The organism is Bacillus sp. ILBB4 (genome assembly GCF_035064545.1).
Lineage (GTDB): Bacteria > Bacillota > Bacilli > Bacillales > Bacillaceae_H > Priestia.
On the sequence record NZ_JAIQVD010000004.1, the window covers coordinates 1 to 55,807 of the forward strand.

Genomic DNA, 55,807 nt, shown 5'->3' on the forward strand with positions numbered 1-55,807 from the left:
GATCGGAACGATTAATCGTTCCGATCTCTTTTTTATTACGTAGTAACGATTCTATGACGAGCTTTAATCTTACTCACGGGAGGTTCGGAAGAAAATATATTTTTTTCACCGATTTTATCATATAGACCGGTTGACTTTAACATTTCTTTTGGCTGGTGCTGTAAGCCGGAAATAACGACTTGGCTATGCGAATCTTTCAAACGTTCGACCACCTTCGATAGTAAAGCTTCTCCAGATGTATCAATAAAGGATACTTGGCTCATTCGAAGCAATAAAACTTTCGGTTTCGCTTCAGCGATGTTATCAAAGGAATCTTCTAATACTTCAGCCGATCCAAAGAAAAGAGATCCTTGCATGGTATATTCCATCAATTCAGATTTGTGAGCGTTTTCAGATGTTTCCGCTAAAACCTTGGAAATCTTCAGTGATCCGCTCATTCGTTTCACGAACATGACAATAGCTAAAAGTAGACCCACACCTACACCTGTTGTTAAATCGATTGAAACTGTCAATAAAAACGTAGCTACAAGTACAAATGAATCAGCCGACTTGGTTTTTAAAATATGCGCAAATTCTTTACGCTCACTCATATTCCAAGCCACAAACATTAAAATAGGTGCCATACTTGCCAGCGGAATGTTTGATGCATAAGGAGCAAGCATCACAAGGACCAATAAAACAACTAAGCCGTGTATGACTCCTGATAATGGAGAAGCTGCTCCGTTTTTGATATTGGTAGCTGTTCTGGCAATGGCACCAGTTGCTGGAATTCCTCCAAATAGCGAGGTAGCGATATTAGCAATTCCTTGGCCCACAAGCTCTTTATTGCTATTATGCTTGGTTTTGGCCATATTATCAGCAACAACAGCCGATAGTAAAGATTCAATACCTCCAAGCATCGCAATTACGCAGGCAGCTGGAAATAGCATCACGATGTTATCCCATGTTAAATCTGGGAAGCTAAAAGATGGTAGTTTACTCGGAATGGCACCGTAAGTAGAGCCAATCGTTGCAACTTTTCCTGGGAACAGTGTAATGGCTACAAGTGTGGAGACAAGAAGACCTAGAAGGGCACCGGGAATTTTAGGTAAAAACTTTGGCGTTGTAATCACGAGAGCTAAACAAATAGCGGCTATGATGACGCTGTAAATGTTAATCGTTGCAATTTTTCGTAGGATTTCAATCATATTTAAATGAAATTCCTCATGTTTTGCAATTTCTTTTAATCCTAAAAAATTAGCGATCTGACCTGAGAAAATAATAATCGCAATTCCTGCTGTAAATCCAATCGTCACAGGGCGCGGAATAAACTTTATAAATTTCCCTAGCTTAAATATTCCGAGAAGCGTAATCATAATTCCAGCCATAAAGCCGGCAATAATGAGGTTCTCATAACCATATTGCATGACAACTCCAAGCAGCACCGGAACAAATGCACCTGTTGGACCTGCAATTTGAAATTTCGATCCGCCTAATATTGAAACCATAATCCCTGCGATAATGGTTGTATAAATCCCGTATTCAGGTCTTACACCAGAAGCGATGGCAAAGGCCATTGCTAAAGGAATAGCAACGACCCCAACAACCAAACCGGCGATAATGTCTTTTTGTAAATGCCGTGCTGAATAGCCTTGAAATCGGTTATCTTTTAGCATTCGATAAAATCCTCCTTCATGAGCTTACGGTTTCAGTTCGGTCTTGGGAATAGCCGTTTACAACAACGTCAAGCTTTCCTGTTGAAGGATGAATAACCATTCCAGAAACAAGCACGTCTTTTGGTAATAAAGGGTGATTTCGAATCATATCCACACTGTTTTCGACACTATCTTCTACACACTCAAACCCAGTCAGCCATGATTCTAAATCAATACCGGCATATTTTAGATTACGAATCTGTTCCATGCTAATCCCTCTTTGTTCAGCAGAGGCTAAAATAGCTTCAGCTTTCATGCCCGTCATTCCACATTCATGATGACCGATGACACATACTTCATCAGCTTGCAAAGCGTAGACGGCAACTAATATACTTCTCATAACGCTGCCAAAGGGATGGGAGATAACAGCTCCGGCATTTTTTACTATTTTTGCATCTCCATTTTTTAGCCCCATGGCTTTAGGAAGTAATTCTAACAAACGTGTATCCATACAAGTTAAGATCACTATTTTTTTGTTAGGAAATTTGGATGTTTGAAAAGCCTCAAATTGATTATTTGTTACAAATTTTTCATTAAACTTTAAAACTTCAGATAGACAAGTCATTGTTTTCCTCCTGCGTTATTTATTTTTAACTTATTTTTTAGTCTAAAGATAAGAGTTAAAAACGAACTAAATAAAATATTAAAATTTTCTTAAAATATTCGGAAAAAACTTATAAATAAATCAAATTTATATGCGTGAAATTATGTAAGCGTATTCTTTATTTGTTTTCACGAAAAATAGGAATTATATGTTAAAATGGTACAAAGTTGGAATTGTCTAAAAGAATGGTAGAGAGGAGGAAGGCAAAAGTGAAGGCTCTTATAGCAATAGGCATTATTTTCTGTTGTTTAGTAGGGTGCAGTTCTAATGCCCAAGTCACCAACGACAAAGAAATGGGGGAGAATATTCAGCAATCATTTGAAAAAAAAGGTGTGAGCTCAGTGGATGTATCGAAGTTAAGTGATTTTAAATGGGAAAAAGGATATTTATTAACAAACAAAAGCAAGAAAGCCGACGTAGAAAAACTTGTAAACGCACCGGTTAGTGAAGAGGTGATGAAAAAAATATCTGCTGCTAATCAAATGCTTGTGTTTGTACACGAAGGAGAAGTTGTCCGCTATGTAGAACTACCCCAAAATTTCATAGCGCATGATAAAAACCAACTTGAATTTTCATCTGCTCATTCTGAACTAAAATTTAATAAAAAAAGGGAGGGCAAGCCTATAAAAGCAGGAGAAAAAACGTTAAGTTCAGAAGATGCTTTAACTGTAGAATCAATTATGAAACAAATTCAATGGAAAAAAGCTGATTACAGCGTCGCTCTTGATCCAGATGTACAGCTTACTTATGAAGGCGTCGTATACAATGTACGATTCACCGCCGAGAGTGCGGAACTTACTTCTAAAAGAAGAGGAGTATACGGCAAAGTAACAGGAGAAACAGCACAGCAGCTATATGACATATTGATGTAACCTATTGATTTATCAATAGGTTTTTTTGTGCACATATTTTTTAAATTTACATAAAATGTCTTTATATTATTGACATTAACGTTAACGTTAATCTATAATAGTAATATAGAATTGACGTTAACGTTAATGTTAAAGGTAGGTGGAGGGGAAAGCATGTATCTAATCGATGACGTGACGAAAATGACCGGTTTGACCAAGCGGGCTCTTCGGTATTACGAAGAGATTGGACTCATTTTGCCCCCGCAGCGCACAAAAGGAAATGCACGGATTTATTCCGAAGAAGAGGTAAAAGAACTAAGAAAAGTAGCAGAAGCAAAAGAAGTTCTCGGTTTTTCTTTACAGGAGCTGCAGCAGTTTATGTCGCTCAAAAGAATGATTGAAGAAAGAAGTGAGCAGCAAGGATTATCAGCGAAAGAGATAACTAAAATAGAAAATTTACTGGAAAATCAAATCAAGATGATTGAATTTAAAGTGGTTAAAATGCAGGCATTTAAAACAGAATTAGAAGAAATGCGAGAATCTGCTATGAAAATACATGAAAAAACAAAAACAAAAGGAGAGATGAAAGAGTGGAAGGACAGCATTCAAATAACCGATTAGGTCAAATTATTACGGTAGTAGCTACTTTTTTAGCATTTATGGGAATCGGGGTAGTAGATCCGATTTTACCGGAGATTGCTAAGCAAATTGGAGCTTCTCATTGGCAAGTAGAAATGTTATTTACTTCCTATTTATTAATGATGGCCATTATGATGATTCCAGCAGGCATCTTAGCATCACGTGTAGGAGACAAGCGTTTGATGGTAACAGGACTTATCATTGTGACGATTTTTGCAGCCTTATGCGGGTTTTCTAACAATATTCCTCAGCTTTCCATTTTCCGAGCAGGATGGGGACTTGGTAATTCGTTTTTCTTTGCAACAGCTATGACGCTGCTTATTGCATTATCAGGTGAAGTAAAAAAAGCAGTAGGATTATATGAAGCTGCGATTGGTTTGGGAATGGCCGGAGGACCGCTTGTAGGAGGCGTGTTAGGAAATGCTTCTTGGAGATTGCCGTTTTTCGGTACAAGTGCTTTAATTTTTATCGCCTTTATTTTAGTATTAACGATTGTTAAACAGCCTACAAGCACTAAGCCTCGTAAAGCAGCGGGTTTTAAAGACATGGTTAAACTTTATAAATTAAAACCATTTACTCAAGGCGCTGTATCAGGCATGCTTTATTACTACGGATTTTTTACAGTGTTAGCTTATACGCCGCTTATTCTATCGATCGGAGCTCTTCAAATTGGCTTTGTTTTCTTTGGATGGGGATTATGTTTAGCTTATGGCTCAGCGGTTTTAGCACATCAGTTAGAAAAAAGATATCAGCCAAAACAAGTGTTACATGTTAGCTTAATTGTTTTTTCACTTATTTTAATTTGTTTATTTGCTTTTGATGCAACATGGTTGCGCATTGTTTTAATCATGGCAGCGGGTCTTGTATCAGGACTTAATAATGCATTATTTACGAGTCATGTAATGGAAGTATCTCCTTATGAACGAGGACTTACATCTGGAGGATATAATTTCTTAAGATGGTTAGGTGCAGCGTTTGCTCCTTTATTATCAGGAGTTATCGGCAATGCCGTAGCGCCTCAAGCTCCTTTTCTCGTAGCAGCGATTCTTGGGTTGCTAGCTTTTGTTATTATGGTTATAAAAGTAAAAACAACTTCTCAAACGAATGAAGCTGTATCTAAATAAACGTTGAAATAAAAGGCTTTTTCTTGTAAAAAGCCTTTTATTTTGTTTTATGTTATAATAGTAAAAACGTTTTTAATTATAAAAATGAAACTTTATACCAACTTGTACGTATACTTTATATGTGCATAAATCTTTTTAGGAGCGTGATGCCCATGGCCACCTGTCAAAATTGTAATCATAAATGGAACTGGAGGACAACCTTTAAACAACTGTTAACATTTAGAAACGTTTTAGAATGCCCACACTGTGACAAACAACAGTATATCTCTGCAAAATCCCAAAAGCGATTATCAATCTACTCATTTGCACCCCTTATTATTTGGCTTATTCTCTCACTATTTGACTTTTCCTTTCCATCCATTGTTGTCGCGGAGCTTATTTTCTTCATAGCAGCGGTTATTATGATGCCACTTTCTTATGAAGTAAGCAGCGAAGAAGAACCCTTGTGGTAATAAAAAAACCTTCCGTTAAAACGGAAGGTTTTTTTATGCGGCTTTACCGTCTAGCTGTTGTCCGTGATGGCGCTGATAATACACCCACCCAGCATTCAATAGTAGAAGAACACTGGTTGTTAAGAATACGTAAGGAATTCCTTTAGCTCCGGCAATTTGTCCGCCAATGACTGGACCGGCCAAATTCCCAAAGTATTGCGCTGTTTGATTATAGCCAAACATTTTACCTGTAATAGAGTCCGGCACAATTTTCTTCAAATAAGAATTAATAGAAGGTAATAATCCTCCCATTGCGAAACCGAGTAAAAAACGAAGTAAGAATAGCTGCCAAGTACTATGCACAAAGGCCTGCAAACCGCAAATAATCGCTACGATAAGCAAGCATATTTGAAGCACATTTTGAGGACCCACGCGATCGCTGACTTTGCCAAGTTTTGATGCAGCTAAAATATTTGAAATTCCTGTTGCCGCCACGACAAAGCCTGAAATAAGGGCAAGATGATCGGTATGAGTAGACAGTTGTTTTACATACAGTGTAACGATTGGCTGAATAGCCATAACCGCAAGCTGCAGCAAAAAAGTTGTAACAAATACACCAATCACGGCCTTTGAATTTTTAAGAGACAGTAACCCAATATTAGATTCTTTCGTCGTTTTCGCCGTCTCTTTTTTGTCTTCTTGAATTAAATTTACAATTAAAAAAGACAAAAACATAAATGCACCCGTCACGAAAAAGACGTGGCGTAGCCCGATTGTATCTCCTAAGTATCCGCCTACTAGCGGTCCTAATAAAGATCCTGATACAGCCCCTGTAGACAACGTACCTAATGCTTTACCGCTGTGCTCTTTAGGTGTTTGAGTCGCTACTAACGTAATGGCTGCAGAGATGAAGCCGGAAACGGCCCCCATTAAAAAGCGCAGTCCGACAAGCTGATAGACATTTTGCACAAAACCAATAGAAGTCATAACAATTGCCATACCCAAGCTTGCGCGAAGGAGCATAAGCTTTCGCCCATATTTATCGGCCAAACTCCCCCATAAAGGAGAAACGATAGCCGCCATTAAAAAGGTAGATCCAAATGCAATACCAGCCCATCTGCTGATGGAGCTTGTATCGTGAACTCCCAGCTTTTCAATATAAAGCGGTAAAAACGGAATAACTAAACTCATCCCGGCTGTGGTGCAAAAAGAACCGAACCAGCAAATGTACAAGTTTCGTTTCCATAATTCCATTCTATTTCCTTCTTTCGTTGTGCCGCATAGCGTGAAAACAACAAAAGAGCGAAACCATACGGCCTGCTCTTTTAGCATACATGCAGCATCTTTTTATCAGTTTAAATTATACCATATATCAGAAATATTTAAAAATAAAATGATTCACTTAGTGAACTATTAACGTGAAATGAAAACAGAAAGATGTGCTGTGTGTACGCTCGGCTTAGAACATAAAGTGACCCTTGGTTCACTTATTACCTTATGCTGTGACAGTGGGGATTATGTAAAGAACTTACGCATCACTGAAAAATGCGTCAGATAATCTGTCCAAAATATACGTTATATCCGCAAATGTTGTCTATTTATCAAATAATGTGTAAAACAACCTGGTTAAAAGAGTGAATTTTCTGTTTTTTAACTCTATATTAAAACTATGTTCTCATTATTCATAATGTGCAAAGTGTTTTAAGGGGGAATTCATATTGGAACAAATGATTAGTACAATAAGTGAAATGATTTGGAGTACGCCGATGCTTTATCTATGTATAGGAGTGGGGCTTTTATTTACTATTCTCACTAGATTTGTACAAGTTCGATATTTGAAAGATATGAGCACCCAAGCGCCAGATGGTTCGTTCATTGTGGATCATTTAAAAGGAGTTGAAGCCGGGCCTCAATATAAGCAGCAAGCAGTTGAGACGGTGCTTTCTGGATTCGGATCAGGGTTTGTAGCTGTTTCTCTCGTGTTTTTCGCCTTTACTACGATTATGTCACAGTATTATATTGCGGAAACGAACTTAGCTTACGTAATGAAAGGCAAACAAAATAAAATAGTATCCATGTTCCTAAAGGCAGCTCTTTAGCCACTACTTTAGACGGATCTATCCGAACGGCTGAAGCTGCATGGGCATTAGCAGACATCGGAGTTGGAATAATGGTTTGGCTCAATTTAATTGCAATTTTGATTTATGAAGAAGCTCTTTTGACCGCTTGAAGATGGTAATGATTCGTTCTTTTCCGGTATAATGTGGCGTGAAGCGTCCTCAATTTATTTTCGTTTGAGCATTTATTTATAATAGAAGACATATAAAAGGACGGTGGTATGTAAATGACTAAAAAAGAAAATGAATCCATTTATATTCAACAGCATTTAGCAAATGAACGAACGTATTTAGCGTGGATTCGAACGTCTATTGCCACACTCGGCATTGGCTTTGTTGCAGGCGGCCTACATTTCAATTCTGGAAAAAAATTAAGTGAAGCAGCCGATACCCTTATTATTGCTGTTATTATCTTTTCTTTAGCTGCAAGTGCAGGTTTGCTTCTCTTCTCAACCTATCATTATTTTTCAACCCGCAAAAAAATTAACAGCCAAACGTATCAATCTTCTCACGCTTTGGTTATTTTTGTTTTAATGATTATGCTGATGCTGATCGGCGCTCTTATGTTTTACTTTTTTAACATAGCGTAAAAAAGTTTAAGATATAAGAAAGAAGGGAAAGCAGTCCCAGAGAATTTACGGTTTTATGAAAGAAAAAGAAGATCTATTGATATGGTGGTAATGGCAGATGTAATTATAATAATATCTTCTTTATGAACCGACTGTATAATTTTACAGGTTAAATTCTTTGTTAACCGCGGATAATGGAAAAGGAAAGCTTTATAAGCCGAAACTTATCCAATACATGTTGAACATAAAAATTGAATATGAATTTCACTACAGAGTGAAGCGAAAGTAAAGGAGAACGCTGTTATGATTCAAACATCTAAGACCGTTGCCGCTCGTTTTTTTACGGAGCGTTTCTTTGATCAGGCTGCTCAAACAGCCTACTATTTTTTGTTATCTTTTGTACCGTTTATTATCTTTCTTTTTTCTCTGCTGAGTTTCTTTCCAATTGATACAAACAATTTGCTGATATTTATTGAACCATTTACGCCTAAAAGCGCCTACGACGTAATTGAAAAGTCAATTGAAACAGTTAACAATAGCGGGAAAAAAGTTTTATCTTTTAGTTTATTGGCGACTTTTTGGCTCGCATCTATGGCTATACAATCTTTGGTTCGCTCGTTAAATGATGCGTATCATATTCAAAGAAAACAAACGTTTTTGCGCGGTTTAATCAATGATTTAATTTTAACTTTTGGTTTTATGGTTGTGGTAGCCATTTCATTATTTGTACCAATTATTGAAGAGGTCATTCGACATTTGGTACTAACAAAAGTCCATGTTCCTGACATATGGTTTCAAAGCTGGACGACAATTAGATGGGGAATTGGGACATTATTTTTATTAGGCTTTTTTATTCTTTTTTACAAACTGATGCCAAGCGCAAGAGTAACGTGGAAAGATGTACTTCCAGGAGCTGTTTTCTCCACGCTAGGATGGCAAGTTGTATCTACCGGATTTGGATACTATGTCCAGTTTGGAAGCTACTCGCAAATCTATGGTCAGCTTGGAAGTATTATTATTTTAATGGTCTGGTTTTATTTAACGGCCGCTATTTTATTAATTGGCGGTTTAATAAACGGTAATAAGTTCATCAAAGCTCACAAGACAACGTATAGAGACGCGGAAAATGACTAGGGAAACCTAGTCGTTTTTTTATATTCAGTTTTACAGTTAGAAAGTTTATCAAAAAAATATTGCGGGTAACTGTTGAATATCTCGTTGCCTTCCCTTTACCCACAACAAAAAAGCAGTAGGAGTTCACGTTGAGATGAGGTGGAAAATTGAATAATTTTAATCGGTTTTTAATCGCAATTATTGGAATTGCAGGACTGATTTGTTCCGGTATGTTAGCACTGATGGTTTATAGGGTTCCTCACCTTTCAAACTGGTTAGAAAAGTGGCAGCATCAGGAGTGGTTTTACTACACAATTTTATCAATAAGCGCATTTTTAACAGTTATTTTTATTATTTTTCTTTTAACAGGCATATTTAGCAGACCGCCTAAAAAGAATTTAGCAATTGTAACTGGTGAAGGCAAAATAACAATTTCTAAAGCAACGATCGAATCTACAGCTTTACGAGCAATTAGAAGCTTTCAGGGAGATGTTAGTTATGGCAGTTAATGAAACAAATACAGCAGTAAAATCTCAGGAAAATACACATCAAAATACATTAACATTTGAAGATCAAGTTATTAAAAAAATTGCTGGAATTGCAGCTAATGAAATTAAAGGGATTTTATCAATGAGCGGCGGATTTATGAGCGGGTTAACAGATCGCTTCCGCAGCACTGAAGATATCACAAAAGGGATTAACGCTGAAGTAGGAGAAAAGCAAGTTGCCCTTGATTTAAAAGTAATTGTCGAATACGGAAAAAATGTTCCAGCCATTTTCTCTGAAACTGTTAATAACTTAAAAAAATCAGTTCACGAGATGACGGGATTAGAGGTAGTAGAAGTAAATATGCATGTAGAGGACGTAATGACTCGCTCTGAATTTGAAGCGAAAACGGATCGAGACAAAGAGCAGGAGTCAAAGCGTGATCTTGAATAAAATATAAAAGGTAAACACTTCCATTCATCATATATTCTTTGTATGATGAATGAGAAGTGTTTTTTTTATGGGAGGGAGAATTCTATGATTTTGGTTAGTTCCTGCTTAGCAGGTCAAGGGTGCAAATATAATGGAAGCAGTGCCTTAGTTAAGGAAATTGAAGCGCTCGTTGAAAATAAAGAAGCGGTGATGATGTGTCCGGAACTGTTAGGTGGATTTCACACACCTAGAGAACCGGCAGAAATTATAAAAGGAACGGGAATAGACGTAATAAACGGAAATGCGCGAGTTATTGAACGATCGGGAAAAGACGTCACAGACATGTACATAGACGGGGCCTATAAGGCACTGAGCATCGCAAAAGAAATAAAAGCTACTGTTATTGTACTAAAAGAAAACAGCCCTTCATGTGGAAGTGAACATATATATAACGGAGCATTTTCAAATGTTAAAATAGCCGGTGAAGGGGTAACGACTGCGTTGCTAAGCAAGCATGGTTTTATCGTTATGTCCGAATCTCAATTTGCAGCTGAAATGCATGGAGACCAATCATAATCAAAAAAAGCGTACACCATGTGTGTACGCTTTTTTATAAAATTTTATTTACTGTGAAGCGTATCTGCTGTGCTTTCTGTTCGTGTTACCGCATAAAGAGAGCAGAAAAGACCAAGCAAAACAAAAATAGACCCGACCCAGCCGTTATAAATAACAGAGTATTGATTAACGACAATTCCTCCAACATAGGAGCCGATCGCAATTCCTACGTGTGAAATCGCTGCATTAGTGCTGATTAAAATGTCCGACGTTTCGCGTGCACTATGAATAATTAAATTGCTTTGAGCTGGTGAGACCGCCCAGCTGAGCGCACTCCAAATGATCATAAGAAGCAAGAACACAACAAATGGTAAATGAACGCCAAAAGGCATAGCAATCATGCTAACAAAAAAGAGAGCAATCATGGTGATAACAGAAGAAGAAGGGTTCCATCTATCAGAAACAGCTCCTCCAAGTCCTCCTCCTGCCACGGCAGCAAGACCGAAAATACCATAAATAATGGTCACCATCGTTGTATTTAATCCTAGCGTTTCTTGTAAAAATGGTGTGAAGTACGCATAAAGCGTTAAATGACCCGCAAGTACAAACAATGTTGCTAGGTGAATAGCGAGCATTTTTTTATTCCGTAAAGCTTTTACCTGAGTTTTTAACGGTACAATTGGAGCAGGAGCTAGACGCTCCATTGTAAACCAAACGGTAATCATAATAATGGCAGTCAAAATTGCAATCATAGCAAATACTTGACGCCAGCCAAGCGCATTTCCAATCAAAATACCAAGAGGAATACCTAAAACAAGTGAGCCGCTGATTCCCATAAATACGATGCCAATTGCTCTGCCTTGGTATTCAGGTTTTACCATTCTAGAAGCCATTGTGGTAGATAATACAATGATAAAAGAACCGCTCGCAGCAGCAAGAATACGTCCAATTAGTAGCATATAATAGCCCGAACTGTAGGCTGAAAATACATTGCTCAATAAGAAAATAAATAATGTCCATATATAAACTTTTTTACGCTCTATCTTAGCCGTCACATTTAGTAAAATCGGCGCAGACAAGGCATAAACAAACGAATAAATAGAGATTAAATAACCTGCTTTTGCTAATGATACATGAAATGCATCGGCAATTAAGTCTAAGATGCCTCCTAGAATTAATTCGACCGTTCCAACAACAAAGGAAGCAATCGCAAGTATGTAAACTTTTTTATTCATCAAAAAACCCCCTCTTTGAAAAGTTACAACTAGAATAGTAACCTTTTTTAAAAGAGATTTCAATAGGTAATATTAAAAAGGTTACTAATGAATTAGTAACCTTTTTAATATCGCAGTCGAGTAAGCAGCTCCATGATCTCAGGATCTTGAAGAAGCTGCTCTTGATATTTCTTTGTAATATGGGTAAGTGCGACGTCATGATAAAAGAAATCAGCAAAAACTTTTACAAGCGGCTGCGACATGGTTTTTATTGCTTTCCATGTCTCATGTTCAATGCCGGCAAATAAAAGGTAAGCGTCGTCAACAATAATCAACTGCGACGGTTCAAGGTTTTTATGATCATCTATTGGATTTAATGTATGTAAATGTTTGAGGGAAGTCTGCAAGTTTCCTATGGTTAAGACCTCGACGTTTACGCCTTGTTTCTCTTTTTCTTCTAGCAATGAGCGGTAATGTGCTAACTCATCATTCCACGCGGATAAAATAATAGAAGATTCCGCTTCATGAATCAACTGTTCAATGTGAGCAGAAATAGAGGATTTATCTTTTAAACTCCAAACATGATCATCTGTAAACGTTTTTTTAATTTTATATGTTTTTAATTCATTAATGTCATTTTCAAAATCAGCAGTAAGTTTTTGAATGACGGTTTGAAGGGCTACCGCTGAGTAAAGTTTCTTTTTCCCGGACAATGTATTTACTACAATACCTTTATCAATTAAACGATTAAGCACTTCATAAATTTTTGCTTTTGGAACATGCGAATACGTAACAATTGAACTAGCATCCAACGGGCCATCATTCGCAAGCAGCGCTTCATATACTTGACTTTCATACTGAGAAAAACCAAATTTTTGCAGCATAATTTTCTATTCATCATCCTTTCTTTTTTTAAGTATATCACGGTTCGTAAAAGTATTACTAATTGTATCAGATATAATAATCTTATTAAAATATGTTCTAAATAACCATTAAAAATAAGATAAGCTATTAAAGGATCTTTATTACAGTAGAAATATTTTTAACCATATACTTTCTATACTAAAACATTCAACATTGGGTAAAGAAAAGAAAGAGGTGAAAAAAATGAAGGAAAATGAAAAACTACTGTTGAAAAAAATGAACATAAAACAGCAAAGAGAAGTGGCTGCTCAGCTTGAAGACGTACTGGATTCCTTACTGTCCCTTGAAGAAAAATTATGCTCAGCACCTGATAATAGCGAGTGGCTTTCTTTACAAGCTCAGCTTGAAAAAAGAGAACATGAGCTGAAATTCAAGCATAAAATGCTGTGCGAAGAATGGACAGCACTATAAAAGACAGGCATTTTGTCTGTCTTTTATTGCATCTAAATTTTCATCACTCGAATAGGGCTAACCATCAAAATAGCTAAAATAATCATAAGGTAAGGGTTTACGTAATAAAACATACCAAGCAGTGCGATAATTAGAGCTGGAAAAGGAATAGGAAGCCCTATAAAATAACCTATGGTTGGATTTGCACTAAATTTAGCTAATCTTAATGCGCCCATGCTTGGATAAATCATAAAAGCGAGTACGGTTAGCCAAGAGTGGGGAGAAAGAGTATGAAATAGCATTGCAGGCGCTACGCCAAAGCTTATAATATCAGCCAAAGAATCTAGCTCTACACCAAACTCACTGTTAACTTTCAGCTTTCTCGCAATTTTGCCGTCAAATAAATCGAAAAAAGCGGCTAGAAAAATAAAAAGAGCAGCTAAGCGTTCGTAGCTATTCATATTAAAAGCTATGGAAAATACGCCGCTTAGCAAATTTCCAATCGTAAAGAGGTTCGGAACCCATTTTAACAGTCGAAGAATCAATGTCATACACCCGCCTTTCACCGTGTGTACGATTAGTGTAACTGTTAAATCGTATTATTATGTGAGATGTCAGATAAAAAGAAGGTAGTATTGAAACCTGGCTGTTGTTCCTGTGATATATATATCGTATAATACGACAATAACTAAAAATACGATATAAAGGAGCAGGATCATGAAAGTAGAGGAGTTAAACAGCTATTGGACGTCTATTTATTATCATTTGCACTATACGCATCAAGAGAAAATTACACACCAAACAATACGTCTTTTACAGCATATAGATAAATCATCTTCGGTTGGAATAAAAGAAATTGCGGATTATTTACACGTTTCACATAATACGGCATCTGAACACGTAAAGAGAAATATTGATAAAGGGTATATATATAAAAATAGAGGTATACATGATGAAAGAAAAGTAATTCTGCATTTAACAGAAGCAGGAAAAGACCTATTAAAACGGAATTCAAGCTTGGATGAAGAAAAAGTATCAGCTATTTTACGCGAAATGACAGCATCTGAAAAACAGCTGATTCAACAGGCTTTTCAGTTATTGAGTGAGCGTGCAAAACATGTATAGTATCATCAAAATTTTAATGTCGGCTCTTATTATTGCAGGGGTAACAGAAATGGCCAAAAGATTTCCGACATACGGTGGAATTGTGGCTGCCCTTCCAATTGTGAGCTTACTAAGTATTATATGGTTATCAGTGCAAGGAGAAAAAAAGGAAGTGGTCAGTCAGTTTACACTAGGCGTTCTTTATGGACTGCCAGGCACTATTTTACTACTTGCTGTCGTCTATATTTGCTTAAAAAACTCTCTTCATTTGTTTATGAGTTTATCCATAGGAGTAGTGTGTTGGGGTCTGTTTTTGGGGCTTCAAAAGATTTTGTTTAAAATAATTACTACATAAACTGTTGGAATTTAATTCAATTTTCTGTAAAATAAAAGTCTAAGTAAAAGATAGGAGCTGAGTAGAGTTGAGTTTAGCAGAGAAAAAGTTAGGAATTGACCGAGTTGTTTTTATCGGCAGAACGTTTGAAGAGTATAGAGCTATGTTTAATTTGAATGAAAAGTATTTAAAAGGAAAAAAAGTGTTAGATTGTGCTAGCGGGGCCTGTTCTTTTACTGCCCATGCCTTGCAGCAAGGTACGGAGGCTACTAGCTGTGATATTGCCTATAAATTTACGGCAGAAGAGCTTGAAAAGAAAGGAAGCCTGGATTTAATTCATACGATGAATCAAATGCAGCACGTACAGGAACAGTATGTGTGGAAGTATTTTTCGTCTATTGATGATTTAACTGAACATCGAAAAAGAGCATTAAAAGATTGTATTGCTCATATGAAAAAGAACCCCGAAGCCTATCAGTACGGAGCCCTTCCTAATTTGCCGTTTCAAAAGAACGAGTTTGATTTAACTCTTTGTGCAAACTTTTTATTTATGTACAGCGACCGTTTAGATTATGCGTTTCATTTAGAGTCTTTAAAAGAACTGATACGCGTTACAAAAGAGGAAGTACGTTTGTTTCCTTTAACGAATTTGAGCGGCAAGATTTCTACCTATTTGCCGCAGCTATTAGAAGAGATTGCGCCTCTAGTAAAAGGAACAGAAATAGCAGACGTCCCGTATGAATTTCAAAAAGGTGCCAATCAAATGCTGAAAATATATGTATAACAAATATAACGAAAGCCGCTTTTAGTTAAAGCGGCTTTTTAACATTCAAACGTTTTTTGGCAGTTTGAGTATGCTTCGTTATGGGTTCAGATCCAAGCGCTTTAGCTAAACCGAACGAAGGCATATTCACATATACTGATTCATAATTTCCTGCAGGAATGACGTACGTTTCATGATAAATGCCAACCGCGTTCGTTTTTGAAGCCTGTTTATAAAAAGAATTCCAAGCTTTTAAGTGCTGAGGACCTTTGGCATAGGAGGTCAATTGATCAACTGACTCCCAATATTGAATCAGCGTGATGGTTCTTAAATTAAAAGTTCCTTGCAAAGATAAAAAGCCAAGGTTTTTGTTTGCATACAATTCGCGAATCATAGGAGGCATTGCTTTAAATACAGGGAACCATTTGTGTACGGCTGTCCATTTATTAATACGCATTCCTATAACAAAGACGACCAAATCCTGACCGGGCTTAGCCATCATTCGATTGGAATGAATCATAAATTATGCGCCTCCTCATCATATAATTTATTAATCGTATCTTTGCACCATTCTATCGAAGCACACGTTGTTCGTTTACCGTAGTCTAGGGTAATAAGCCAATACGTTCGGTCGGGAGAAGGGCTGTTAGAAATGCTGTCTTCGATTCCGCAATACATGTGATAACGTTCAGTTAGTTTCTGCTGAGCGTTTTTTAACTGGGAAATTGTGAGCTGCTTTTCTTGCTGACTACTAAAAAAGAGTTTTAACAAAAGTTCATTTCTTTCTGAAGGGAGCTGCTTAATAGGTTCACGCAGCCAATCTTGCAGAACTTCTTTTCCTTTAGTTGTTATTACATACTCTTTTTTATCTGGTTTATCAGTTTGAGCAACGGAATTGACCGTTGCTAGTTCATCATTCACAAGCTTTTGTAAAGTGGGATAAATTTGGCCATAACTGATTTTCCAAAAATGATTTAGACTTCGATCCATTAACTGTTTAATTTCATAACCAGTTCTGCATTCAGTGGTAAGCAGTCCTAAAATTGCATATTTTGTTTGATTTTCCTTCATTTTTCCCTCACTTATATCTTTTTGATATATATATATCACCATAAACAGGATGCTCTTCAATAAAAAAACGCGAGAGTTATGCACTCTCGCGTCTAAAAAAAGGTTTGTATTGCTGAACCATCATTTGCGAAGCAGCAATAAATAAAAAGATAAAGCCTCCACACATTAGCAACATGACAGCACCTATTCTCCATAAAAGCTTTGGCATCAGCATATCTCCTTTTTTGAAGTTATTACCTATAGTGTAAAGAATAGCTTGCAAAAATTCTAGTCATAACTAAATATAATTTTATGACTTTTTTAGACTGACTCTTCCTTTGGATCATCTTCATCAAAAATAGGAACTTCCGTATATGTTTCTTCTTTTTCGAAAGCGGAAGAAGAATTTTCTTTTTCCTCTTGTGCAGGCTTCGTTTTGCCAGAAGAAATATCTGATTTAGCGTTTTTTAACTCTTCCATGTCTTTTTGGATTTGGTCCGTGAAATCTTTTGGTATAGCTCCGCTTCCGTATGTAGCTCCGATGTTTAAAGTACCGCCGAGTTCTTTAATGCCAACTTGGCCAATATTGTTGTTTTGTTCGTATTTATCAAGAAAAAATTTATCAATATGAATAGGCGGGGGAGCATTTTCTAAGAGTACGGCTCTTTGGTGAATCGCTTTTACTTCTTCTTGAAGAGAAGACGTTCGTTTTAGCATGTCCACCTGTACTTCAGTTAAAAGCGACATGCTGCGCTCTAATGCTGAAACTCTTTCATCTAGTTCGGTCATTCTTTCGAGATAAGGAGCCATTTTTTTCTCTACAGATTGTTCTATCAAGCTAGTTAAATTCGGATAAGGTACAGTTTCTATCTTTTTATCGCGAGGGGGTTGCGTGGAGATCACTTGTTCCAATTGCGCTACTTTTTCCTTTAAAAATTGAAGCTGGTTAGCAATCTCTTTCTTATCTTTTGCATATGCTTGTTCAGCATTTTTATGAGTGCTTCTTTGTGAAGGTGAAGAATCATTGGAGTGCGAGGGCTGAGCCTCCAGCTTTTTTTTGAGCATTATGAGAGAACCAATTTGCGGTTCGAGTTTTAAAAAACGGTTCATGTGAACTTCAAGCGTGTTAATGCGCTTGATTTGATGTTTGAAGTCCGCTAGCTCAGTATGAAGCTGTTGGTTAGTCTGTTTGGGGTTGAAAAATCCTTTCATAGACATTTCGCTTCTCCTCATCTTGGGCTTATTTCCGATGTAATAACAGTTAGATAAATATATATTGGTCCAGTTTGGAAATTCACGTTAAATTCTTTGCGTTTATAAATGCTTATGTGAACTATTGAATTTCATTCATAAAACTACTAAGCCTTATTCAATGTGAATACGTTCTTCTTGGAAAAACTGCCTGTGATAAGAAAGAATAAGCAGTCCATTTTCAAATTTCGCACGCAGATGATGCGCATCCGTAGGTTCTGGCAATTCAATAATTCGGTTAAAGTCTCCAGAAGGTCGTTCTTGTACAACCGGCTGTCCTGTGATGAGAGGGTGCGGTGAGCCTTTTAACAAAAGCCGGCTGCCTGAAACAGACACCTGCAAATTTTCTTTTAGATAGCCGGGCAAGTCAGCGATAATAATGATTTCATGTGGGGTAACGTAAATGTCAACAGGTGGAAAATTACTTTTAGAAGCCTGAGGTGCCTGATATGAATCAGGAGCATTCATATCCATATTTTCTTTCATAAATTCGTTAAAAGCAGTTTGATCAAAAACACCGTTCCAAAAGTCATTTGTTTGATATTTTTTAGCAAATTCCATCCACTGCATAAGTTTATCAAAGTCCATATGGTTTCCTCCTTACCACACATCATAAAAAGATGGAATTTGAATATAGTTTGAAAGGGGGGGTGGTTTAAATGGCAGGTGCATCTATAAATATTAATATTTTAATGCTAAAGATAAATTCCTTTGAAAATGCGTCTGCAGTAAATATCGGACAGAATTTACTAGCAGACTGGAATAATTCAGATAAAAAAACACAGGGATTTGGGCAAAATTTTGGTGATGATAGCGGCTTTATAGGAACGAGAAGCTGTGTCGATGATCGAGATCAAATTGACAGCCCATCATCTTTTCAAAAAGTGCCCATTTTATAGAAAAAGCCTAATAAATATAGCCAGTTCAGATGCAGGTTATATTTATTAGGCTTCCGATTGAATGCTAATAGACGAATAGATGAAGATATGCTGCTAGTTGTGCGCAGTAGAGGTAGAGGAAATGAAAAAAATTAAATTACGCTATTTTTAACTGAGTTTGAATCATTTACATCTGAGTCTATAATCCATGAGAACGGAGTTACGTTCGGAGAAAAATCTCCGTTTGATTCTCCCAGACCTTGATTACGTTTATAAGATACGAACACATCAAGCTGCTGATTAGGTCCTATGCTTAAAACGGATGAATTATCCAAAACGTTCACTTTGAAGGCTTGTAAGTTAATGACCATGGGCGAAAAAATCATATGGTTTCCTCCTTATTTATCATTTTTTGTTGCAAATGCATCTACATAATCATTATCTACAGTTTTTTGAGCAGATCCTGCTGTAAAACATTGATCAGCGTGCTGCTGTCCGAAGGCCTGATTTTTCTTTGCTGTGACATATCTTGTAACTTTTGACGTATTTCCAATAGAAATACTGCTTGCTTGATCAGCACTGCGAACGTTCAATTTTCCTAGGTTGATTTTTGTTGAGTCGAATAGCATATTATTCTCCTTTCAAACGACAGTTCTTCTAAGTCTTTAAAAGCTTATTGTAGCTTCTTTGAAAATATGAATAATACATGGATGCATTCAGAGAGTAGAAGTGGTGTACTGTAGCGTATTGTAGTTCTGTGTAAAACGTGAAAAGATTTTAAAACCTCGACAGGAAAAGGAGGGAATAATAAAAATGTACGATATTTTACATGCTGTAAACACATCAACAGTAAAAAGTGTGTTGGCAACGATTGTTCATGTAGAAGGATCCTCATATTTAAAAGAAGGAACGTCCATGCTGTTTCAAGAAAATGGGGAGAACATTGGGATGTTAAGCGCTGGTTGTGTAGAAGCAGATATTGCTGAGCGCGTAAAAGAGTTGTTCGACACTGAGCACGTATTAACCGTTACGTACAATTTGAAAGAAGAAGGTGATGCAGGATGGGGACAAGGAGCAGGCTGCAATGGAATCCTGTATATTCTCCTAGAACCTGTAACTGCGAGGATGAAGAAAAATCTTTTGCGAGTAAAACGTCATTTAGATAACCGAAATCCTGTTTTACATATTAAAAAATTAGAAAAAAACTTTACTCAAACAACCTCTTTTTATGTAGAAAAGACGGGCGAAACATTTGGTGCAAATAGCGACGCATCATCTTTTGCAACAGATGATTGGAATGGGAGAAAGAGCGGTATTCAACTTTCAAATTGCTCCCTGCTCACATATGCTCATCTATATAAACCAAAGCCTCGTCTAGTTATCTGGGGAGCAGGTGCCGATGCAAAATATTTAGTATCACTTGCTGCCAATACGGGGTTTTCTGTTACCTTATGCGACTGGAGACCGGCTTTATGTAATAAGGAACATTTTCCGCTAGCAGAGGAAATACATATTGGATTTCCAGAGGAAGTAAACAAACACTTGTCCGTTCAGCGCGATGATTTTGTTGTGATTATGACCCATAATTTTTATCGTGATCAAGAAATTCTGTCGCTATTAAAATCAAAAACTGTGAAGTATATAGGAGTTTTAGGGCCTAAAAAGCGAACGCTTCGATTATTGAATACCGATATTCCCTCCCATATTCATTCGCCCGTGGGACTTTCCATAGGAGCGGTAGGGCCGCAGGAAATTGCGGTTAGTATTGTAGCTGAGTTAATTGCAACCCTTCGAATGCGTGATGGGAAAAAGGGGTGAAAATGCCCGTTTTAAATGTTGTAGCTGTTTATCTTGCCGCAGGATCTAGTAAAAGGATGGGCAGCAATAAGCTGCTTCTGCCTTTAGGGAATGAATGTTTAGGTAGTAAAGCTTTACAAGCCGCCGTTTGTTCAAAAGTGAATCATACAATAGTAGTGACAAATAAAGGCGATAACCTTGAGTGGATTGAACCTATTCTTTTTTCAGAAGCATATCAGCAGAAGTGGAGTCATATTTCTTGTAGTAGCGCCTTAAAAGGTCAGTCAGCGTCTTTAAAGTGCGGATTACAAAAAGCAAAAGAACTAAGTGCTGATGCTGTTATTGTACTCCTAGCAGATCAGCCTCTTATAAGTATCTTGCTGATTAATACATTTGTTTCTCTGTTTGAGAACCATTCCTCCGTTCCCTTTATTTCTTCTTTTTATCAAGGAATCGCCGGAGCGCCGGTTTTATTTTCAAAACAAATGTTTCCAAGTTTGGATAAGCTGCAAGGAGACCAAGGAGCAAGAAAAATAATAAGACAAAACGGAACTGAAAATGGAATATTTTATGAATGTACCGACGCTTCCCTTTTTATGGATGTTGATACAAAACAAGCGTATGAACGTATTAAAAAGATATATAAAGAGAAATGTAGACGGATTTGATTGACGGAGGTGAAAAGAGTGGAGATTATTGGGAAAAACGTGATTCGAAAAGATGCGTTAGAAAAAGTGACGGGAACAGCTCGGTACACAAATGATTACAGTTTTAAAGGTTCCCTTCACGCCAAAATAGTAGTCAGTCCTTACGCCCATGCAAGAATTCAAGCGATAGACATTCAAGCAGCGATTGCTATTCCCGGTGTTCACGCAGTTGTGACGGGAGAGCATCTGCCGTTAACAGGGGAAGGAGTTCGTGACCGGCGACCGCTTGCATTTGAAAAAGTGCGGTATCACGGAGAAGCCGTAGTCCTTGTAGTAGCAGAAAACCCTGCACTCGCAGAGCGTGCGGCGAGCTCTGTTCATATTCAATATGAGCCGTTATCTGTCGTTCATTCTCCTAGCGCCGCTATTGAGCCAAATTCTCCTTTAGTACATGAAAATATGCACACCTACAAGCACGATGAAACGGTTTATCCAGAGCCCGGTACCAACGTAGCTAACAGAGTTAAAATACGAAAAGGCAATATGGAAGAAGGCTGGAGTAAAAGTGAGCTAGTAGTGGAAGAAACGTTTTCTTTGTCTCCTTCAGATCACGCGGCGATGGAAACAAGAAGCGCCGCTGCTGAAATTCTTCCGAATGGAGTAGTTAAAATTATCACTTCTTCTCAAGCTCCTTTTATGGTGAAAAAATTAATCAGTGAGTACTTTGAAATTGAAGCGGGAAAAGTGATCGTTGAAACACCGCTAGTAGGAGGAGGGTATGGAGGAAAAGCTGCTGTCCAGCTGGAGCTGCTTGCTTATCTAGCTTCAAAAGCTGTTGGTGGAAGGCTGGTTAAAATATTGAACACAAGAGAAGAAGATATGCTCACTTCGCCTGTTCACATCGGTCTAGACGCTAAAATTAAGCTAGGTTGTTCTAAAGAGGGACTTTTGCAGGCTGCTGACATTCTATATTTGTTTGACAGCGGTGCTTATGCAGATAAAGGAACGGATTTAAGTAAGGCTGCAGCAGCTGACTGTACGGGGCCTTATCGTCTTGAACATATCTTCTGTGATTCATTATGTGTATATACAAATCACCCTTACGCTTCCCCTTTTCGAGGATTCAGCCACTCTGAACTATTATTTGCATTTGAGCGTACGATGGACATCCTTGCTAAAAAAGCAGGTATAGATCCTTTGGAATTTAGAGAAAAAAACGCTATTTTACCAGGTGATACTACGCCTACACAAGTCCGTTTGACTTCTAGCAGCGTTGGTAACTTACCAGAGTGTATTCGGCGCTTAAAGCAGCTAATGAAATGGGAGGAAGGGCAGAGAACAGTTCATGAAAACGGCCTTATTACCGCCAAAGGGATTAGCTGCGTCTGGAAGACCTCGACTATTGAAACAGACGCGAGTTCAGGTGTTATTCTAACATTCAATCCGGATGGAAGCGTAAATTTAATGTCTGGCGTTATTGAATTAGGCACGGGAACAAAAACTGTGCTCGCGCAAATCTTGGCTGAAAAACTGCAGATGCGCATGGAACGTATTCATGTGCGAATGGAAGTAGATACTCAAACGACTCCTGAACATTGGAAAACGGTGGCTAGCCGAGGAACTTTTATGGCAGGAAGAGCGGTTTTAGAAGCGGCTGAAGATGTGATTAACCAATTAAAAAAGATAGCTTCTCATATATTCCGAGCTTCTGAAGAAGATATCGAAATAAAACATGAAAAAGTTTTTTTACGGGATGAGCCTCAAACCTCTTTGGACTTTAAAGAAATTGTGTATGGCTACAAATATCCGAACGGAAATGCAATTGGAGGGCAAATCATAGGGAGGGGTAACTATATTTTAAGAGGAATGACCTACTTAGATAAAGAAACAGGAGCCGGGCGTCCGGGGCCTGAATGGACGGTAGCAGCTGAAGGAGTTGAAGTGGAGTATAATCCTAGAACGCATCGATATCGTATTGTAAAAGCTATTTCTGTTATTGATATAGGAACCGTGTTAAATGAGAAAATGGCAAGAGGTCAAGTCATGGGTGCGATGAGTATGGGACTATCGTTTGCGGGTAGAGAAACATTTTGGTTTGATTCAAACGGACGTATTTTAAACCCTCAGCTTCGGAAATATCGTCCCCTTCGCTACGGAGAGCATCCGGAGTACGTAGTAGACTTTGTTCATACACCACAAATAGATGCAGCGTACGGCGCTCGGGGAGTCGGAGAACACGGGCTGCTTGGTATGCCAGCTTCTTTAGGAAACAGCTTAACGGTGGCAGCAGAAACAGAATTAAATCAACTTCCTCTTATCCCAGAATTGATTTGGAGAATGAAAGAAGGGAATGCAAATGATTTCGTTTGACTTTGAATATTATAAACCTGCAAGCGTTTCAGAAGCGATTGCCTTGTTTCAAGAGTTAGAGAATCAAGGTAAACAGCCGCGTTATTATGCTGGAGGCACTGAAATTCTGACATTGGGCAGATTGGGTTTGTTTGTTACCCATGCTGTTATTGATATAAAAAATATACCAGAGTTTCAAAAAGCAGAAGCTGATGAAGACTGGATGATTTTTGGTGCAGGTGTAACGTTGACTGAACTGGAAGAGAAAAACTTATTTCCTTTATTAAGTAAGTCTGCTAGCGAAGTGGCTGATCACACGGCTCGAAATAAAATAACGCTGGGAGGAAATATTTGTGGGCATATCTTTTATCGAGAAGCCGTGTTGCCGCTGCTTTTAACGGATAGTCAACTCGCAGTGGCAGGTCCCACTGGAACAAATGTTTATTCGATTCACGATCTTTTTCACCGGCGTTTGCAGCTGAAAAAAGGAGAGCTGCTTGTTCAGGTGTTTGTTGAAACAAAGTATGCTGACCTGCCGTATATGAGTATAAAGGAGCGCCAGCAGTGGGATACAGGATATCCACTAGTTACAATAGCAGCTTTAAAAACAGAAGAAAACATTCGAGTAGCTTTCAGCGGGGTATGTTCATTTCCTTTTCGCTCAGAAGAAATAGAAGAAGTGCTAAATCATGAAGAAACGCCATTAGAAGCTCGAATTCAAACTGCTCTTGATTATATACCGGCTCCAATTTTAAATGATGGAGAAGGATCGGATCGATATCGCAAATTTGTGATTAAAAATTTATTGTTTGATATTTTCAAAGAGCTGGGAGGAACGTAATGTGCTAAGAGATGAACGGTATAGAATAACAGTTAAGCTAAAGGTTAATGGGGAAGAAAAAATGGTTGATATCCGAACAGCAGATACGCTGCTTTACGTATTAAGAGAAAAGCTGGGCCTTACCGGAGCAAAACCAGGCTGTTTAAATGGAGACTGCGGAGCTTGTACAGTAGGGATAAATCAGCGGCCAATGAAATCCTGCCTCATGTTAGCGGCAGAAGCAGAAGAGAAAGAAATAATGACTATAGAAGGACTGAAGAGTTCACCTATGCAAAAAGCTTTTATTGAACACTTTGCTTTTCAGTGCGGTTATTGTACATCGGGTTTTATTATGAATGCTCATTTGCTTTCCAAACGCCATCCTTCAGGAAGTGACGATATTATAAAGGAGTGGTTAGCTTCCAATATATGCAGATGTACAGGATATAAAGAAATTGAAGACGCAGTAAAATCTGTTTTACACTTTTCGGAGCGCGAGTGAGAAAAGAAAAAGCAGAATTAGAATAACACTTACACGTGTTTAGAATAGTATGTGCTAAGGGTGTGGAGAATGTGGAATGGAAAAGCGGCTTTGACAAAGAAAGGGAACTTATCTTTGCCATTCAACGAGATCTGGATGTAGTAACGGCCATATTATTATTAACTGGCCAAATAACAATTATAGGAGTATTTGTGACACCCGGAGCTTTTCGTGTTTCAGTAGGCGGACCTATTACAGGAACCAGTCGCATCGAAGGAAAAGACGGAAATGTGGGAATTAATATTATTATTGATATGATTGATGTGTTTCTTGCGGCTTTGCTGCTTAATAACCAGATTAATGTGTCGGGCGCCTTTATTTCTTCTGGAAGATTTACCATTAACGTAAGTGGGCCTATTTTTGGCGTTCCCAAAACAGAACCTGCATTAAGTGAACTGAATCAATCCTCTCAGTTTTTTCATCGTACGGTATCAAAACATTTTTATGTAAATCCTGACTTAGTTGAAAAATTTACAAAGGACTGATTAAAATGTCATTAACAGATATACCTACAGTAAGACCTTCAGAGACGAGTATTTTTCTTATCGCCCTGCCGCTTATTATTTTTATCTTTTTCTTTACTCAGCCAAAAGCATCAGACGTTAAATAATCATGTAGCATAATGGGGGGGGTTATCCCTGGGGCACACAAGCTGCTTATTTTTCTGCTCGTATCATTGCCTCTTCATTTATTAAGCCCCTAACGCTTTTCTTTTCTGTCATGTTTCATTAAAATGAACATAAACATATATGTAGAGAAAAGAATAATGTAGTGTTTCCTAACGTTATAAAATAGCTTACTATACGAAGAAAGCGTCTATAATAAAAGAAATGAACCTTTTGCGTGGTCAGCTGACGATGCTTTTTATTTTTACAAACTGCAGTGAAGGCAGAAAGGAGAGAATTCGATGAGTTTGCGCGAGCGGCTGCTGTATGTAGCGGAACATTATAAACAAATGGGTGGAGACGTACTTGTAAAACATGAAATAGAAAATATGCTTACACGCAGGCTTCCGATTTCTCTTTATCGATTGGAGCATATAAATCGAGAAGAAATGCGTATATCGGGACAGCACGCTGAAACATTTCCTTACGTGACCCTTGCGAATAAGAATATAGAGAGTGACGTGATGGTCGCGTATTTATTCAGTGAAGACGGTCAGCGCATTTACTTAGTCATGATGAGAGGAGACTCAGAAGAAGGAACTGATCTGAAAGACATTCGATTTTTTACTCCTGAACATGCCCGCGTATTGAAAGATAATCATATTGTCATTGGTACAAGCATGGAAGCGAAAAGCTTTGAGGATAGAGTAGCTCTTTACCTTCCTTACAATATAGCAGACTTACCTAGCAATGATCAGCTGCAAGATGACTTGCATTTACTGCTAAGTATGCATGAACAGTATATAAAAACATACGGAATGAGCAAAGAGATGCTGGGAGACAAAGACGCCATCGTCCATATTCATGAGTATACTAGGAAATCTGGATTTACATATGAACGACATGATATAGCCAACGCCTACTTTGCTTTAAAGACCAAACCGTTTATTGTTTTATCAGGAATGAGCGGGACAGGAAAAACAAAGCTTGCTCAGCTCTTAGCAGATAGTATCGGTGCCACGATTGAAAATGGAAGACAAGTGCTCATTCCGGTTCGACCCGATTGGCACGATAGTTCAGATTTATTAGGATATATTGATTTAAGAGGAGATTTTCGCAGAGGATCGTTTCTGTCGATTATGCAGCAAGCCATTCAGCATCCAGCTTACACATATGTTGCTATATTGGATGAAATGAACTTAGCTCGAGTTGAACATTATTTTAGCGATATTTTAAGCGTGATGGAAAGCAGGAGCTGGTCAAAAGGGAAAATCAAAACGGCTCCATTATTTCCTGGACATAAGATGTTCCGAGATATTTATTTGCCATCTAATCTTCTCATTATCGGTACAATTAATATGGATGAAACAACTCATGGGTTTAGTCAAAAGTTGTTAGATCGTACCAACACCATTGAGTTAAATAAGATTCAACTAGATTCTTTTGATTTTTTAGATGATAGAGATCCGGCTCAGTACGGCATTCAAAATGTACAAATTCAAAGTCAATATGTTCACTTAAAAGATGCGTATGTTGAACATGCTGAGCTCATTCACGAAGTAACAAATGAACTGCTAACCGTCAACGAGATGCTTATAGAAGTCGATCTGCAAATAGGTTACCGCGTACGCGACGAAGTATGCTTTTATTTGATTTACGCGGTAAAAAGCGGGATGTTTACATTTGATCAGGCGTTTGATTTTCAGATTTTGCAAAAAGTTTTGCCTCGTATTTCAGGAAGCGATGGGTACACATTTGAGTTATTAAAAAACCTTTATTATTACTGTACAAATACACTGTTAGATGATGAATTTGAGACAGCTGTCGTAAATGCAGATGGAATGAGATTTCCTAAAAGCGCACGCAAAATAATGGAGATGATGAGACGTTTTGAAGTATACGGATACACGTCATTTTGGATTAATACCGTACGTTGAAATTGAAACTGACACGTGTACGGTGGTTATAAAAGGGAAAAATAAGAAAAAAATAAAATCTGCAGAAGAAGTGATGTTTTTTTCTTGTACAGGAAAAGGAATTACACATGTAAAAGTATTAAATCAAACAAAAGGCATGATGACTTCAAAACCGCCGCTTGAGCCTTTATTTTTTGAAAATGAAACCTATCAAATTACAGTTGTTTCTAAAAATGAAACAAGCCTGTTTGTTAACCACGATTCAAAAGCAGTTGAACAAAGTTTTCAAAGCGTAGGATTTCCCTACATTTTGACGGGAAATATAAGCTTTCAAAATGAAGTAGGGTATTCTACGTTTCATGTTTACAGCGAAAGAGAAAAAGAGCTGTCCTTTACTCTTGAAATTTTCCCCTCAAAGATGAGCTACAAGACAGATTATGTACACATGGTTGATGAAGTGAACGGATACATTCATGATTTGGCATACGATATGCTTCGTAAAACATATATTGAAGCAAAATCTGTTTGGTCTAAGCAAGCAACATGGACGGAATTTTATCATGTTCTCTCTCACTATATGAAACCCTTTCTTCATTCTGTGCGTCAGATTGAAAATCAGCCGTTTCAATCGGTAAAAGTTGAACATGAGCTCATGAGAGGCGATCAAATAAAAAAACAAGATAGCCGTGCTGTATCATTTGTCCGAACCCATCCTACCTATCTTGCACCTTCAAGCAGGGGGATTAAAATTAATCGAAATATAAAAGTAGTACCCACAAAAGCGATTGGCACCAGGCATGTGTCTACCTATGATAATTTGGAAAATCAAAGTGTAAAATGGATGATGACGCAGCTGTATCATAAGCTAACTGCACTAATTGACAAATTGATAGAAGATAGATATGTAAAAAAAGAAGCCATATCGGCTTTAGAAACTAATCATACCGAATTAAAAAGACTGTTAAATAATGCGTTTTGGCAACGAGTGAAGGCCCTAAAAGCTTCGACTCTTCCTTCTACCCTACGGACGGCACCTCGCTATCGGGAAGCAAGCAGATACTTTATGTTCTTAACGCGAGGATTGGCTCTTAACGGAGAGTTTTACCACCTTTCATTAAAAGATATCGCAACTCTCTACGAATACTGGACGTATGTTAGTCTTTTAAAGAAGTTGCAAACTTACGGCAAGCGGATAGAACAAAACATCATGACAACGACAGAACAAGGGTTGAACGTCAGGATGCAGCCGTCTTATCATCGTTTTCAAGTGGGGAAAGCAGAAGCCACGCTATGGTACCAGAAAGCATACCATCATACTCATACCGTTATTCAAAAGCCGGACTTGCTGCTTGAAGTAAAGCAAGGGGAGAAAAAAAGTGTATATCTTTTTGACGCTAAGTATCGTATCAAACCAAATCACGATACGCCCTCTCCTAGAGAAGAAGATATTAATACCATGCATCGTTACCGAGACGCTATTGTAGAGGAAAATGGAATAAAACCGGTACAAACAGCGATTGTGCTTTTTCCAGGGAAAGCAGAGGGCTATAAGCAGCATCATTTTTATAAAAGTATTGAACGTGTTGGAGTTGGTGCGCTGCCTTTTTTGCCGGGAGAAGAAGGGCTAGTAGAAGAATTTATTGAAACTATTTGTACGGTAGAACCACATTTTTTCAGCGCTGAGTAGGTGAATAGGTAGAAAGTGAACAAGTCTTTTTTTATGCGTTGACATAGTGTTAAGTTTTTTATGTTTTGATGACATTTCGAGATTTTAGTTGTATTTTCCTGTTGAATTTTCTAGAATAGTAGAGAATAAAACCGTATCGAAAAGAAGTCGTATCATGTGCAGAGAACGTATCAGGAGGACAACGAAGTGAAAAAGATTCTACTATTCACGTTAGTAGCGCTATTGGCAACTTTTTTTATTGACAGGGTATACAGCGAACGCAACCAAGAGCAACTTCAGCAAACTGTAATCAATGAAATTAAAAAAACAAATCAAAGTAAAGAAGAAGCTTCCATCCTTGATTTTAATGAATTATGTGATTTTAGATGGGATAAAGTATATGTTTTTGGACCGGAAACGACTCGCAGTGAGGTAAATGAGAAGCTGGGCTTCACGTGGTCTGAAGCAAAAGCAAAAGGTATTGGAAAAGATAAAAAAGATAACTTTATTGTCTTTGTAGAAAATAATCAAGTAACGCAATATTTAAAAATACCGGCATCATATGGAACTATTGTTCCTAAGACTTCTGTTGCAAATGAAAGCTAACGAATTTCTTCGTTAGCTTTTTTATGCTTTCTTTTTTAAGGATGAAGTTTTTTTCTCTGCTGTTGATTTTGTCGGGTGTAAAGTAGAAGGATCTATGCTCACTTTTAACATTTCCATTAAATGTCGAATATCTCGTTCTTCGCTTCCGCTGCCTTTTGTAACTTCGCCTTGATTTATTTTTTGTTGAATGACGTTTTGTAAGGCGTCTCGGTAGTTGTTTTTGTAAATAGATGGATTAAACGAAGTAGATAGCTTATCAATTAATTCCACCGTCACTTGTGTATCACTTTCATTAATGGAAGAAGTACTGGATAAGTTAGGCACATCTGTGACTGAACGAAGCTCTTCTTCAAAATGCATCGTGTGAAGAACAAGAGATCCGCCCACGGAACGAATAATTGCCATTTGCTGTTTGGAATATAAAAATACATTCGCAATACCGACTTTATTCGTTATTTCAAGCGCATTTAATAAAGTATAATAAGCTTTTAGGCTTGTTTCCCTAGGAGAAATATAGTAGGGCTTATCAAAAAACAGGGGATCAATGTCATCTAACGAAACAAAGTGTAACAATTCAACGGCTTTGTTTGCTGCAAAGGGCTCTTTGACACTGTCAATTTCCTGTTGTGAAAGTACAACAAACTGACCGGTCGCGGTTTCGTATCCTTTAACCAGTTCATCGGATTCTACTTCTCGTCCACACGTTTGGCAATGTTTTTCTTGATGAATAGGTGTATGGCAAACGGAGTGTAGCGTGCGCAGCTTTACATCTTTTTCTTCAATTGCTCCGTGCAGTTTAATAGGGATATCAATTAATCCAAAGCTGATTTTACCTTTCCAAGCAGTATGAAGCATAAACGTTCTCCTTTTACTCTTTTTTAGTAGTGTGCCATAAAATAAATTAGATATCCCATTGTTTTGAAAAGAAGAATATTCTAAAAAAACTATGTGCTAAATAAACAATTAAATAGTTCCAATAAAGCTGCAGATGTTGTCTCTGCAGCCTTATTGAAACTCAATAGGGACTATTTGCTGATTAGATTCATTTGTCTCATGTTTAGAAATCGTAATTTCAAGGATTTCGTTACTAAATGTAGCGGTAATTTTTTTATTCGTCAATGGAAATGGAAAGTCGATTGTACGTTCAACGCTTTCTTCCATTTGTTCTCTTGCAAGCGTTCCTTGCTTTTCATCATGAAATTCTCTAATGCAGTATTTTTTGGCTGTCAGCTGTAAGTGATCAGCTTGTATCTGAACGATAATATCCTTAGGGTGATACCCTAATAATTCAGCTTCGACAATAAATGATTGTTCTGTTTCAAATAAATCTATACGAACGGAATCATAATCTAAATAACTCATAAAGGGATTTGAAAGCATGACTTCTAACAACTCTTGAAAGCCTTTTACAAACATTTGGTCTGCTGGCAGACGCTTGTTTTTCATTTCTGCGTTCCTCCATTATTTAAACTGTTTCACTTTACTATCATATGCGCGTTTATGTACTTAGTGAACTCCTGCGCAAAGAATAAGCTTGAAGTACTAGCTGTCTTTTCTACGCATAAAAAAGCAAGCTCTGTAGAGAGCTTGCCGCTGTTTTACATATCATGTCCGCTATTGTGTTTTTGGCGAGAATGCTTACGGTTTTTTACTTTATGAGATCCGCTTAGCGGTTCTGGCTGTCCAGAATTGCTTTTTGGCGCATTTCTTCTGATGTCTTTGCTGCTGTTTTTGTTCATAGTTAAAGCCTCCCTTTCATTTATTAGGGTAGGATAGTGACAGGGAATTTATCCAATGAAAAATTCCCCTTTCTAAAAATAGGTTTAACAAAAACAGGAAATGGGAACAGGAAAAAAGCGTCATATATAATGACGCCTTCTCGTTAGATTTCATGGAGTTCAACGATTTTGCTTTTCTAACTAGTGATTAGTATATCCAATAAGAGATTGTTTTATTGATTTTTTTTGCGTTTTTTATTATTTTGTTTCTGTTGTTCCGTTAATGGTTCATTTGAAAACTCTTCATTATAACCCGATCCTTTTCCTTGAGCGCTAGCCGCGTTAGCTCCAGGAATGACGTGGTTTGACTTGCGTTTAGCCATGTTGAATCACCTCCGTTTCTAGCATGCCTAAAAATCAATGAAATATGAATTATTAGAAAAATAAAAGGAAGATGGAAAAAGGTTATAAGTGAAACTTATGTTAATTAATAACATTCTTTTTATTTACTTATGTATAATATTATATTAAGATAGATGGTGAAGGGAATAGAGGATGGGGTAAGTAAATCCTTTATACATAGAATTTTAAGGGGGTAAAAGCAATGACTAAAAAAGACGTTTTTAACGCTCGTTCGTCATTCGATCTTAATGGCAGCACATATAATTATTACCGCTTACAAGCTTTAGAGGAAGCAGGTTTAGGTAACGTATCTAAGCTGCCGTATTCAATTAAAGTATTATTAGAATCTGTTCTTCGTCAGGTAGATGGCCGTGTTATTACAAAAGAACACGTCGAAAACCTTGCAAAATGGGGAACAAAAGATATTAAAGATATCGATGTTCCTTTCAAACCATCTCGTGTTATTCTTCAAGATTTCACTGGAGTTCCAGCGGTTGTAGACTTAGCGTCACTTCGTAAAGCAATGGCTGATTTAGGAGGCGATCCTGACAAAATCAATCCAGAAATTCCAGTAGACCTCGTTGTCGACCACTCCGTACAAGTTGATAAAGCAGGTACAGCTGACTCATTACGAATTAATATGGACCTTGAGTTTCAACGTAATACAGAGCGCTATAATTTCTTAAGCTGGGCTCAAAAATCATTTAATAACTATCGTGCAGTTCCGCCAGCTACTGGTATCGTGCACCAAGTAAATTTAGAATATTTAGCAAACGTTGTTCATGCTGTTGAAGAAGATGGTGAATTTGTAGCTTTCCCTGATTCTCTAGTAGGTACTGACTCTCATACAACGATGATTAATGGTATCGGTGTCTTAGGATGGGGTGTTGGCGGTATTGAAGCGGAAGCAGGTATGCTTGGTCAACCTTCTTATTTCCCAGTTCCTGAAGTAATCGGTGTTAAACTTGTTGGTGAATTACCAAACGGCACTACAGCTACAGACTTAGCTTTAAAAGTTACGCAAGTGCTTCGTCAAAAAGGAGTAGTCGGAAAATTCGTGGAATTCTTCGGTCCTGGCGTAGCAGAACTTCCATTAGCTGACCGTGCAACAATCGCTAATATGGCTCCTGAATACGGTGCAACATGTGGATTCTTCCCAGTTGACGCAGAAGCATTAGCATACATGCGTTTAACTGGAAGAGATGAAAAAGACATTCAGGTTGTCGAACAATATACAAAAGCAAATGGTTTATTCTTCACACCAGAAAATGAAGATCCAATTTTCACTGACGTTGTTGAGATTAACCTTGCTGAGATTGAAGCAAATCTTTCTGGTCCAAAGCGTCCGCAAGATTTAATTCCACTTTCTCAAATGCAAACAGAATTCAAGAAGGCTTTAACAGCTCCTGTTAGCAACCAAAGCTTCGGACTTGATGCTAAAGACGTGGATAAAGAAATTACGTTTAAGCTTGCAGACGGTTCAGAAACAACAATGAAAACAGGTGCCATTGCCATTGCGGCTATCACAAGCTGTACGAACACATCAAATCCTTACGTATTAGTAGCAGCTGGTTTAGTTGCGAAAAAAGCGGTAGAAAAAGGATTGGATGTTCCAGCTTACGTGAAAACTTCTTTAGCACCAGGTTCAAAAGTAGTAACGGCTTACCTTCAAAATTCCGGGCTGCTTCCATACTTAGATAAAATCGGCTTTAACATCGTAGGTTATGGCTGTACGACTTGTATCGGTAACTCTGGTCCATTAGAAGCAGAAATTGAAGCAGCGATTGCAGACAGCGACTTGCTTGTAACGTCTGTTCTTTCAGGAAACCGTAACTTTGAAGGACGTATTCATCCATTAGTAAAAGGTAACTACCTTGCTTCTCCGCCGCTTGTTGTAGCATATGCACTGGCTGGAACGGTAGATGTAGATTTACAAAAAGATCCAATCGGTATTGATACAGACGGCAATGAAGTATTCTTTAGCGACATCTGGCCTTCTCAAGATGAAATTAAAGAAGTTGTTAGCCGTACCGTAACACCTGAATTATTCCGTAACGAGTATGAGCGTGTATTCGATGATAACGAACGCTGGAATGAAATTAAAACAAGCGAAGATGCTCTTTATACGTGGGAGAATGATTCAACATACATTCAAAATCCACCGTTCTTTGAAGGGTTATCAGAAGAGCCAGGCGAAGTAGAAGCATTAAATGACCTTCGCGTAGTAGCGAAATTTGGTGACTCAGTGACAACGGATCACATTTCACCAGCGGGTTCAATCGCAAAAACATCACCTGCAGGTCTTTACCTTCAAGAAAACGGTGTAGAGCCAAAAGACTTTAACTCATATGGTTCTCGTCGTGGTAACCACGAAGTAATGATGCGCGGTACGTTTGCAAACATCCGCATTAAAAACCAAGTAGCTCCTGGTACAGAAGGCGGCTGGACAACGTACTGGCCAACAAATGACGTAATGAGCATTTATGATGCTTGTATGAAATACAAAGAGCAAGGTACAGGTCTTGTTGTACTTGCAGGCAAAGATTACGGCATGGGAAGTTCTCGTGACTGGGCAGCAAAAGGCACAAATCTTTTAGGTATTAAAACAGTAATCGCTGAAAGCTTTGAGCGTATTCACCGTTCAAACCTAGTATTAATGGGTGTTTTACCTCTTCAATTTAAAGATGGTGAAAGCGCGGATACATTAGGTTTAACTGGAAAAGAAACAATTGCAGTAGCAGTTGATGAAACGGTAAAACCACGTGATTTTATAAAAGTAACAGCAACTGATGAAGCTGGAAACAAAAAAGAATTTGAAGTACTGGTTCGTTTCGATAGTGAAGTTGAAATTGATTACTATCGCCACGGTGGTATCCTTCAAATGGTGCTTCGTGATAAATTACAGTCTAAAACACATGCGTAAGTTATAAAGAAAAAGAGCGGTTCTCGTGAACCGCTCTTTTTTTATGCAAACGCACCGTTTTCGACAAAAAGTGAGAGGGAAATATGCTATATTATAAAAGAAAATGCCCTATAAAAGGATTATTTTAGTAGATATTGCACATATCTATTAGTACATAGATTATCACTTTTTAGAAGAAATAAAGGAGCCGATCATATGGTTAAAAAAATAATTGCAGTCTTGCTTCTAGTAGGATTTCTTAGCTACGCACTTTGGCAAGGGCTTTCTCCAAATGAAGCATCCGATAATTCTAACTTAAGCGAATACAAGGATTTAAACATCAAAAAAGGCGATAGTGCTCGTCAGGCTTCGGGTCAAGCTTATGGGTTGGAACCAAAAAATACAGCGCCTCCGTTTACACTGTCAGATACGAGCGGGAAATCCGTTCAATTATCGGACTTTAAAGGAAAAAAAGTCATTTTAAACTTTTGGGCAACATGGTGTCCGCCGTGTCAAAAAGAAATGCCCGATATGCAAGCATTTTATGAGAAATATGGAAACGATGTACAGCTGCTTGCGGTTAATTTAACTTCGTCAGAAGGCAGTAAACAGGCAGTATCTAAGTTTCTTAAAGAAAAACAGTTTACGTTTCGTGTATTATTGGACGACCAAGATAGTGTAGGGAGTAAAAAATATCGAGTCTCCACCATTCCGACATCTTACTTTATAGATGAAGAAGGGAAAATTGTTCAACGAGTGAATGGTCCAATGACGCTTAAACAAATGGAAAACTTTGCTCAACAAGCAGCGAATTAAATTTGCTGCTTGTTTTATTAAACATGAAACTTATTTACTTTATCATCGTATATATAGATAAGTCAGTAAACATGTCAAACTTTCTTACAACTTTTCAAAAAAGTATGTTTACTTATCTGACAAATTGGTTACAATATAGATAGTTATATGATATCAGTTTCTTTAGATTTTTCAGATTTTTCATAAAAATTACATAAAGTAGGTGTTGTGATCATGAGAAAATTACGCAAACGTTCATTTGAAGAGTTAGTGCAAGAAAATAAAACGCAGCTGTTAAAAGATCAGTCAGAAATTGAACGCATTGAAATGGAAATTGAAAAGCGGTTAGAAGATCGTATGCTTGAAAGAGCTGAATAACTTTAAAGTAAGTTGGTTAGAGTAACGGTGAGGAGGGGATAAGCATGGGAAATCCTAAAAAACAAAGCAAACCTTTTGTTCCGAATCACATCGGCACTCAACCGAGAGAAGCTGGTGGAAATAACGGAAAACAAATGCAAGATACATCCGGCAAGCATCCTCAAGTTATTCAAACCAAAGGTGAATGAATAAAAAGTCGCTGAATTCAGCGACTTTTTATTATTTGAATTCTACCGTGAATAAATAAACGTAAGGATTGCTCGAAATAAGCTCTTTAACAACTTCTCCATCGTCGGTTGAAAGCGGAGCAACTCGTATGCCACTGCCAGCGTCACCAAATAAAGCAGCAACTGGATATGTTTTATTCATTTTTACCGTTTGTTTTTTCTCTAATCCAGTAAAGGAATAGCCGTTCATTTTTTTTGGCTTTTCCGCTTCTATTCCTAGGTTTGTATCGTTGCTGCCTACATTAAACATAACTTTATGAGCATCATCATCGATTTTATATGTAATAGCAAACATGTCAAATTCTTTTGAAACAGTCAACCCACCTGAAAATAAAGGTTCTTTTGCTTTTCCCTTTTCGTAATAAGTAGCTTTTACATAAGCTTCTTTTGCGTCACTAGGAGCTTTCAAATCGTATGCAATAATATTGCTTTTGTAGTCTAAATTTGTCACGGCTAACATTTTTTCTTCATGTTTTGAGTAATGATGAGGCTTCATAAAGGCACTTGCTGTCAATTTTGATGCCAATGAGGTTTGCGACATAAAAAATACGGCAAGCACTGCAATAAAGATGACACTTAGTAATGTTATCATTCGTTTGGTCATAGCAATTCCCCCTTTGCATGTATATATTACCATATTATGTATGTTTTATATATACATTTTAAATTAATTATAATTATATTATGTAAACTAAAATCATTTTTTTCCACTTATAGAGATGAACAAATCCGGCATACTACAATTGTAACAAAGTTATTTTGAGGAGGAAGATACAATGGCATGGAATAAACCGAATCCAGACGATCGCAGTGATAACGTTGAAAAATTACAAACAATGGTGCAAAATACAATGAAAAACATTGAAGAAGCAGAAGAAGCTGCTGCATGCAGCACTGAAGAAGAACGTCAGCGCATTCAGCAAAAAAATCACAATCGCGAAGTAAGTATCGAAGCAATGCGCAGCGAAATAAAAGATGAGTCAGAAGCTCGTCAAAATGGTTACGAAGGTACGATTTAATAAATAAAGCAACGACAATAAGCAGCTAAAAATAAACGGTTTTAGCTGCTTTCTTTCTATATTTTTTTAGTAAGGTCAATAATAATACAAACTAGCGAAGAGGTTTATGTAGGTGAAAAAGCACGTGAAAAAGAAAGTAGTAAGGATTTTGGTCAGTTTACTTGTCGTCTTGATTATTGTGGGCTCTTATCAAACGCATAAGCCCTTGCCTAAAGGAGTTTCATACGAAAGTAAGCCCCACAAAGTAGAAGATGTATTTCTTTTATCAGATCTAACGTATCAAGACCAGCAGACATCTGTTTCTGAACAACATATTTTTCAAGCAGTTACGAATGCGATTGATGACGCAAAAGCTTTTATTATTATGGATATGTTTCTATTTAACGGCTACTATAACCAAGGCGAAACGTTTCCTCACCTTAGTGATACGCTTGCAAGTAAGCTGATTGAAAAGAAACGAAAACATCCTACTATCGAAATCGTCTTTATTACAGATGAAATCAATACAACCTACGGCTCACATGATTCAAAGTGGTTAGATTCACTGCGGCTAAACGGAATCAAAGTGGTGCAAACCAATTTATCTAAGCTCAGAGACTCCATTCCACTGTATTCTGCAGTGTGGAGAACTTTTATTCAGTGGTTTGGTGAAAAAGGAAACGGATGGATAACAAATCCGTTTGGTACCAATGCGCCTAAAGCGACGGTCCGTGCTTATTTAAAGTTGTTAAATGTAAAAGCTAATCATAGAAAAGTAGTAGCAACAGATCAAAGCATTATTATCTCTTCTGCCAATCCTCATGATGCAAGTTTTTATAATTCTAACATGGCCTTTGAAGTAAAGGGGAATATCATTGGAGATGTGGTAAAAAGTGAACAAGCGGTGTCAGATTTTTCTTGCGGAGGAAAGTTACCTCGGTATAAGAAGAAAGAAAAAGAAAAGGGAGACCTCTATGTTCAGCTGTTAACAGAAGGCAAAATCTATAAGCATGTATTACATGATTTACGCCATGCTAAAAAAGGCGACGATGTATGGCTCGGCATGTTTTACCTTGGAGATCGAGACGTAATAAAGGCGCTATTGAAAGCTTCTAAACAAGGAGCAAACGTACGATTAATTTTAGATCCTAATGAAAATGCGTTTGGAAGAAAAAAGTTCGGACTGCCTAACCGTCCAGTAGCAGCAGAACTTGTAAAGAAATCCAAAGGGGAGGTTAAAATTCGCTGGTATCATACAGGGAAAGAACAGTATCATTCTAAAACTTTATTTATTCGAAACAAAAAAAATGCAACTATTATTGCAGGAGCAGCAAATTTCACAAAACGAAATTTGGCTGACTTGAACTTAGAAACGGATATTAAAGTATCAGGACCTTCTAACAAAAAGGTTATGACCGAACTAAACGCTTATTTTGACCGCTTATGGACAAATAAAGACTACACATATACACTTCCTTATAAAAGGTATGAAAATAAAATGACGCGGCTGGAAATGCTGATATATCGCATTCAAGATGCGCTTAGTCTTACAACATATTGAGTAATAACCAAACTAGTAGGAGTATATTCTCCTTATATGGTAAGATAAAACAGGAACAGTGCAAGAGGAGGTAGAATCATGCTAGTATCGAAGAAAGAAATCGAAGTGCGCTATGCGGAAACCGATCAGATGGGCGTTGTGTATCATGCTAACTATTTAGTATGGATGGAAATAGGTCGAACGCAGTTTATTAGTGATTTAGGTTTTAGCTATGCACAAATGGAAAGAGACGGTGTGCTGTCGCCAGTTATTGATATACAGGCTTCATATAAAAAGCCGCTTCATTATGGCGAGACAGCTGTAGTACATACTTGGGTTGAGAACTATGACGGTCTACGCGTTGTGTACGGCTACGAAATTTTTAATTCAAATGAAGAACTTGCGTTAACAGGAACATCGTCACACGTATGTGTGAAAAAAGAAAACTTTAAGCCTATTTCGATTCGCCGTAATTATCCGGAATGGCATAAAGCCTATGAAGATGCCAAAAAGCAGGGTTAATCGCAAGAATAAAAAGCATCGATAAATCGATGCTTTTTTCTTACGCTTCGTAATGAAAGTCAGGTTCTTTTGTTTCTTCATTATAATTTACGGTCAAATCATGACCATCAAAGTACCAAAGGTCTTCATCTTCTACGAAGAATGTTAAACCGTCAACTTTTGTTTCAACGCCAACGTTTTTAGGAGAATCTGTGTTTACACCTAAAGAAAAACCTTTTTGAACGTTGCTGCATCCGCCGTAGCGAACAAAAAAGCGAATTGTTTCGTTTCCTTCTAGCATCATTTCATCTTTGTACCACGTAGCTGCTGCTTCTGTTACTGTTAATTTCATTAATTATGCTCCTTCCAATACTGCGGATACATTTATTATAGTAGAAAGGTAGATAAATTACCAATATATACGAATCCAGCTAGGAAGGAATGAGATAAAATAAAATAAAACGATTTAATATAGAGGTGAAGGCTTCATTTCTATATTAAATCGTTTCATTCTTTCATTTGAAATCATATTGTTTTCCAATGGTTTCCCAGCAGTGAACGCAGTAGCGGCTTCCTTCTAGCTGTGAATCCATTTTCTTATTTCGTTTGCAAATAGGGCATTTTTTCTTCACATCATTCACCTCCTTATTTTAGTATCAGTATAACTAATAAATAAGAAATGTATTCGCTTACAAAACGGTTATAAAAAAAGAAATAAGAGGAAGCTCCTCTTATTTCTTTTTACCTGACAAAAATGTGACTTTCGGTTCTGTTTTATTAAGAATTCGGGTAATGTTTGCGCGGTGTCTGTAAATGACAAAGGCTACAATTAAACCAATAATCATAATAAGCATGTAGTCTTGCTTAAATAGCGTGTAGATAAAGGTTAATACCCCTGTAACCATTGATGACAATGATACATACTTCGTTATGTATAAGCAGATAAAAAAACATAATAGTACGAAAGCAAATAAAAGAGGTTCATAACATAAAATCACTCCGGCGGACGTGGCAACAGCTTTCCCGCCTTTGAATTTCGCGAAAACAGGAAAAATATGACCAATGACAGCAAATAAACCAATAAAGAGAATGTTTTGATTCGTATCAAATAAAAGCGGTAAAGAAGCTGCTAGGGTTCCTTTTAGAATGTCTCCAAGCGTAACGATAATTCCGGCTTTTACGCCCAATGTACGAAATGAGTTGGTGCCGCCTAAATTGCCGCTTCCATGCTCTCGTATATCGATGCCGTATCCTAGTTTTCCAACAACTAGTCCAAAAGGAATAGAGCCCAAGATATAGGCAAGAATAGGTAATAAATAATTCATGTTTGAAAGCTCCTTTATTTCTATATCGTTTCTATTTTACCATGAGATACTTAAAAAAACATAGCTAGTTTTGGGTGAGAGACAATTATTTCAAAAAAAGAAGACGTTTACAAAAATAGAGAAAACGGGTACTATATGCAGGAAATCAACTGTAAATCGCGAATGTTGTTCAGTACATATTATATAGCTAAGAGAGGTAATAGACATGTCCATTAAAATTCCTTCCCGTCAAGAGCTTGGTAACATATTAAAAAAAAGCAAGCGCATTGCTGTAGTAGGTTTATCAGATAACCCTCATCGAACGTCTTATATGGTTTCAGAAGCCATGCAGCAGCAAGGTTACGAGATTATTCCGGTGAACCCGACAATCAACTCAGCGCTCGGCGTAAAAGCCGTATCTTCATTAAAAGAAATTGAAGGGCATATTGATATCGTTAATGTATTTCGTCGCTCTGAGCATTTGCTTGAAGTTGCAGAAGAGTTTTTAGAAGTAGATGCAGACGTATTTTGGGCACAATCTGGTTTAATTAATGAAGAAGCATATGACCTGCTCGCTAAAAAAGGGTATACTGTAGTTATGGATCGTTGTATAAAAGTTGAGCATGCTTTAACAAAGTAAGATCTATAAGCAGAACAACCAACCCATGCACACTGCTTGCATGGGTTTCACCATGCGTTGAAATAGTAAGAGCGTTTCCGCTACAATAGATGTTAGACAGCTAGCTTTATAATGCTTATAATCCATGAATACACAAGATATTGCTTTTATAATACGGAAATTTGTGCTAAAATCTTGTAAGTACGCAAAAATAGAAACATACGTTCTGTTGATGCGAAAACTATAAAATTAAAAGATAGGATACATGATCATTTATTCTTAGACACGAAGCGCAAACGTTTGTGTTTCATACATAATGTAGTAATGTTCGTTGTGATGAAAGGGGTAGTATGAATGGCTCGGAAACAACAATTTAATTATAATGAAGATGCAATTCAAGTACTAGAAGGATTAGATGCCGTTCGTAAACGTCCTGGTATGTATATTGGAAGTACGGATACACGAGGTCTGCATCATTTAGTATATGAAATCGTCGACAACTCTGTTGATGAAGCTCTAGCAGGCTACGGAGAAGAAATTATTGTAACTATTCACAAAGATAATTCAATTTCTGTACAAGATAAAGGTCGAGGTATGCCAACGGGCATGCATAAATTAGGAAAACCAACGCCTGAAGTTATTTTAACCATCTTGCATGCAGGAGGTAAATTCGGACAGGGCGGATATAAAACAAGCGGAGGCTTACACGGAGTAGGTGCATCTGTTGTAAATGCGCTGTCTGAATGGTTGACTGTAACCATTCATAGAGATGGATTTATTTATGAACAGCGTTTTGAAAATGGAGGAAAGCCGGTTACGACGCTAGAAAAAATAGGGAAAACGAAAAAAACGGGAACAACGATTCATTTCAAACCGGATGCCACGATCTTTTCAACAACTGTGTATAATTATGATACGCTTTGTGAACGGCTCCGCGAATCGGCTTTTCTGTTAAAAGGATTCAAAATAGAGTTAATCGATAAAAGACATGATCGTCACGATATCTTTCATTATGAAACAGGTATTCAAGCCTTTGTTTCATATTTAAATGAAGAAAAAGATTCACTTCATCCAGTCGTCTTTTTTGAAGGGATTCATCATAATATTGAAGTTGAATTTGCCTTTCAATTTAATGATGGTTATTCTGAAACCATTTTATCATTTGTTAATAATGTTCGTACCAAAGATGGTGGAACGCATGAGTCCGGTGCAAAAAGCGCTATGACGCGTGCATTTAATGAATACGCCCGTAAAGTAAGCCTGCTAAAAGAAAAAGACAAAAACTTAGAAGGAACGGATATACGAGAAGGCTTAGGAGCCATCGTTTCCGTTAGAATACCTGAAGAGTTGCTTCAGTTTGAAGGTCAAACAAAAGGAAAGTTAGGTACAAGTGAAGCTCGTTCGTCCGTAGATGCAGTTATTTCTGAAAAACTTGCCTATTTCTTAGAAGAAAACCCAGACGTAAGCTCTCTTCTTGTAAAAAAAGCAATCAAAGCTGCTCAAGCGCGTGAAGCAGCACGAAAGGCGAGAGAAGACGCAAGAAACGGGAAGAAACGGAAGCGTCAAGAAACCGTTCTAAGCGGGAAGTTAACGCCTGCGCAATCAAGAAATCCTCAGCGAAACGAACTGTACTTAGTCGAAGGGGATTCCGCCGGAGGTTCAGCAAAACAAGGAAGGGACCGCCGCTTTCAAGCTGTGCTGCCACTGCGAGGGAAGGTTATCAATACCGAAAAAGCCAAGCTTCAAGATATTTTTAAAAACGAAGAAATTAGTACAATCATCCACGCGATAGGCGGAGGAGTAGGAGCAGATTTCACCATTGATGATATTAACTACGATAAAATAGTCATCATGACCGATGCGGATACGGATGGCGCTCATATTCAAGTGCTTCTGCTAACGTTTTTCTACCGCTATATGAAACCGCTTGTGGAAGCAGGAAAAGTATTTATTGCTCTTCCACCGCTCTATAAAGTAAGCAAAGGGTCAGGTAAAAAAGAAGTGGTTGAATATTCATGGAGTGACGAAGAATTGCAAGGTGCTATCGATAAGGTAGGAAGAGGGTATATGATTCAACGCTATAAAGGTCTCGGTGAAATGAACGCAGATCAGCTTTGGGAAACAACAATGAACCCAGAGACGCGTACGCTGATTCGTGTCCGTATTGACGATGCTGCTCGCGCTGATCGTCGTGTGACCACTTTGATGGGCGATAAAGTAGAACCACGCAGAAAATGGATTGAAAGCAACGTAGCGTTTGGCTTAGAAGAAGATCCAAATATTTTAGATAATGAAAATGTATTAACGGTCGCAGAGGAGGACGTACAATGACACAAACAGAACGCTTTTTAGATTTACCTCTTGAGGATGTACTAGGCGACCGTTTTGGTCGATACAGTAAATATATTATTCAAGAGCGTGCACTGCCGGATGCAAGAGACGGGTTAAAACCCGTTCAGCGCCGTATTTTATATGCAATGCACGTAGATGGGAATACAGCAGAAAAAGGCTTTCGCAAGTCAGCCAAAACTGTAGGGAACGTAATTGGTAACTATCACCCTCATGGTGATTCATCTGTATATGATGCCATGGTTCGAATGAGTCAAGAATGGAAAGTTAGAAATGTATTGATCGAAATGCATGGAAACAACGGAAGTATTGATGGAGATCCCCCAGCAGCAATGCGTTATACAGAAGCTCGCCTTTCATCGATTGCTGCAGAACTTCTACGAGATATTGACAAACAAACGGTTGAGTTTGTGTCTAACTTCGATGATACAAGCAGCGAACCAACTGTGTTACCGGCTATGTTTCCTAACTTGCTAGTAAATGGATCCACGGGTATTTCAGCTGGTTATGCTACAGAACTTCCGCCTCATCATTTAGGTGAAGTAATTGACGCAACGATCATGCGAATTGATAAACCGACGTGTACAATTGAAGATTTGATGACGGCTATTCAAGGTCCTGATTTTCCTACGGGAGGAATCATTCAAGGGGTAGACGGGATTAAGAAAGCCTACGAGACAGGTAAAGGGAAAATTATTATTCGCGGAAAAACGGAAGTGGAGTCCATTCGCGGCGGAAAACAGCAAATTGTCATTACAGAAATTCCGTTTGAAGTAAACAAAGCCAACCTTGTTAAGAAAATGGATGAGCTTCGTTTAGATAAAAAAGTGGAAGGCATTGCTGAAGTTCGCGATGAAACGGATCGTACCGGTCTGCGCATCGTAGTAGAATTAAAAAAAGATGCAAATGCTCAAGGAGTACTTCACTATCTTTATAAAAATACGGATCTGCAAGTACCTTATAATTTTAACATGGTTGCTATTGCTAAAAAGCGACCAAAGCTTATGAGCTTGGCTAACATTCTTGATGCTTATATTGATCATCAAAGAGAAGTGGTAACAAATCGTTCTAAATACGAACTGCAAAAAGCACGTGAACGTGAACATATTGTAGCGGGATTGATTAAGGCACTGTCGATTTTAGATGAAGTTATTGCGACGATTAGAGCTTCTAAAGATAAGCGCGACGCTAAAAATAATTTAATTGCCAAATATGAATTTACAGAACCTCAAGCAGAGGCGATTGTATCGCTTCAATTATACCGTTTGACAAACACGGACATCACAGCTCTACAAGCGGAAGCTGAAGAGCTAGGTGCTAAAATTAACGAGTTAGAAGAAATCTTACATAGCGAGAAAAAACTTTTTAATGTAATCAAAAAAGAATTACGCCGTGTAAAAAAGCAATACAGTACAGAACGCCGCTCAAAAATTGAAGCGGAAATCGAAGAAATTAAGATTAATCTAGAAGTGATGGTTCCATCTGAAGAAGTGATGGTGACAGTCACAAAAGACGGATACGTAAAACGAACAAGTCTTCGTTCTTACGCCGCGTCTAACGGGCAAGACTTCGGTATGAAAGATACGGACCGAATTTTAGCAAAGTATGAAATTAATACAACCGAAACCCTTCTCATCTTCACAAACAAAGGGAATTATTTATATATGCCAGTGCACGAACTTCCGGATATCAGGTGGAAAGACATGGGGCAGCATATCATGAACATTGTTCCAATTGATAAAGAAGAGCAAATTGTACGGGCGATACCGGTGAAAGAATTTAAAGAAAATCAGTATCTGCTTTTCTTTACGAAAAATGGTATGGTCAAAAAATCAGAATTACTTCAATATAAAGCACAGCGCTACTCCAAAGCTTTTGTCGCCGTTAATTTAAAAGGCGATGATGAAGTAGTCGATGTATATCAAACTGATGGTAAAAAACAAGTGTTTATTGCCACTCGCTCTGGCTACGGACTGCGTTTCCGGGAAGAAGAAATAAATATTGTAGGAACTCGCGCTTCCGGTGTGAAAGGAATTAACTTAAAAGACGATGATTATGTTGTAAGCGGCGTTATCTTCGATGAAGATGAAGCTTTATCAACTGAATTATTTATCGCCACGCAGCGAGGAGCTGTGAAAAAGACAAAAATTACTGAGTTTGAAGAATCAGCACGAGCAAAACGAGGGCTAGTGATGGTCCGAGAACTAAAATCTAATCCGCATCAAATTGCAAAAGTAAAAGCAATCTCTAAAGAACATTACATGATAGTGGAATCATCTAAAGGTCAAATCGAGCAGGTTGATCCGTCTACAATGCGAGCTAGCGACCGATACAGCAACGGTTCATTCGTATTGGACCAAAGCGAAGCTGGCAATTTAGTTGATGTGTGGCTGGAAGAAAAATAACAAAAAAGTAGTAAAGTTTTTAACGCTTTACTACTTTTTTTGTCTAATATTTTTAAATTAAACTATGTTCTAAATAAACAATATAAAAACTTCCCTACTCCTTAACCCAAATAAACATCATACACCTCCTACACAAGCCTCTAAGAAACTTTTGAATGTTCCAATTGTCCTAAACATATATATAAAAGAACATCTAGGAGGTGTTATAGATGAACTATTTTATTCACGTAACTCCTAAGACTAAACTCTTTGTTCGGGATATTGGAATAGGGGAACCCGTTCTTTTCCTCCACGGGTGGCCTGTTAACGCTAAAATGTACGAATACCAATTTACAACGTTGCCGGCCCGCGGTATTCGATGTATCGCTCCTGATCTTCGCGGATTCGGAAAATCAGATGCGCCTTTCACCGGCTATTCTTATAATCAATTAGCGGATGATATTCGAATGTTAGTAGAAAGACTGGAGCTTAAAAATTATACGCTCATAGGCTTTTCTATGGGGGGAGCCATTGCCATTCGATATATGAGCAGACATTTAGGATATGGCGTGAAGAAGTTAATTTTATTAGGAGCAGCGGCTCCAAGCTTTATTCAAAAAACTGATTTTCCATATGGACTTCCTTCTGAAGAAGTAAATACAATTATTCAAAATACGTATAGAGATCGTCCTAACATGCTTGAAGAGTTTGGCAAAAAGTTTTTTAATCAGCCTATTAGCTCAGCTTTTAGAGGGTGGTTTCAAGATTTAGGTTTAGAGGCATCCGGTCATGGAACGATTAAAACTGCGGTGTCTTTACGAGACGAAGACTTGCGGGAGGATTTGAGTCAAATTTTCGCTGAGACATATATATTACACGGAAAAAAAGATCAAATTTGTCCATTTGATCTTGCAAAAGTTATGAATCGTCATATTTCATTTTCTACACTTCTTCCATTTGAAAATAGTGGACACGGTCTTTTTTATGATGAACGTGAGAAAGTAAATGACACTCTTATTGAACTCATCGCTAAAAGCTCAGCCTATAAGTAAGGATATACATTTAAAACCGAATTGGCAGCCAAATAAAAAAAGTAAAAAACCGGCACCTAACGTAATGAAGCGAAGAAGCTTAGGCGTGATAAATTTTCTTGTAAAATGAATGCTGCTGGCAATATTTAAATTCCAAAGAAGGATGCCAAAGATAATAAAGAAACTGTGAAAAAAGACAGATAGCCACGTTTGACTTTGGAGGCTTTCGCTTAAGCTTGACCCAAATACACCAAACCAAAACACAATATTTAAAGGGTTCATAAGAGCAATGAAGAAACCTGTAAAAAACGACTTATCTCTTTTAATAGAGGGTTTGTTTACATCTATTGAAAAGGAACGAGAAACAGCTTGTTTCATACTTTGAAAGCCAACAAATGTGAGCATGACAAAACCAGTTGCATACAGGGAAACAGTAACAGCCTGCATCTGAACAAAGGGCGTTAACCCTATTAAAATGAGGAGCATAAATAAAATATCGGCCGTCATGCCTCCTAAACCAATTAGCCAAGAAGCCCAAAATCCTCTTGTCAGCCCTTTTTTAATCATCTCTATATTAATTGGACCTACCGGTGCTGCGAGACTAATACCTAGAATTATTTGTTTTATAGCAATCAAACACCACTCCACAAACACAGCCTCCTTTCTAACTTGTCCAATAGTAGCTTATATATATATAGATTAGAGTTTTATAATTTAGAAGCGGCATTTAGTTAAAAGTGCTCATAAACTTTCTTTTCTTTAATACACATGTAACGTTGAGTTCCATAAGGAGGGTTTTAATGGCATCAAAAATGCTTTTTCGAGCCAATGAGATTTTAGAGTCAACGCATGTCCCGTTTTGGGGAAAAGATGCTTTTCAATATTTCCAAAGCGATATATTATCAGAAGAAAATCCATTTCCCTGTATATTAGGGGTAGAAGGCTTTAAAAAAGATTTACTGCGTTTTTCATTTGTGACTACTCCTTATAACTACCAAGATATTAGGAATGCAGCGTCGGCACTTAGAGAATACATAGATACGTTCAAGACCATAGGTCGCTATACATCTTTTGTGTTATTCTTTAAGCCTGAACATAAAGAACGATCAATGGAAGAGTACGAAACGATGTTTTGGGATACGCTGACGTTTCTTCATCAAATTGATCAAAAGAAATGGCCGCAAGACATTCCAAAAGATCCAAAAGATCCATTATGGGAATTTTGCTTTCACGGAGAACCTATTTTTGTCGTATGTAATACGCCTGCTCATTCTTTGCGTAAAAGCCGTAAGAGCAGAGGATTTATGATTACATTTCAGCCTCGGTGGGTCTTTGAAGGTATGACAGGAGATTCAAAAATAGGGCGGCACGTACAAAAGGTGGTCCGCGATCGGTTAAAAACATATGATGACGTATCAGCTCATCCTGAGTTAGGATGGTATGGACAGCAGGGAAACCGAGAGTGGAAGCAATATTTTTTACATGATGATAACAACTATACTACCGGACAGTGTCCGTTTAAATTAAAAAGGAGTGAGCAGCATGGACGTAAAAAAAGCCTCTATTAAAAAAGGAGTTGGCGGAAAGTTTGAAGAAGTAATTAAAGAACTGCTTCCGGCGTATACTGGATACGTTGAAGTACAGCACGATATTGCTTTTCAAACGCACCCATCTCATACGCATCCAACTGATGAAATTCTTCATATACTTGAAGGATCTATTTATTTTACAGTTGAACGTGATACGGTTCTATGTCAGGCAGGAGATCGGATACATTTACCGAAACAAACGGTTCATTCTTCAAAAGCCGGTCCTGATGGGTGCACATACGTTATTTCCATTTTAAAATAAAGACGAAAGAAGATGATGCTTATGCTACGTTCCCGGCCAGTGCTGCTGCTTATCGATGTACAAGAAGGATTTTATTCACCCGAGTGGGGGGAAAGAAACAATTTAGATGCAGAAAAACATATGCTGACGCTGCTGCAAGCATGGAGGCGCCAAGATTATCCTGTCATTCACGTACAGCATGCATCAGGAAATCCAAATTCTCCTTTACACCCAAGTTCGAAGGGGTTTCAGTTCAAAGAAGGATTTGGTCCACAAGAAGATGAATACTTAATTCGCAAACACGTGAACAGCTGCTTCATTGGAACAGAGCTAGACAGTTATTTAAAAGCAAATGGCTATGATACGCTTATCTTAATAGGACTAACTACTAATCACTGCGTCTCTACGACTGCTCGCATGGCTGGAAATCTAGGGTACAGGACGTACGTTGTAAACGATGCAACAGCTTGCTTTGATTGTATGTCCTACGATGGAAAAACAAGGCTTCCTGCAGAAGATGTACATACATTCGCATTGTCTTCTTTGCATGAGGAGTTTGCAACGGTCGTTTCTACAAAAGAGACACTTCAAGTTCTTCAAACCTTTCAATATGCTCAAAATCATAACTGATGTGCATGCGCACATCGGTTTTTTATGTAGATTATGTTTATTAAAAGAAGTAAAATAAAGATAATTCTATACTATAAGGAGTTTGTACATATGATCATTCGTTATGCTAAAGAAGAAGATTTACCTATGCTTGTTGAAATTTATAACCAGTCTGTTCAAACAAGTGCTGCTACTTTTGATTTAACGCCTGTAACAGTAGAGCAAAGAAGGACCTGGTTTGATAATCACATTAGCAATGAACTTTTTCCGCTTATTGTAGCGGAAAAAGATGGGGTAGTAGCGGGCTATGCTTCGCTTTCTTCTTATCGAGATAAAGAGGCGTACATTCAAACGGTAGAGCTATCGATTTATATTGATAAAAACCAGCAGGGACATGGCATTGGAAAACAGCTTATGAAGCGGATTTTGGAATTAGCTAAAGAACTCAACCATCACGTTGTCATTTCAGGGATTACAAAAGGGAATGATATCAGTGTCAAAATGCATGAGCAATTTAATTTTACATTTTGCGGAGAATTTAAAGAAGTAGGCTGGAAATTTGATCAGTGGCAAGATGTGCTTTTTTATCAGCTTATTTTATAAGATGTATGACACCTTTACACATTGTAACGTTTTAGTTTCGTGTGTAAAGGGTATTAACATAATAAGTCGTTTTATTATGTTAATACGAAAGGTGTTAGCTATCATGAATACACATTTTCAATATCAGCATCTAAGAGCTATTCCGAAAAGGTGGTCCAAAAAAGAGCTGCATATCCAGCTGAATAGAATCAAGCACAATTCTGAACTATCTACTATAGCAGCAGATCTGCTTTTTCATCTGTTAGAATGTACCCATTCGGGCCTTCAAACTAAACAAGAAATCATAGACTACATCCAAAGCATTCCTATTCATCAACTTCCATCTTTTGTAACCCATTTAAGCAGGTTAATTCAGCATATTTATTATATAGAAGCTGCTGATTACTGTAATCGTCCCCTCAAAGGTTATATGCTTGTTATGAAAAACCCGCCCGCCCATATATCTCTTTATTTTGCTGATCAGATCACATAAAAAAGCTCTCTATTCAAAAGAATAGAGAGCTTTTTTTATTCGTATTTTTTCACTGTTACTTGACATTCTTTTAACGGGATAAGTTTCGACTTTTTCGTCCATTTGTATCCTAACCAAACAATTAAGAATAAAGGAAGTCCGATATAGGAAACAAGTACACCGTACCAGTCAATCGAGTCACCCATAAACGCCGAATAGTTTTGGCCTAAAATAACAACGGCACATAAAATAAAGGCAAAGATAGGGCCAAACGGGAAAAGTTTTGCATGATATGGAAGTTCACTCAAATCATGACCTTGGGCAACAAATGCTCTTCTAAAACGATAGTGGCTGATTGCAATTCCTAACCAAGCAATAAAACCAGACATACCAGAAGCGTTAAGTAACCACGTGTATACCGCACCGTCTCCAAAAAATGAAGCACCAAATGCAAGTGTACCGACAAGTGCAGTTGCGATTAAAGCATTAACCGGAACGCCTCGTTTATTTACTTTTGCTAAGAACCTCGGTGCTTTTCCATCTTTCGCTAAGTTCCACAGCATACGCGTAGAAGCATACATACCTGAGTTACCAGCAGATAAAACGGCTGTTAAAATAACGGCATTGATAGCTGATGCTGCAAACGCCAGACCTGCTCGTTCGAATATTAGAGTAAACGGACTGACCCGCACATCATCACTTGCTAATGAATCCGCTGTGTATGGAATAAGCATCCCAATAACAAAAATAGCTAAAATATAAAATAACAAGATGCGCCAGAAGACTTGTTTAACTGCGCGAGGAACCGTTTTTTCCGGATCTTCACTTTCTCCAGCTGCGACTCCAAGCAACTCTGTTCCTTGGAATGAAAAACCAGCAGCCATAAAAATACCTAAGACAGTAAAGAATCCACCGTGAATGGGTCCATCACCAAGCGTGAAGTTTTTAAAACCGGGTGCTTCATTGTTAAAGATACCAAAAATCATCATAATACCAATAACTAAAAAGATGATAACCGTTACTACTTTAATTAATGAAAACCAAAATTCAGATTCGCCAAATCCTTTTACAGAAAGATAGTTAAGCCCAAACATAATTAATAAAAACAGGGCACTCCATAAAATAGAAGAAGAGTTTGGGAACCAAAATTTCATAATAAGGGCTCCAGCAGATAATTCAGCTGCAATCGTAATAGCCCAGTTATACCAATAGTTCCAGCCCAGAGCGAAACCAAAGGATGGATCTACAAACCGAGACGCATACGTACTAAACGAACCAGCTTCAGGCATATAAGCTGCGAGCTCCGCCAGGCTGGTCATCAAAAAGTAAACCATGACACCAATAATAGCGTAAGCTAAAAGCGCTCCCCCAGGTCCTGCTGTGTGAATTGCTCCACCACTTGCTAGGAATAAGCCGGTTCCGATGGCTCCTCCTAATGAAATCATCGTTAAGTGGCGAGATTTCAACCCACGTTTTAATTCTTGCTGCTCTTGCATAGATAAATACTCCTTTCGAATGTACGGAAAGAGACGGGATAACATAAAAAAAGCCCGCAGTATATGTGCGCGCTTTTAAATCTGAAAACCGCGTCAACCTTCCGTGAAGATAGCTCTTCACATCACTTGCATGATGTGACAGTTCTGTTCCTGTTCGGAGACAGCCCCAGCTTAAATCAACCGAGAAGTGATCTAAACTTCGGCAATTTTTCCTTTCAAGCAACATCCTCAATGTTCTCTGCATTTCTGTTGCTTTACTATTAAAAACTGCGACCTCTACCTCATCGATTAGGATGAGGGTTTTTTATATTCATTTGACATAAAAGAAGTATATCAAATACTAAAACGATTGTCATTATAAAAAATAGATTCAGAAAATAGAAACATCTTTGAAATCTCTCGAATCTATTTTGTTACATATGGTATAATAAATGTTGTCATAATACTACATAAATATCCGAACGTACCACAGGGGGAGCCGCCGTGCTGAGAGTGAACAAATTGTTCAGACCCTTCGAACCTGTTAGTTAACGCTAGCGTAGGAATGTGGGAATAGTAGCATATATTTGCTTACTCCTGTGTAAACCGTTTGATATGAATGATTCAAAAACAGGAGTGAGAAACGTGAATAAAGCATTACCCTTACAGGCTAAAATTGAAATAGCTATTTTTGCAGCATTAGCACTTCTACTTGATCTTTTGCCTTCCATTAAGATTGCAACGGCTGTGAGTATTTCGTTCTCCATGGTGCCCATTTTTATTATGTGCTTTCGCTGGGGAGTAAAAGGCGGGGCTCTATCTGGTCTATTATGGGGGCTGTTGCAGTTGGCAACAGGAACGGCTTATATTTTAACAGCGCTGCAAACGTTTATTGAATATATTGTGGCTTTTGCTTTTATAGGTTTTGGAGGTGTTTTTTCGCAATCTATTAAAACAAATTTAGCTAACAATAACAGATCAAAAGCTTTTGTTTTGATTGTTTTATCCCTTGTTATCGGCAGCTTCGCACGGTATTTCTGGCACTTTATTGCGGGTATTATTTTCTGGGGATCATACGCGCCAAAGGGCATGTCCGCTCTGTGGTATTCTTTCTCAATGAACGGGATTTCTATGATTGGGTCGTTGCTATCGTGTCTAATCATCCTTTCACTATTAATTCCATCCGCATCAAGAATGATTGTAACTAAATCACACTCATAATAAAAAAGACTAAATCTACCAAGATTTAGTCTTTTTTGTCATTTGTCACCTTTGTTTACACAAAAGTGTGTCAGGTTTGATAACATAGTTAGTGAAATATTCAAAAAACTGTTTTATGATAATCACCATATTCAAACGAGATAAGGGATTGATAGCATGCTACAGAAATGGATCACGAGCATAGGTTTAGATATTGGAACAAGCACAACAAAACTGATTGTAAGCAAGCTGCTAATAGCAAATCAACAAAATCAGTTTACGCTGCCAGGCTGTCAAATTATTGATCGTCGCGTAACGTATGCAAGTTCTATCTATACCACCCCTATGCTAAACGATATTGAAATCGATGTTCAAAGATTAACGGTACTACTAGAACAAGAGTATAAGAATGCAGGAATCTCCTTAGATCAAGTGGAGGCGGGCGCTGTGATCATTACAGGAGAAACGGCTAGAAAGCAAAATGCAGAAAGTATCGTTCACTATCTAGCCGAACATGCTGGGGATTTTGTTGTTGCAACAGCCGGCGCTGACTTGGAAGGAATATTAGCAGCAAAAGGATCAGGAGCAATCGAACGTTCTGCTGAAACAAATGCAGTAATTGCCAATATTGATGTAGGAGGAGGCACTGCTAACATCGCTTTATGTCAAAATGGAAAAGTGATAGAAACGTTTACACTGCATGTAGGCGGGAGATTAATCCGACTAAATGAAGACGGTCTTGTTACCTACGTTTCGTCTCATTTAACTGAATTTTTGAAAAATAATTCTTTAACACTGCGAGAAGGTGAAAAAGCAACATTTGAAAAGCTCTCGTCTATCTGTCAATTACTAGCTGAAGAAACCGTGAATTATGTAAAAGCGCTGAATCAAAATTCCTCGCTGCTCGTTTCTCCTCATACAAGATCTTCTATACATCCTGAAACGATCATGGTTTCAGGAGGAGTAGGAGCAATGATGGAGAAGCAAAAGCCAAAAACAGTGAAGGAAGTGGCCATACACAGAGACGTTGGTCCGCTTCTAGCATATCATTTTCAATCCATCCAAGTATCTCAAGCCGCTGAGACAACGCGCGCTACTGTCATTGGAGCTGGTATGCAAAATACAGAAGTTAGCGGATCAACCGTATACATTAAGTCTAAAAAACTGCCGCTGAAAAACATTCCGATTATAGAAATACCCGTACAGCCAGAGGAGGAGTGGAATCCGCAGCTGTTTCAAGAAAGAGCTCAAGCGTCATGTATGCAGGCTTCAACTATTTTCAGTGCAGAAGATCCTCCCGTTGCTATTGCTTTATCTCATTTTCCTTACTGCAGCTATAAGATGCTGCAAGAGTTAGCAAAAGTAATAAGCGCTGAATTTATTACTTGTTTTAAGAGAGCTAAGTGCCTCGTTGTTTTATGCGAGCAAGATATTGCAAAAGCCTTAGGACAAGCACTAGCTAAACAGAGAAAAGAGTTAGAAATTATTTGTTTAGATCAAATTGATTTTACACACGGAGATTACATCGATCTAGGGTTACCAGTAGCTGGAGAAGCAATCTCTGTTTCCGTTAAAACGCTCGCTTTTTCATCATAACCCACTAAATATACAAGGAGGAAACGATGTTTAAAACTACAAGATTATTAGGAGAAACATTTTCATTTTATAGCTTAAAAGAAATCATGGCCAAAGCAAACGAAGAACGTTCTGGAGATCAGCTAGCAGGAATTAGCGCCGAGTCAATGAAAGAACGAATGGCAGCCAAACAAGTTCTAGCTGATATCACACTTGCTGATATTCGAAACTACCCGCTGCTCAGCGCAGATGAAGACAACGTCTCGGCGTTAATCGAAAGTCAGATTGATTCATCTGTTTACGATGTGATCAAAAATTGGACAGTAGGAGATTTAAGAGAATACATTTTATCCGATCAGCATACCGGAGAAGACCTTCTTGCGCTTAGCAAAGGATTAAGCAGCGAAATGATTGCGGCAGCTACTAAAATTATGTCCAATTTAGATTTAATTCAAGGAGCAGCCAAAATAGAAGTGCAAACTACTTGTCAAACGACTATCGGCCAAAAAGGCGTATTGGCTTCAAGAGCCCAGCCTAATCATCCTTCAGATAACTTAAAAGGAATGAGAGCATCTCTCTACGAAGCGTTAAGCTATGGAATTGGGGATGCGGTTATTGGAATTAACCCCGTTATTGACACAACGGATAATATCTACGCGCTTTTAAATGAAACAAAAAATATAATCAATGAATGGTCCATCCCTACTCAAAACTGTGTGTTATCACATGTAACAAGTCAGATGAGAGCAATCGAAAAAGGAGCATCCGCGGACTTGATTTTTCAAAGTTTAGCAGGAACAGAAGCCGGTAATGACTCATTTGGGATTTCACTGTCTATGCTCGATGAAGCAACAGCGTTAATTCATGAAAAAGGTACAGCAAAAGGTCCGAACCGCTGGTATTTTGAAACAGGACAAGGTTCTGAACTGTCAGCAGAAGCTCACTATAATATTGATCAAGTAACGCTCGAAGCTAGATGCTACGGCTTAGCTCGTCACTACAAGCCTTTCTTAGTTAACACGGTTGTTGGATTTATTGGACCTGAATATTTATATAACAGCAAACAAGTCCTACGAGCTGGGCTAGAAGATCACTTTATGGGCAAAATGCACGGCTTGCCTATGGGAGTAGACGTATGTTACACCAATCACATGGATGCTGATCAAAATGACATGGATAATTTAAGTATGCTTCTAGGAACAGCTGGAGTGAACTTTGTCATAGGAGTGCCCATGGCTGATGACTGCATGCTAAACTACCAGTCTCTTAGTTATCATGACATCGCAACGGTACGTAATGTGTTAGACCGTACCCCAACGCCGTTATTTCAAAAGTGGCTTGAAGATCAGCGTATTATGGAAAACGGACGCTTTACATCTAGAGCCGGAGACCCAACTATTTTTATGAATTTGATTTAAGGAAGGTGCTTACTATGATACCAAAGTC

At 37.9% G+C, this 55,807-nt stretch carries 67 protein-coding genes and 2 riboswitches (1 of these 69 cut by a window edge); of the genes, 45 read left to right on the top strand and 22 right to left on the bottom strand.

Annotation, left to right across the window (positions count from 1 at the left end):
• Positions 1-35: 35 nt before the first annotated feature.
• Together LAV82_RS16980 and LAV82_RS16985 are read right to left on the bottom strand one after the other, a co-directional pair.
• Entirely contained in the window at positions 36-1,655 is a 1,620-nt protein-coding gene (locus LAV82_RS16980; RefSeq protein ID WP_499716541.1) for a SulP family inorganic anion transporter, read from the bottom strand.
• A 16-nt stretch (positions 1,656-1,671) separates the two neighbouring features.
• A complete protein-coding gene (locus LAV82_RS16985; protein ID WP_029322103.1) occupies positions 1,672-2,259 on the bottom strand; it encodes a beta-class carbonic anhydrase in 588 nt (195 codons plus the stop codon).
• Between the two features lie 248 nt (positions 2,260-2,507).
• On the opposite strand from LAV82_RS16985, the gene LAV82_RS16990 reads away from it, so the two are divergent.
• The 4 genes from LAV82_RS16990 (at position 2,508) to LAV82_RS17005 (ending at position 5,364) form a co-directional block, all read left to right on the top strand.
• A complete protein-coding gene (locus tag LAV82_RS16990; protein WP_499716542.1) occupies positions 2,508-3,170 on the top strand; it encodes a hypothetical protein in 663 nt (220 codons plus the stop codon).
• A gap of 153 nt (positions 3,171-3,323) precedes the next feature.
• Positions 3,324-3,770: a MerR family transcriptional regulator gene (locus tag LAV82_RS16995; protein ID WP_013057292.1), complete on the top strand. Its 447-nt coding sequence runs from the start codon at positions 3,324-3,326 to the stop codon at positions 3,768-3,770.
• The gene (locus LAV82_RS17000; RefSeq protein WP_013057291.1) at positions 3,740-4,912 is read left to right on the top strand and encodes an MFS transporter; all 1,173 of its coding nucleotides are present in this window, start codon (positions 3,740-3,742) and stop codon (positions 4,910-4,912) included. Before LAV82_RS16995 ends, LAV82_RS17000 begins: the two co-directional genes overlap by 31 nt.
• A gap of 152 nt (positions 4,913-5,064) precedes the next feature.
• Positions 5,065-5,364, top strand: coding sequence for a TIGR04104 family putative zinc finger protein (locus tag LAV82_RS17005; RefSeq protein ID WP_028413131.1), 300 nt, complete (start codon positions 5,065-5,067; stop codon positions 5,362-5,364).
• Between the two features lie 33 nt (positions 5,365-5,397).
• Here LAV82_RS17005 and LAV82_RS17010 read toward each other — a convergent pair whose 3' ends face one another.
• Positions 5,398-6,597 (bottom strand): multidrug efflux MFS transporter, encoded by a 1,200-nt coding sequence (locus LAV82_RS17010; RefSeq protein ID WP_029322080.1) that lies wholly within the window; start codon positions 6,595-6,597, stop codon positions 5,398-5,400.
• A gap of 473 nt (positions 6,598-7,070) precedes the next feature.
• Here LAV82_RS17010 and LAV82_RS17015 point away from each other — a divergent pair, with 473 nt between their 5' ends.
• From LAV82_RS17015 to LAV82_RS17045, 7 genes are all read left to right on the top strand, one after another.
• The gene (locus tag LAV82_RS17015) at positions 7,071-7,442 is read left to right on the top strand and encodes an alanine:cation symporter family protein (RefSeq protein ID WP_499716835.1); all 372 of its coding nucleotides are present in this window, start codon (positions 7,071-7,073) and stop codon (positions 7,440-7,442) included.
• Between the two features lie 20 nt (positions 7,443-7,462).
• Positions 7,463-7,573, top strand: coding sequence for a hypothetical protein (locus LAV82_RS17020; RefSeq protein ID WP_499716836.1), 111 nt, complete (start codon positions 7,463-7,465; stop codon positions 7,571-7,573).
• A 114-nt stretch (positions 7,574-7,687) separates the two neighbouring features.
• Positions 7,688-8,050, top strand: a complete 363-nt coding sequence (locus LAV82_RS17025) for a YidH family protein (RefSeq protein WP_013057288.1) — start codon at positions 7,688-7,690, stop codon at positions 8,048-8,050.
• A 282-nt stretch (positions 8,051-8,332) separates the two neighbouring features.
• On the top strand, positions 8,333-9,163 hold the full coding sequence (locus LAV82_RS17030; RefSeq protein ID WP_078081880.1) for a YihY/virulence factor BrkB family protein: 831 nt from the start codon (positions 8,333-8,335) through the stop codon (positions 9,161-9,163).
• 146 nt (positions 9,164-9,309) lie between these two features.
• A complete protein-coding gene (amaP, locus tag LAV82_RS17035; RefSeq protein WP_244856757.1) occupies positions 9,310-9,651 on the top strand; it encodes an alkaline shock response membrane anchor protein AmaP in 342 nt (113 codons plus the stop codon).
• A complete protein-coding gene (locus LAV82_RS17040) occupies positions 9,641-10,081 on the top strand; it encodes an Asp23/Gls24 family envelope stress response protein (RefSeq protein WP_499716543.1) in 441 nt (146 codons plus the stop codon). Before amaP ends, LAV82_RS17040 begins: the two co-directional genes overlap by 11 nt.
• An 84-nt stretch (positions 10,082-10,165) precedes the next feature.
• Positions 10,166-10,636, top strand: coding sequence for a 2-thiouracil desulfurase family protein (locus tag LAV82_RS17045; RefSeq protein WP_499716544.1), 471 nt, complete (start codon positions 10,166-10,168; stop codon positions 10,634-10,636).
• 44 nt (positions 10,637-10,680) lie between these two features.
• Here LAV82_RS17045 and LAV82_RS17050 read toward each other — a convergent pair whose 3' ends face one another.
• Both LAV82_RS17050 and LAV82_RS17055 read right to left on the bottom strand, forming a co-directional pair.
• Positions 10,681-11,850, bottom strand: coding sequence for an MFS transporter (locus LAV82_RS17050; RefSeq protein ID WP_499716545.1), 1,170 nt, complete (start codon positions 11,848-11,850; stop codon positions 10,681-10,683).
• A gap of 104 nt (positions 11,851-11,954) precedes the next feature.
• The gene (locus LAV82_RS17055; protein WP_499716546.1) at positions 11,955-12,713 is read right to left on the bottom strand and encodes a TrmB family transcriptional regulator; all 759 of its coding nucleotides are present in this window, start codon (positions 12,711-12,713) and stop codon (positions 11,955-11,957) included.
• Between the two features lie 223 nt (positions 12,714-12,936).
• Here LAV82_RS17055 and LAV82_RS17060 point away from each other — a divergent pair, with 223 nt between their 5' ends.
• Entirely contained in the window at positions 12,937-13,164 is a 228-nt protein-coding gene (locus LAV82_RS17060; RefSeq protein WP_499716547.1) for a hypothetical protein, read from the top strand.
• 32 nt (positions 13,165-13,196) lie between these two features.
• Here LAV82_RS17060 and pssA read toward each other — a convergent pair whose 3' ends face one another.
• Entirely contained in the window at positions 13,197-13,688 is a 492-nt protein-coding gene (pssA, locus tag LAV82_RS17065) for a CDP-diacylglycerol--serine O-phosphatidyltransferase (protein ID WP_170959531.1), read from the bottom strand.
• A gap of 172 nt (positions 13,689-13,860) precedes the next feature.
• On the opposite strand from pssA, the gene LAV82_RS17070 reads away from it, so the two are divergent.
• The 3 genes from LAV82_RS17070 (at position 13,861) to LAV82_RS17080 (ending at position 15,365) form a co-directional block, all read left to right on the top strand.
• Positions 13,861-14,268 (top strand): MarR family winged helix-turn-helix transcriptional regulator, encoded by a 408-nt coding sequence (locus LAV82_RS17070; RefSeq protein WP_499716548.1) that lies wholly within the window; start codon positions 13,861-13,863, stop codon positions 14,266-14,268.
• The gene (locus tag LAV82_RS17075) at positions 14,261-14,602 is read left to right on the top strand and encodes a DUF3147 family protein (protein ID WP_192993520.1); all 342 of its coding nucleotides are present in this window, start codon (positions 14,261-14,263) and stop codon (positions 14,600-14,602) included. Before LAV82_RS17070 ends, LAV82_RS17075 begins: the two co-directional genes overlap by 8 nt.
• Positions 14,603-14,669: 67 nt before the next feature.
• A complete protein-coding gene (locus tag LAV82_RS17080; protein WP_499716549.1) occupies positions 14,670-15,365 on the top strand; it encodes an SAM-dependent methyltransferase in 696 nt (231 codons plus the stop codon).
• A gap of 25 nt (positions 15,366-15,390) precedes the next feature.
• Here the strand turns inward: LAV82_RS17080 and LAV82_RS17085 are convergent, their stop codons facing one another.
• The 5 genes from LAV82_RS17085 to LAV82_RS17105 all read right to left on the bottom strand — a co-directional run bounded on the left by LAV82_RS17085 (position 15,391) and on the right by LAV82_RS17105 (position 18,233).
• Positions 15,391-15,864, bottom strand: coding sequence for a DUF4188 domain-containing protein (locus LAV82_RS17085; RefSeq protein WP_057245044.1), 474 nt, complete (start codon positions 15,862-15,864; stop codon positions 15,391-15,393).
• Entirely contained in the window at positions 15,861-16,415 is a 555-nt protein-coding gene (locus LAV82_RS17090; protein ID WP_116516081.1) for a PadR family transcriptional regulator, read from the bottom strand. Before LAV82_RS17090 ends, LAV82_RS17085 begins: the two co-directional genes overlap by 4 nt.
• Before the next feature lie 76 nt (positions 16,416-16,491).
• A complete protein-coding gene (locus tag LAV82_RS17095) occupies positions 16,492-16,623 on the bottom strand; it encodes a hypothetical protein (RefSeq protein WP_013057274.1) in 132 nt (43 codons plus the stop codon).
• Between the two features lie 92 nt (positions 16,624-16,715).
• Positions 16,716-17,612: a hypothetical protein gene (locus tag LAV82_RS17100; protein ID WP_499716550.1), complete on the bottom strand. Its 897-nt coding sequence runs from the start codon at positions 17,610-17,612 to the stop codon at positions 16,716-16,718.
• A 147-nt stretch (positions 17,613-17,759) separates the two neighbouring features.
• Positions 17,760-18,233: an Hsp20/alpha crystallin family protein gene (locus tag LAV82_RS17105; protein WP_013057272.1), complete on the bottom strand. Its 474-nt coding sequence runs from the start codon at positions 18,231-18,233 to the stop codon at positions 17,760-17,762.
• Positions 18,234-18,304: 71 nt separating this feature from the next.
• On the opposite strand from LAV82_RS17105, the gene LAV82_RS17110 reads away from it, so the two are divergent.
• Complete coding sequence (locus LAV82_RS17110; protein ID WP_014459872.1) at positions 18,305-18,544, top strand: hypothetical protein; 240 nt, start codon at positions 18,305-18,307, stop codon at positions 18,542-18,544.
• Positions 18,545-18,675: 131 nt separating this feature from the next.
• Here the strand turns inward: LAV82_RS17110 and LAV82_RS17115 are convergent, their stop codons facing one another.
• Positions 18,676-18,909 (bottom strand): hypothetical protein, encoded by a 234-nt coding sequence (locus tag LAV82_RS17115; RefSeq protein ID WP_013057270.1) that lies wholly within the window; start codon positions 18,907-18,909, stop codon positions 18,676-18,678.
• Positions 18,910-18,921: 12 nt separating this feature from the next.
• A complete protein-coding gene (locus tag LAV82_RS17120; protein WP_013057269.1) occupies positions 18,922-19,152 on the bottom strand; it encodes a hypothetical protein in 231 nt (76 codons plus the stop codon).
• A gap of 184 nt (positions 19,153-19,336) precedes the next feature.
• Between LAV82_RS17120 and LAV82_RS17125 the strand changes: the two genes are divergently transcribed.
• The 9 genes from LAV82_RS17125 (at position 19,337) to LAV82_RS17165 (ending at position 29,470) form a co-directional block, all read left to right on the top strand.
• Positions 19,337-20,341: an XdhC family protein gene (locus LAV82_RS17125; protein ID WP_499716551.1), complete on the top strand. Its 1,005-nt coding sequence runs from the start codon at positions 19,337-19,339 to the stop codon at positions 20,339-20,341.
• A 2-nt stretch (positions 20,342-20,343) separates the two neighbouring features.
• Positions 20,344-20,988 carry an NTP transferase domain-containing protein gene (locus tag LAV82_RS17130; protein WP_499716552.1) on the top strand — a complete coding sequence of 215 codons (645 nt, stop codon included), beginning with the start codon at positions 20,344-20,346 and terminating at the stop codon, positions 20,986-20,988.
• An 18-nt stretch (positions 20,989-21,006) separates the two neighbouring features.
• Positions 21,007-23,337, top strand: coding sequence for a xanthine dehydrogenase family protein molybdopterin-binding subunit (locus LAV82_RS17135; protein WP_013057266.1), 2,331 nt, complete (start codon positions 21,007-21,009; stop codon positions 23,335-23,337).
• Positions 23,324-24,157: an FAD binding domain-containing protein gene (locus LAV82_RS17140; RefSeq protein ID WP_499716553.1), complete on the top strand. Its 834-nt coding sequence runs from the start codon at positions 23,324-23,326 to the stop codon at positions 24,155-24,157. Before LAV82_RS17135 ends, LAV82_RS17140 begins: the two co-directional genes overlap by 14 nt.
• A gap of 1 nt (position 24,158) precedes the next feature.
• Positions 24,159-24,638 carry a (2Fe-2S)-binding protein gene (locus LAV82_RS17145; RefSeq protein ID WP_013057264.1) on the top strand — a complete coding sequence of 160 codons (480 nt, stop codon included), beginning with the start codon at positions 24,159-24,161 and terminating at the stop codon, positions 24,636-24,638.
• A 71-nt stretch (positions 24,639-24,709) separates the two neighbouring features.
• Positions 24,710-25,162 carry a hypothetical protein gene (locus tag LAV82_RS17150; RefSeq protein WP_029322049.1) on the top strand — a complete coding sequence of 151 codons (453 nt, stop codon included), beginning with the start codon at positions 24,710-24,712 and terminating at the stop codon, positions 25,160-25,162.
• A gap of 422 nt (positions 25,163-25,584) precedes the next feature.
• Positions 25,585-27,219, top strand: coding sequence for an MrcB family domain-containing protein (locus tag LAV82_RS17155; protein WP_499716554.1), 1,635 nt, complete (start codon positions 25,585-25,587; stop codon positions 27,217-27,219).
• Positions 27,173-28,885 carry a DUF2357 domain-containing protein gene (locus LAV82_RS17160; RefSeq protein WP_499716555.1) on the top strand — a complete coding sequence of 571 codons (1,713 nt, stop codon included), beginning with the start codon at positions 27,173-27,175 and terminating at the stop codon, positions 28,883-28,885. The genes LAV82_RS17155 and LAV82_RS17160 overlap by 47 nt, the downstream gene beginning before the upstream one ends.
• Before the next feature lie 186 nt (positions 28,886-29,071).
• Positions 29,072-29,470 carry a hypothetical protein gene (locus tag LAV82_RS17165; RefSeq protein WP_499716556.1) on the top strand — a complete coding sequence of 133 codons (399 nt, stop codon included), beginning with the start codon at positions 29,072-29,074 and terminating at the stop codon, positions 29,468-29,470.
• Positions 29,471-29,491: 21 nt separating this feature from the next.
• Here the strand turns inward: LAV82_RS17165 and ku are convergent, their stop codons facing one another.
• From ku to sspO, 4 genes are all read right to left on the bottom strand, one after another.
• Positions 29,492-30,325: a non-homologous end joining protein Ku gene (gene ku / locus LAV82_RS17170; RefSeq protein WP_499716557.1), complete on the bottom strand. Its 834-nt coding sequence runs from the start codon at positions 30,323-30,325 to the stop codon at positions 29,492-29,494.
• 150 nt (positions 30,326-30,475) lie between these two features.
• Positions 30,476-30,916 carry an Hsp20/alpha crystallin family protein gene (locus LAV82_RS17175; protein ID WP_211078948.1) on the bottom strand — a complete coding sequence of 147 codons (441 nt, stop codon included), beginning with the start codon at positions 30,914-30,916 and terminating at the stop codon, positions 30,476-30,478.
• Positions 30,917-31,068: 152 nt separating this feature from the next.
• Positions 31,069-31,209, bottom strand: a complete 141-nt coding sequence (locus tag LAV82_RS17180) for a small acid-soluble spore protein P (RefSeq protein WP_013057256.1) — start codon at positions 31,207-31,209, stop codon at positions 31,069-31,071.
• Positions 31,210-31,421: 212 nt separating this feature from the next.
• Positions 31,422-31,571, bottom strand: a complete 150-nt coding sequence (sspO, locus tag LAV82_RS17185) for a small acid-soluble spore protein SspO (RefSeq protein ID WP_013057255.1) — start codon at positions 31,569-31,571, stop codon at positions 31,422-31,424.
• Between the two features lie 221 nt (positions 31,572-31,792).
• Here sspO and acnA point away from each other — a divergent pair, with 221 nt between their 5' ends.
• The 4 genes from acnA to LAV82_RS17205 all read left to right on the top strand — a co-directional run bounded on the left by acnA (position 31,793) and on the right by LAV82_RS17205 (position 35,853).
• Positions 31,793-34,513, top strand: coding sequence for an aconitate hydratase AcnA (acnA, locus tag LAV82_RS17190; RefSeq protein WP_176585420.1), 2,721 nt, complete (start codon positions 31,793-31,795; stop codon positions 34,511-34,513).
• Between the two features lie 195 nt (positions 34,514-34,708).
• The gene (locus LAV82_RS17195; RefSeq protein WP_098277920.1) at positions 34,709-35,308 is read left to right on the top strand and encodes a TlpA disulfide reductase family protein; all 600 of its coding nucleotides are present in this window, start codon (positions 34,709-34,711) and stop codon (positions 35,306-35,308) included.
• A gap of 213 nt (positions 35,309-35,521) precedes the next feature.
• Entirely contained in the window at positions 35,522-35,665 is a 144-nt protein-coding gene (locus tag LAV82_RS17200; RefSeq protein ID WP_013057252.1) for an FbpB family small basic protein, read from the top strand.
• Positions 35,666-35,709: 44 nt separating this feature from the next.
• A complete protein-coding gene (locus tag LAV82_RS17205; RefSeq protein WP_013057251.1) occupies positions 35,710-35,853 on the top strand; it encodes an acid-soluble spore protein N in 144 nt (47 codons plus the stop codon).
• A 31-nt stretch (positions 35,854-35,884) separates the two neighbouring features.
• On the opposite strand, the gene LAV82_RS17210 is transcribed toward LAV82_RS17205, so the two are convergent.
• Complete coding sequence (locus tag LAV82_RS17210; protein ID WP_211078951.1) at positions 35,885-36,496, bottom strand: hypothetical protein; 612 nt, start codon at positions 36,494-36,496, stop codon at positions 35,885-35,887.
• Positions 36,497-36,668: 172 nt separating this feature from the next.
• Here LAV82_RS17210 and tlp point away from each other — a divergent pair, with 172 nt between their 5' ends.
• The 3 genes from tlp (at position 36,669) to LAV82_RS17225 (ending at position 38,952) form a co-directional block, all read left to right on the top strand.
• Positions 36,669-36,911 carry a small acid-soluble spore protein Tlp gene (gene tlp / locus LAV82_RS17215; RefSeq protein WP_013057249.1) on the top strand — a complete coding sequence of 81 codons (243 nt, stop codon included), beginning with the start codon at positions 36,669-36,671 and terminating at the stop codon, positions 36,909-36,911.
• A gap of 112 nt (positions 36,912-37,023) precedes the next feature.
• Complete coding sequence (locus LAV82_RS17220) at positions 37,024-38,451, top strand: phospholipase D family protein (RefSeq protein ID WP_499716558.1); 1,428 nt, start codon at positions 37,024-37,026, stop codon at positions 38,449-38,451.
• Between the two features lie 78 nt (positions 38,452-38,529).
• Positions 38,530-38,952 (top strand): acyl-CoA thioesterase, encoded by a 423-nt coding sequence (locus LAV82_RS17225; RefSeq protein WP_028408348.1) that lies wholly within the window; start codon positions 38,530-38,532, stop codon positions 38,950-38,952.
• A gap of 40 nt (positions 38,953-38,992) precedes the next feature.
• On the opposite strand, the gene LAV82_RS17230 is transcribed toward LAV82_RS17225, so the two are convergent.
• Together LAV82_RS17230 and plsY are read right to left on the bottom strand one after the other, a co-directional pair.
• A complete protein-coding gene (locus tag LAV82_RS17230; RefSeq protein ID WP_013057245.1) occupies positions 38,993-39,283 on the bottom strand; it encodes a HesB/YadR/YfhF family protein in 291 nt (96 codons plus the stop codon).
• A 379-nt stretch (positions 39,284-39,662) separates the two neighbouring features.
• Positions 39,663-40,256 (bottom strand): glycerol-3-phosphate 1-O-acyltransferase PlsY, encoded by a 594-nt coding sequence (plsY, locus tag LAV82_RS17235; protein ID WP_013057243.1) that lies wholly within the window; start codon positions 40,254-40,256, stop codon positions 39,663-39,665.
• Between the two features lie 205 nt (positions 40,257-40,461).
• Here plsY and LAV82_RS17240 point away from each other — a divergent pair, with 205 nt between their 5' ends.
• From LAV82_RS17240 to LAV82_RS17255, 4 genes are all read left to right on the top strand, one after another.
• Positions 40,462-40,875 (top strand): CoA-binding protein, encoded by a 414-nt coding sequence (locus tag LAV82_RS17240; protein WP_499716559.1) that lies wholly within the window; start codon positions 40,462-40,464, stop codon positions 40,873-40,875.
• 333 nt (positions 40,876-41,208) lie between these two features.
• Positions 41,209-43,185 (top strand): DNA topoisomerase IV subunit B, encoded by a 1,977-nt coding sequence (parE, locus tag LAV82_RS17245; RefSeq protein WP_013057241.1) that lies wholly within the window; start codon positions 41,209-41,211, stop codon positions 43,183-43,185.
• Positions 43,182-45,608 (top strand): DNA topoisomerase IV subunit A, encoded by a 2,427-nt coding sequence (gene parC, locus LAV82_RS17250; protein WP_499716560.1) that lies wholly within the window; start codon positions 43,182-43,184, stop codon positions 45,606-45,608. The genes parE and parC overlap by 4 nt, the downstream gene beginning before the upstream one ends.
• Positions 45,609-45,817: 209 nt before the next feature.
• The gene (locus LAV82_RS17255; RefSeq protein WP_499716561.1) at positions 45,818-46,639 is read left to right on the top strand and encodes an alpha/beta fold hydrolase; all 822 of its coding nucleotides are present in this window, start codon (positions 45,818-45,820) and stop codon (positions 46,637-46,639) included.
• Here LAV82_RS17255 and LAV82_RS17260 read toward each other — a convergent pair.
• Positions 46,625-47,266, bottom strand: a complete 642-nt coding sequence (locus tag LAV82_RS17260; protein WP_211078956.1) for a LysE family transporter — start codon at positions 47,264-47,266, stop codon at positions 46,625-46,627. The two genes, LAV82_RS17255 and LAV82_RS17260, sit on opposite strands and share 15 nt — an antisense overlap.
• 152 nt (positions 47,267-47,418) lie before the next feature.
• Here LAV82_RS17260 and LAV82_RS17265 point away from each other — a divergent pair, with 152 nt between their 5' ends.
• The 5 genes from LAV82_RS17265 to LAV82_RS17285 all read left to right on the top strand — a co-directional run bounded on the left by LAV82_RS17265 (position 47,419) and on the right by LAV82_RS17285 (position 50,132).
• On the top strand, positions 47,419-48,186 hold the full coding sequence (locus LAV82_RS17265) for a YqcI/YcgG family protein (protein WP_029322023.1): 768 nt from the start codon (positions 47,419-47,421) through the stop codon (positions 48,184-48,186).
• Positions 48,161-48,469 carry a cupin domain-containing protein gene (locus tag LAV82_RS17270; protein ID WP_013057236.1) on the top strand — a complete coding sequence of 103 codons (309 nt, stop codon included), beginning with the start codon at positions 48,161-48,163 and terminating at the stop codon, positions 48,467-48,469. Before LAV82_RS17265 ends, LAV82_RS17270 begins: the two co-directional genes overlap by 26 nt.
• 21 nt (positions 48,470-48,490) lie before the next feature.
• Positions 48,491-49,078 (top strand): cysteine hydrolase family protein, encoded by a 588-nt coding sequence (locus tag LAV82_RS17275; protein ID WP_013057235.1) that lies wholly within the window; start codon positions 48,491-48,493, stop codon positions 49,076-49,078.
• A 90-nt stretch (positions 49,079-49,168) separates the two neighbouring features.
• The gene (locus tag LAV82_RS17280; RefSeq protein WP_211078958.1) at positions 49,169-49,660 is read left to right on the top strand and encodes a GNAT family N-acetyltransferase; all 492 of its coding nucleotides are present in this window, start codon (positions 49,169-49,171) and stop codon (positions 49,658-49,660) included.
• A 103-nt stretch (positions 49,661-49,763) separates the two neighbouring features.
• Positions 49,764-50,132, top strand: a complete 369-nt coding sequence (locus LAV82_RS17285; RefSeq protein WP_499716562.1) for a hypothetical protein — start codon at positions 49,764-49,766, stop codon at positions 50,130-50,132.
• Positions 50,133-50,167: 35 nt separating this feature from the next.
• Here LAV82_RS17285 and LAV82_RS17290 read toward each other — a convergent pair whose 3' ends face one another.
• Positions 50,168-51,607, bottom strand: a complete 1,440-nt coding sequence (locus tag LAV82_RS17290; RefSeq protein WP_013057233.1) for an amino acid permease — start codon at positions 51,605-51,607, stop codon at positions 50,168-50,170.
• Positions 51,608-51,709: 102 nt separating this feature from the next.
• Positions 51,710-51,894: riboswitch (Lysine riboswitch) on the bottom strand.
• Between the two features lie 174 nt (positions 51,895-52,068).
• A riboswitch (TPP riboswitch) is annotated at positions 52,069-52,169 on the top strand.
• 32 nt (positions 52,170-52,201) lie between these two features.
• Between LAV82_RS17290 and thiT the strand changes: the two genes are divergently transcribed.
• The 4 genes from thiT to eutC form a co-directional block, all read left to right on the top strand.
• On the top strand, positions 52,202-52,807 hold the full coding sequence (gene thiT / locus LAV82_RS17295; RefSeq protein ID WP_057274123.1) for an energy-coupled thiamine transporter ThiT: 606 nt from the start codon (positions 52,202-52,204) through the stop codon (positions 52,805-52,807).
• Between the two features lie 156 nt (positions 52,808-52,963).
• Positions 52,964-54,382 (top strand): ethanolamine ammonia-lyase reactivating factor EutA, encoded by a 1,419-nt coding sequence (locus LAV82_RS17300; protein WP_499716563.1) that lies wholly within the window; start codon positions 52,964-52,966, stop codon positions 54,380-54,382.
• 26 nt (positions 54,383-54,408) lie between these two features.
• Positions 54,409-55,779, top strand: coding sequence for an ethanolamine ammonia-lyase subunit EutB (locus LAV82_RS17305; RefSeq protein ID WP_098449372.1), 1,371 nt, complete (start codon positions 54,409-54,411; stop codon positions 55,777-55,779).
• A 14-nt stretch (positions 55,780-55,793) separates the two neighbouring features.
• Positions 55,794-55,807, top strand: the start of a protein-coding gene (eutC, locus tag LAV82_RS17310; protein WP_013057229.1) for an ethanolamine ammonia-lyase subunit EutC. The gene runs 700 nt beyond the window's last position; only the first 14 of its 714 coding nucleotides appear in the window; the start codon lies at positions 55,794-55,796; its stop codon lies off the right edge, out of view.

Excerpts from the sequence above, each read along its gene's own strand:
- LAV82_RS17275 (WP_013057235.1), top strand. The coding sequence starts at position 48,491 with ATGCTACGTTCCCGGCCAGTGCTGCTGCTTATCGATGTACAAGAAGGA.
- LAV82_RS17040 (WP_499716543.1), top strand. The coding sequence starts at position 9,641 with ATGGCAGTTAATGAAACAAATACAGCAGTAAAATCTCAGGAAAATACA.
- LAV82_RS17070 (WP_499716548.1), top strand. The coding sequence starts at position 13,861 with ATGAAAGTAGAGGAGTTAAACAGCTATTGGACGTCTATTTATTATCAT.
- LAV82_RS17130 (WP_499716552.1), top strand. The coding sequence starts at position 20,344 with ATGCCCGTTTTAAATGTTGTAGCTGTTTATCTTGCCGCAGGATCTAGT.
- LAV82_RS17125 (WP_499716551.1), top strand. The coding sequence starts at position 19,337 with ATGTACGATATTTTACATGCTGTAAACACATCAACAGTAAAAAGTGTG.
- LAV82_RS17305 (WP_098449372.1), top strand. The coding sequence starts at position 54,409 with ATGTTTAAAACTACAAGATTATTAGGAGAAACATTTTCATTTTATAGC.
- sspO (WP_013057255.1), bottom strand. The coding sequence starts at position 31,571 with ATGGCTAAACGCAAGTCAAACCACGTCATTCCTGGAGCTAACGCGGCT.
- LAV82_RS17175 (WP_211078948.1), bottom strand. The coding sequence starts at position 30,916 with ATGAAAAACAAGCGTCTGCCAGCAGACCAAATGTTTGTAAAAGGCTTT.
- parC (WP_499716560.1), top strand. The coding sequence starts at position 43,182 with ATGACACAAACAGAACGCTTTTTAGATTTACCTCTTGAGGATGTACTA.
- acnA (WP_176585420.1), top strand. The coding sequence starts at position 31,793 with ATGACTAAAAAAGACGTTTTTAACGCTCGTTCGTCATTCGATCTTAAT.
- plsY (WP_013057243.1), bottom strand. The coding sequence starts at position 40,256 with ATGAATTATTTATTACCTATTCTTGCCTATATCTTGGGCTCTATTCCT.
- LAV82_RS17265 (WP_029322023.1), top strand. The coding sequence starts at position 47,419 with ATGGCATCAAAAATGCTTTTTCGAGCCAATGAGATTTTAGAGTCAACG.
- LAV82_RS17210 (WP_211078951.1), bottom strand. The coding sequence starts at position 36,496 with ATGACCAAACGAATGATAACATTACTAAGTGTCATCTTTATTGCAGTG.
- LAV82_RS17270 (WP_013057236.1), top strand. The coding sequence starts at position 48,161 with ATGGACGTAAAAAAAGCCTCTATTAAAAAAGGAGTTGGCGGAAAGTTT.
- LAV82_RS16980 (WP_499716541.1), bottom strand. The coding sequence starts at position 1,655 with ATGCTAAAAGATAACCGATTTCAAGGCTATTCAGCACGGCATTTACAA.
- LAV82_RS17060 (WP_499716547.1), top strand. The coding sequence starts at position 12,937 with ATGAAGGAAAATGAAAAACTACTGTTGAAAAAAATGAACATAAAACAG.
- LAV82_RS17140 (WP_499716553.1), top strand. The coding sequence starts at position 23,324 with ATGATTTCGTTTGACTTTGAATATTATAAACCTGCAAGCGTTTCAGAA.
- LAV82_RS17010 (WP_029322080.1), bottom strand. The coding sequence starts at position 6,597 with ATGGAATTATGGAAACGAAACTTGTACATTTGCTGGTTCGGTTCTTTT.
- LAV82_RS17115 (WP_013057270.1), bottom strand. The coding sequence starts at position 18,909 with ATGATTTTTTCGCCCATGGTCATTAACTTACAAGCCTTCAAAGTGAAC.
- LAV82_RS17200 (WP_013057252.1), top strand. The coding sequence starts at position 35,522 with ATGAGAAAATTACGCAAACGTTCATTTGAAGAGTTAGTGCAAGAAAAT.
- LAV82_RS17230 (WP_013057245.1), bottom strand. The coding sequence starts at position 39,283 with ATGAAATTAACAGTAACAGAAGCAGCAGCTACGTGGTACAAAGATGAA.
- LAV82_RS17090 (WP_116516081.1), bottom strand. The coding sequence starts at position 16,415 with ATGAAGGAAAATCAAACAAAATATGCAATTTTAGGACTGCTTACCACT.
- LAV82_RS17095 (WP_013057274.1), bottom strand. The coding sequence starts at position 16,623 with ATGCCAAAGCTTTTATGGAGAATAGGTGCTGTCATGTTGCTAATGTGT.
- LAV82_RS17205 (WP_013057251.1), top strand. The coding sequence starts at position 35,710 with ATGGGAAATCCTAAAAAACAAAGCAAACCTTTTGTTCCGAATCACATC.
- LAV82_RS17120 (WP_013057269.1), bottom strand. The coding sequence starts at position 19,152 with ATGCTATTCGACTCAACAAAAATCAACCTAGGAAAATTGAACGTTCGC.
- LAV82_RS17240 (WP_499716559.1), top strand. The coding sequence starts at position 40,462 with ATGTCCATTAAAATTCCTTCCCGTCAAGAGCTTGGTAACATATTAAAA.
- LAV82_RS17005 (WP_028413131.1), top strand. The coding sequence starts at position 5,065 with ATGGCCACCTGTCAAAATTGTAATCATAAATGGAACTGGAGGACAACC.
- LAV82_RS17285 (WP_499716562.1), top strand. The coding sequence starts at position 49,764 with ATGAATACACATTTTCAATATCAGCATCTAAGAGCTATTCCGAAAAGG.
- LAV82_RS17180 (WP_013057256.1), bottom strand. The coding sequence starts at position 31,209 with ATGAACAAAAACAGCAGCAAAGACATCAGAAGAAATGCGCCAAAAAGC.
- LAV82_RS16985 (WP_029322103.1), bottom strand. The coding sequence starts at position 2,259 with ATGACTTGTCTATCTGAAGTTTTAAAGTTTAATGAAAAATTTGTAACA.
- LAV82_RS17075 (WP_192993520.1), top strand. The coding sequence starts at position 14,261 with ATGTATAGTATCATCAAAATTTTAATGTCGGCTCTTATTATTGCAGGG.
- tlp (WP_013057249.1), top strand. The coding sequence starts at position 36,669 with ATGGCATGGAATAAACCGAATCCAGACGATCGCAGTGATAACGTTGAA.
- LAV82_RS17225 (WP_028408348.1), top strand. The coding sequence starts at position 38,530 with ATGCTAGTATCGAAGAAAGAAATCGAAGTGCGCTATGCGGAAACCGAT.
- LAV82_RS17290 (WP_013057233.1), bottom strand. The coding sequence starts at position 51,607 with ATGCAAGAGCAGCAAGAATTAAAACGTGGGTTGAAATCTCGCCACTTA.
- LAV82_RS17050 (WP_499716545.1), bottom strand. The coding sequence starts at position 11,850 with ATGAATAAAAAAGTTTACATACTTGCGATTGCTTCCTTTGTTGTTGGA.
- LAV82_RS17155 (WP_499716554.1), top strand. The coding sequence starts at position 25,585 with ATGAGTTTGCGCGAGCGGCTGCTGTATGTAGCGGAACATTATAAACAA.
- LAV82_RS16995 (WP_013057292.1), top strand. The coding sequence starts at position 3,324 with ATGTATCTAATCGATGACGTGACGAAAATGACCGGTTTGACCAAGCGG.
- parE (WP_013057241.1), top strand. The coding sequence starts at position 41,209 with ATGGCTCGGAAACAACAATTTAATTATAATGAAGATGCAATTCAAGTA.
- ku (WP_499716557.1), bottom strand. The coding sequence starts at position 30,325 with ATGCTTCATACTGCTTGGAAAGGTAAAATCAGCTTTGGATTAATTGAT.
- LAV82_RS17015 (WP_499716835.1), top strand. The coding sequence starts at position 7,071 with ATGATTAGTACAATAAGTGAAATGATTTGGAGTACGCCGATGCTTTAT.
- LAV82_RS17100 (WP_499716550.1), bottom strand. The coding sequence starts at position 17,612 with ATGTCTATGAAAGGATTTTTCAACCCCAAACAGACTAACCAACAGCTT.
- LAV82_RS17055 (WP_499716546.1), bottom strand. The coding sequence starts at position 12,713 with ATGCTGCAAAAATTTGGTTTTTCTCAGTATGAAAGTCAAGTATATGAA.
- LAV82_RS17045 (WP_499716544.1), top strand. The coding sequence starts at position 10,166 with ATGATTTTGGTTAGTTCCTGCTTAGCAGGTCAAGGGTGCAAATATAAT.
- LAV82_RS17085 (WP_057245044.1), bottom strand. The coding sequence starts at position 15,864 with ATGATTCATTCCAATCGAATGATGGCTAAGCCCGGTCAGGATTTGGTC.
- LAV82_RS17030 (WP_078081880.1), top strand. The coding sequence starts at position 8,333 with ATGATTCAAACATCTAAGACCGTTGCCGCTCGTTTTTTTACGGAGCGT.
- LAV82_RS17195 (WP_098277920.1), top strand. The coding sequence starts at position 34,709 with ATGGTTAAAAAAATAATTGCAGTCTTGCTTCTAGTAGGATTTCTTAGC.
- LAV82_RS17025 (WP_013057288.1), top strand. The coding sequence starts at position 7,688 with ATGACTAAAAAAGAAAATGAATCCATTTATATTCAACAGCATTTAGCA.
- LAV82_RS17105 (WP_013057272.1), bottom strand. The coding sequence starts at position 18,233 with ATGGACTTTGATAAACTTATGCAGTGGATGGAATTTGCTAAAAAATAT.
- LAV82_RS17300 (WP_499716563.1), top strand. The coding sequence starts at position 52,964 with ATGCTACAGAAATGGATCACGAGCATAGGTTTAGATATTGGAACAAGC.
- LAV82_RS17280 (WP_211078958.1), top strand. The coding sequence starts at position 49,169 with ATGATCATTCGTTATGCTAAAGAAGAAGATTTACCTATGCTTGTTGAA.
- LAV82_RS17110 (WP_014459872.1), top strand. The coding sequence starts at position 18,305 with ATGGCAGGTGCATCTATAAATATTAATATTTTAATGCTAAAGATAAAT.
- thiT (WP_057274123.1), top strand. The coding sequence starts at position 52,202 with ATGAATGATTCAAAAACAGGAGTGAGAAACGTGAATAAAGCATTACCC.
- LAV82_RS17255 (WP_499716561.1), top strand. The coding sequence starts at position 45,818 with ATGAACTATTTTATTCACGTAACTCCTAAGACTAAACTCTTTGTTCGG.